The sequence below is a fragment of the Lysobacter dokdonensis DS-58 genome, from assembly GCF_000770795.1.
Taxonomy (GTDB): domain Bacteria; phylum Pseudomonadota; class Gammaproteobacteria; order Xanthomonadales; family Xanthomonadaceae; genus Noviluteimonas; species Noviluteimonas dokdonensis.
Map to the genome: position 1 here is coordinate 1 of NZ_JRKJ01000020.1, position 55,445 is coordinate 55,445.

Here is a 55,445-nt window from a genome sequence, read left to right on the forward strand (position 1 = left end):
GCCGTCGCGGCGGCCGTCGCATCGAAGGCGGCGACGCCCTGCAGGCCACGCCCGCGACGGGCACCAAGCCCGAGGCGGGGGCCGACGCGCGTCCGTCCCTGCTCGCGCGCATCGGCAAGGGCCTGAAGGCGCTCGTGACGCGCGCGCCGCGTTCGCAGCACTGACGTCACGCATCGCACGCCCCGCCTTCGCGGGGATGTCGAATCGGGCCATACTTGGCCCATGTCGGTCCTGCGCTTCGACAACGTCAGCAAGCAATACCCCGGTGGCCACGTCGCACTGACGGATGTCAGTTTCGCCGTCGCGCCGGGGGAAATGCTGTTCGTCACCGGCCATTCGGGCGCGGGCAAGAGCACGCTGCTGAAACTGATCCAGCTCGCCGAGCGCCCGTCGCGCGGCACGGTGCTGTTCGACGAAAAAAACCTGGCGAAGGTGCGCGGCACGAAGGTCGCGCTGCATCGCCGTTCGGTCGGCGTGGTCTACCAGAACCACCAACTGTTGATGGATCGCACCGTCGGCGAAAACGTCGGCCTGCCGCTGATCCTGCGCGGCATGAAGCGCGGCGAGATCGGCAAGCGCGTGCGCTCGATGCTCGACCGTCTCGGGCTGGCCCCGCGCGAGAAGGCCCTGCCCTCGCAACTGTCGGCCGGCGAACAACAACGCGTCGGCATCGCCCGCGCGCTGGTCGCCGAACCCACGCTGCTGGTCGCCGACGAACCGACGGGCAACCTCGACCCCACGCTGTCGGCCGAAATCATGGCCCTGTTCGCCGCACTGCCCGAGCGCGGCACCAGCGTACTGGTCGCCAGCCACGACCTCGGCCTGATCAAGCGCATGCGCAAGCGCGTCCTCGTGCTCGACCAGGGCAAGCTCGCCGACGACATCGCGCCGGAGGAACTCGCCGATGCCTGATCAACCGGCATCGAACGGGCGCGACCGCCGCGTGCATTCCAGCGGCGTCGGTGCGTGGTTCGACCACCATCTGTACAGCTTCATCGCGAGCCTCGGCCGCGTGTTCCGCAAACCCTGGGCGACGCTGCTCACCATCGGCGTGATGGCGGTGGCGCTCGCATTGCCCCTCGGGCTGTGGGTGGTGCTGTCGAACGTGCAGCGCTTCGCGGGCGAAGTGCAGACCTCGCGCCAGATCTCCGTCTTCCTCAAGGAAGGCACGGACGCCGCACGCGCCAACGCCCTCGCCGGCGAACTGCGCAAGCGCGCGGAGGTGGCGTCCGTCGACGTGCGCTCGCCCGACCAGGGCTTGCAGGTGCTGCGCGAGCGCGACGGCCTGGGGGAAGCCATCGACGCGCTCGCCGCCACGGGCGATGCGAATCCGCTGCCGTGGCTGCTCGTCGTCGCGCCGCGGGGGGACGAAATGAACCTCGCTGCATCGCTGCGCGAGATGCCCGAGGCCGACCTCGTGCAGCACGACGCCCAGTGGCGCACGCGCCTGGACAACTGGCTGCGCTTCGGTGGCCGCGTCGCGCTCGTGCTCGCCGGTCTGCTCGGCCTCGGCGCGTTGCTCGTCGTCGGCAATACCGTGCGCCTGGACATCCAGTCGCGCCGCGAGGAAATCGGCGTGCTGCAATTGCTCGGCGCCACCGACGGTTTCATTCGCCGCCCGTTCCTGTATCTCGGGATCTGGTACGGCCTGTCCGCCGGCGCGCTTGCGCTGGCGTTGCTCACCGCGGCGTGGATCGCTTTGCGCGCGCCGCTGGCCGAACTCGCCGGCAGCTACGGCAGCGCCTTCACGCTACAGGGCGTCGATGCGGTGCAGGCCGCGATCGTCCTCGGCGGCGCGACGGTGCTCGGCTGGCTCGGCGCGGGCGTCGTCACCGGCCACTTCCTGCGCCAGACGCGGCCGACGCGATGAACCAGGACCTGCGCCATCTCATTTCCGATGCGCCGCGCGTGATGGTCGTCGACGGCTCGAAGCTCGTGCGCAAGTTGATCGGCGACGTGCTGGTGAAAGACTTGCCGAATGTCGAAGTCGTCGGTTGCGCGGGGCTGGAAGAAGCGAAGGCCGCGCTCGACACCGGCCCGTTCCACCTCGTCACCACGGCGCTCAACCTGCCCGACGGCGACGGCCTCGCGCTCGCGAAAGCGGTGCGCAATGCATCGGGCCAGGCCTACGTGCCGGTGATCGTCGTGTCCGGCGAAGCGCAGGCGCGGCTGGAAGATCGCAGCCTGAGCGAGGACGTCACCGATTATTTCGACAAGGGCCTCGGCCACCAGGCGCTCGCGGCGTTCATCCGCGGCTACGTGCAGCCCGAGCCCGTGACGGGCGCGCGCGTGTTGTACGTCGAAGACAGCCGCGTCGTCGCGCTCGCGACCAAGCGCATGCTCGAACGCCAGGGGCTGTCGGTCGTGCACACCATCAGCGCGGAAGACGCGCTGAAGTATCTCGAAGCCAATCGCGAGGGCGATGACGCGCCCGGCGCCGACCTCGTGCTCAGCGACGTGTACCTCAAGGGCGAACTGAGCGGCCGCGATCTGCTGGCGAGCATCCGCAACGAGTTCGGCTACAGCAAGCGCCGCCTGCCGGTGCTGGTGATGACCGGCGACGAGAACAAGGACAATCAGTCCGGCCTGTTGCGCGAAGGCGCCAACGACCTCGTGCTCAAGCCGATCGAAGAACGCCTGCTGGTGACCAAGACGCTCTTCCAGCTGCGCGTGGCGAAGTTGCCGGAGCAGCGCAGCATCGACGCATGACCGGCGCGGCGGCCGACGGCGATCGCATTCGCCTGGATCCGTCGTGGAAGGCGCGCGTCGGCGAGTACCTCAAGCGCGAGGACATGCAGTCGCTACGCACGTTCCTGCGCGAGCGCATGCACAAGGGTGCGCACGTGTTCCCGCCGGCACCGCAGATCTTCTCCGCGCTCGACGCCACGCCATTCGACCAGGTGAAGGTCGTGATCCTCGGACAGGATCCGTACCACGGCCTCGGCCAGGCGCATGGCCTGTGTTTCTCCGTGCAACACGGCACCGCGGTGCCGCCGTCGCTCGTGAACATCTTCAAGGAACTGCAGCGCGACCTCGGCATTCCTCCGCCGACGCACGGGTGCCTCGACCATTGGGCGCAACAAGGCGTGCTGTTGTTGAACGCGGTGCTGACGGTCGAGGAAGGCCGCGCCGGCGCGCACCAGGGCAAGGGCTGGGAAGGGTTCACCGACCACATCGTCGAGGCATTGAACCGCGAGCGCGAACACCTCGTCTTCCTGCTGTGGGGCAGCTACGCGCAGGCAAAAGGCAAGATGATCGACACGAACAAGCATCGCGTGTTGAAGGCGCCGCACCCCTCCCCGCTCAGCGCCCATCGCGGCTTCATCGGATGCGGGCATTTTTCGAAGACGAACGACTACCTCGCGCGCCACGGCATGACGCCGATCGACTGGCGCTTGCCCTGAGTCTCATGTCCTCGCCCAGGCTTCCTCTGAAAGCGCGCATTCGGAACGCTGGCAGTGCTGCACGCATTCTCGATGCATGCGCTACCAACTGTAGCCGCGGCGCAGCAGGTAGGTGACGTAGAGGGTGCCGCCAGGATCGGCGCGCAGGGTCGTGCTCAGGTCAACGAAGCCCGCTCGGAACCACGGCTCGTCCGCGACCGTGTAGATCAGACGTTGCCAGTCGGCGTTGGCCTGCTCGGTGCTGTGTCCGCCGGTCGCCATCAGAACGCAAACGGATGTGAAGCATTCTGGCTCCGACACCTGCAGCGCGGGCTGGTTGTTGCCTAGCGCGCGGACGCTGAGCGCAAGTTGGCGCTCTGCATCGTCGGCCCATGCCTTGTCGATGCTTTCGCTGTTCACTCGGGTCCAAAGTTCCGCAAGCTTGCGATCATCGACAGCCACTTCTTCCGCGAACCGCGTCAGTCGTTCGGCATTCGTGGGTGATAACGGTGCCGGTCCCGACGTGCGAGGGGTCGTTCGCGTGTCTGCGGATGTCAGCTCACGCCGGTCCGGGACAACAACGCCCGCGACTGCGGTATCGCCGAACACGGCGGGCGCAGGCTCCAGGAGCTTGTCAGGAGGCGCTTCGCCGAACGCTGGCAATGTGATGCTCCCGCTTTTCCGGGCACCGGTTGACACGATGAACAGTCCCACCAGCGTCACGGTGGCGATCATCAGTGTGGCGATCTGCAGTTTCATCTCGGCGCGTCCGGGCCATGTTGCATCGTCCAAACGGCACGTTGTCGATCACGCGCGCGTGCCATGATCGCGTTCCCCACTGTCCACCCGCGTCGACATCGCGCGCGCGTGCAACGTGCAAGCGTGATCGTCCGTTTGGGGCTCGGCAACGACCGTATCGTTCCACTTCGCGCGGCACAACGCCTTACTGAAATGTCGAGAACCGTCCGCGTCCCGGATGGCACTTTCGGTATTCGGAATCTCGATTCGTCTACGCCCTCAACGAGGCCAGCAGCTCGCTCCGCCACGGGTCGCGTTCGAACTGCCCCAGCAAACGCTTGGTGACCATGCCCACGCCGTGCATCGCGATGCCGCGCGAACCGATGCATTCGTGCGTTGCCTTGACAACGACCGCCACGCCACGCGGCTTCAGCACGCGATGGAGCGTGTCGGCGATCTCGCACGTCAGCCGTTCCTGGATCTGCAGGCGGCGTGCATACGCATCGACCAGGCGCGCCAGTTTTGAAATGCCGACGACGCGTTCGCCCGGCAGGTACGCGACGTGCGCGACGCCGCGGATCGCGGCCATGTGGTGTTCGCACATCGAACGCACGGGGATGTCGCGCAGCAGCACGATGTCGTCGTAGCCGGCGCTTTCGAAATCACGTTCCAGCAGCGCGTCGGGATCGATCGCGTAACCGCCGAACCATTCTTCGTACGCGCGCGCGACGCGGGCCGGCGTGTCGAGCAACCCGGCGCGCGAAGGCGTATCGCCGGCCCAACGGATGAGCGTGCGGATGGCGGCTTCGGCCTCGTGTCGCGACGGGCGCGCACCGTCGGCGGCGGGCGTGGCGTGCGGGTCGATGAATTGCAGTCGGGCGTCGAGCATGGCGGGATTCCTCGGGGTTCGAACATCCGATGCACGAGCGCGCGACAGGTTCCCGGGGAACCTCACGCGCGCCGATACGTCGATAGGAGGAAGATCGCGGCTCGTGGAGGTGCCCGATGTCGCATGACGATGCAGTGCCGCCCGGCCCCGATTTCGCCGCCGGCGTTCCGGTGTCGAGCATTCCTTCCGAAGGCGTGCTCGGCGGCCGCGTCGGCGACGAGGCGGTGCTGATCGCACGATTGGAGGACGGCCTCCACGCGATCGGCGCCACGTGCACGCATTACAGCGGCCCGCTCGCCGAAGGCCTGCGCGTCGGCGACGAGATCCGCTGTCCCTGGCACCACGCGTGTTTCAGCCTGCGCGATGGCACCGCGCGCAGGGCGCCGGCGTTCCGGCATGTGCCCACGTGGCGCGTCGAGATCGAAGGCGACATGGTGTTCGTGCGCGAACGATTGCAGTCGAAGCCCGCGGCGCCGCAACCGCGCACGTCGCGCGCGCGCATCGTCATCGTCGGTGGCGGAGCGGCCGGATTCGCGGCGGCGGAGCGCTTGCGCGACCTCGGGCATGCGGGCTCGCTGACGATGCTGAGCGCGGACGCGTCGCCACCCTACGACCGCCCCAACCTGTCGAAGGATTATCTCGCCGGCACCGCACCGGAAGACTGGATTCCGCTGTCGACCGACGCGCATTACAGGAAGCGTGGCATCGATCTGCGCGTCGGCAGCAAGGTCGTGGCGATCGACACCGCCGCGCGCGAAGTCGTGCTGCGCGAAGGCGAACGCTTCGGCTACGACGCACTGCTGCTCGCCACGGGCGCGGCGCCGCGGCCGCTGCGATTGCCGGGCTTCGATCGTCCGAACGTCTTCGCGCTGCGCTCGCTCAACGATGCGCGCGCAATCATCGCGGCGTGCGCGAACGCGCGCTGCGTCGCGTTCGTCGGTGCGGGGTTCATCGGAATGGAAGCGGCGGGTGCATTGCGCGCGCGTGGTCTCGAGGTGCACGTCGTCGCGCCGGATGCGGTGCCGATGGAGCGCGCACTCGGTGCGGAACTGGGTGCGTGGATCCAGGCGCTGCACGCCGACAAGGGCGTGCGGTTCCACCTGCGCGAGAAGCCGGCGTCGTACGACGGCACCGCGCTCGCGATGGAGAGTGGCGGGCGCGTCGAATGCGACGTGCTGGTCGTTGGCGTCGGCGTCGCGCCGCGCACGTCGCTCGCTGAAGCGGCGGGGTTGCAGGTCGAGGACGGCATCGTCGTCGATGCCCTGCTGCGGACGTCGGACCCCGATATCTTTGCCGCGGGCGACGTCGCGCGCTTCCCCCTCCGCAAAGAGCACGCCCGCGTCGAACACTGGGTGCACGCACAACGCATGGGCCAGACCGCGGCGGGCAACCTGCTCGGCGCGGAACGCGCTTTCGACGACGTGCCCTTTTTCTGGACGCACCACCAGGGCGTGGAGATCCGCTATTGCGGATATGCCGGCAAATGGGAGCGCGTCGAGATCGACGGCGATCTGCACGCGCAGGACTGCACGGCCCGGTATTTCCGGGGCGGCGCGCTGGTGGCCGCCGCGTCCGTCGGGCGCGATCGCGAGAACCTTGAGATCGAACAGGCCCTGCGCCAGTAGCCGCCCCCCGCCTTTCGCACTACATTGGTGCAATGGCGGCCACCCCTCCCGACCTCGATCTGCTCGCCACGCCGGTGGCATGGACCGACGCGGACGGGCGGATCGCGGGCGCCAACGCGGCCTGCGCGCGGTGGCTCGGCGTCAGCGCGAAGCGGTTGGGGGGCGTTCCCCTGGCCGCATTGGAGTTCGAAGGCGACGCCTTCATCCGCGCCATTTCGGGGCAGGGCGAGGGTGCCCGGTTGCGGCGGATCCCGCTCGCGTTCCCGGGTGCGGAGGCGCCGCGCTTCGCCGATGTCACGCTGACCGCGCGCGATGGCGGCGGCTGGTGGCTCGAAGCCCATCCGGTCGACGAGTTCCCCGGCGAGGATCCTGCGCAGTTGTTGCCAAGCGCATTGTCCGCGGCGTTGAAAGGCCTGGCGCACGAGCTGCGCAATCCGCTCGCCGGGTTGAAGGGCGCTGCGCAATTGCTGGAGCGCCGCGTCGCCGGCGACGACACGGGCCGCGAACTCGTCGCGCTCATCGAAGCGGAAGTCGATCGCCTCACGGGGCTGCTCGATCGCCTGCTGTCGCCCGCGCCGCCGCGTCCGTTCGAGCCGGTGAACATCCACGCGGTGCTCGAGCGCGTGCTGCGCCTGGCCGAAAGCGATGCCGGTTGGGCCGTGCGACTGGTGCGCGATTACGATCCCTCGCTGCCCGACGTGCTCGGCGATGGCGATCGCCTCACGCAGTCCTTGTGGAACCTGGTGCGCAACGCGATCGACGCGGGTGCCGCGAACATCACGCTGCGCACGCGCGCCGAGCATGGCGTGCGGATCGGCGACGGGGTGCACGCGCTCGCATTGCGGCTGGAGATCGTCGACGACGGCCGCGGCGTGCCGGAGGAACTCGCCGAACGCATCTTCCTGCCGCTGGTGAGCGGCCACGCCGCGGGCACGGGCCTCGGGCTCGCGCTCGCGCAGCAGGTCGCGCGCGAGCATCGCGGCTCGCTCGCGTACCGCTCGCGCCCGGGGCACACGGTGTTCACCTTGTTGTTGCCGCTGTGGCTGGACGAAGGGGAGGGCGGCGATGCCGACTGAGACCGTGAAGTCCGCGCGCGTGTGGATCGTCGACGACGATCGCGCGGTGCGCTTCGTCCTGGCCACCGCTTTGCGCGAAGCGGGCTACGCGGTGGACGGATTCGAGAACGCGCGCGATGCGCTCGATGCGTTGCGCTCGCGCGGCGCGCCCGACCTGCTGTTCACGGACGTGCGCATGCCGGGCGAGGATGGGCTGGCGCTGCTGGAGAAGCTGAAGGTCGCGGCACCGCAGTTGCCGGTGATCGTGATGAGCGCCTACACCGACATCGCGAGCACCGCCGGCGCGTTCCGTGGCGGCGCGTACGAGTTCCTCTCCAAGCCGTTCGACCTGGATGCGGCCGTCGAGATCGCGGGCCGCGCGCTGCCGGCCACCAACGGCATCGCAGCGACGACGCCGATGGTGAGCACGAACCAGGAACTCATCGGCGATACGCCCGCGATGCGCGCGCTGTTCCGCAGCATCGGACGGCTCGCGCAGGCGCCGTTGTCGGTGCTGGTCACCGGCGAGACGGGCACGGGCAAGGAACTCGTCGCGCGCGCGCTGCATCGCGAATCGCCCCGCGCGCACCGCCCGTTCGTCGCGTTGAACACTGCCGCCATTCCCGCCGAGTTGCTGGAAAGCGAACTGTTCGGGCACGACGCTGGTGCGTTCACCGGTGCGCAGAAGCGTCATGTCGGCCGGTTCGAACAGGCTGATGGCGGCACCCTGTTCCTCGACGAGATCGGCGACATGCCGCTGCCGTTGCAGACGCGCTTGCTGCGCGTGCTGGCGGAGGGCGAGTTCTTCCGCGTGGGCGGGCGCGAACTGATTCGCGTCGACGTCCGCGTGATCGCCGCAACGCACCAGCAACTCGAACGTCTGGTCGCCGAGGGCAAGTTCCGCGCGGACCTGCTGCATCGCCTCGACGTCGTGCGCTTGCACTTGCCCCCTCTGCGTGATCGTCGCGACGACGTGCCGGCACTCGCCGAGCGTTTCCTCGCCGCGGCGGCGCGCAAACTCGACGCACCTGCGAAACGCTTCGCGAAATCCGCGCTCGACCGCCTGCGCAAGCATGACTGGCCCGGCAACGTGCGCGAACTCGAGAACGTGTGCTGGCGCCTGGCGGCGCTCGCCCCGGGCGACACCATCGGTACGGCCGAGCTCGACATGGCCTTCTCGCACGCGTCCCTCGAAAGTGCGCGTGACGAAGACTGGGAAGCGGCGCTCGCACGCTGGGCGCGCGAACGCCTCGCCAGCGGCGCTGCGGATCTGCACGGCGATGCGCGCGAGCGTTTCGAACGCATCCTGTTCGACGCCGCGCTGGAACACACCCATGGCCACCGCGGCGAAGCCGCGCAACGGCTTGGACTCGGTCGTAACACCCTGACCCGCAAGCTCGGATCCGGACGCAAGCGCCGCTGACATTTTCGGAGGTTCCCCCATGCGCCACGCACTCGCAGTCATCGCCACGCTCACGCTCGCCGCTTGCGCGACCGCGCCGAAGCCCACACCGCCGCCCGCCGCGCAAAGCACCGCGAAGGAAGGGCGCGCAAACCTCGCCTCCGCCTCCGGGAGCCTCGTCAGCGGCCGCGTCACGCTGCGCCCGATGCGCGACGGGGTGCATCTCACCGGCATCGTCGGCGGCTTCATGCCGAACAGCGTGCATGCGATCCACGTGCACGAGAAAGGCGATTGCACGGCCGCCGACGCCAGTTCCGCGGGCGGCCACTTCAATCCGGGCGGGCAACCGCACGGCCGCGCGAACAGCGCGACGCACCACGCCGGCGACATGGACAACATCACCGCCAACGCGCAGGGCCAAGTGAACCTCGACATCCACCTGGCCGGCGTCACGCTCGGCGGCGGCGCGCCGAACGACATCGCCGACCGCGCGCTCGTCGTGCACGCCGCGGCGGACGACTACACCTCGCAACCGGCGGGCAACGCCGGCGCGCGCGTGGCGTGCGCTCCGATCAAGATCGTGCAATGACGCACGCCTTCCGCATTCGCGCCGCCCATCCCGCGGACGCCGCGCTCATCGCCGAATGGAACGCGGCGATGGCGCTGGAGACCGAAGGCAAGGCGCTCGATCCGGCCACCGTCAACGCGGGCGTCGCCGCCGGCATCGCCGATGCGCGCAAGTCGCGTTACTTCGTGGCGATGGAGGATGCGACGTTCGCCGGCGCGGAGACCATCGGCGTCCCCGTCGGCACGCTGATGCTCACGACCGAATGGAGCGACTGGCGCAACGGCGACTGGTGGTGGATCCAGAGTGTCTACGTGCCGGAAGCGCATCGCCGCAAGGGCGTGTTCTCCGCGCTGTATCGCCACGTGGAAACGCTGGCGAAGCAAACCCCGGGCGTGATCGGCTTGCGTTTGCTCGTCGAGCGCGAGAACGCGAATGCGCAGCGCACGTACGAAGCGCTGGGCATGCAGGACGAGGGTTACCGGATGTATTTTGCGCGCACGGACGGGACGTAGCCGGGATCAGAGTTCCGCGTGCGCGTCGTGTGCCGCGTCGCAATGCACGAACGTCACCGGGATTCCGTGCGCTTCCAGCACCGCGGCGAACTGGCGCTGCCGCGCCTGGAAGAATTCGAACGCGCGTTCCAGCTTGTCGCATTCGCCATCGGTTTCGTGCGCGGCTTCCGGCGCGTAGCGCTCGCGCCAGGCTTGCGGAGTGAACAGCGCGATGCGCGCTTCGCGGCCGATGTAATGCACGACCGGTTCGGGTGCTTGCTCAAGCCACTCTTCGTCATCGGGCGCGAGCAGCGCGGCTTCGAGGATCGGCCAGAGCGGCGCCAGGCCCGCATGTTCGTATTGCATCGCCATCATCGCGGCCAGGTCGTGCAGCGTGAGGTACCGCGCGTGCTCGACCTGCAGGCCGAAGGCCTCCTGCGCGAGCAGCGCCGTCGCTGCGCCCGCCATGCCGCGTTCCATGAGATCCCGTTCGAACGCATCGCCCACGCGCGTGGCGATGTCGGCATCGCCGCCCAGCACGAACGGCACCAGGCGCAACGGCCCGCCGGCGTATTCGTCCTGCGGCGTGAGCGCGCCGGGGAGTTTGGCGTCATGCGTGCCGAAGGCGATCACGCGCCCGGCAGCGTCACCCGGTGCGCGCGCGGCGAGCTGGTCGAGTTCGCGATGCAGCGGCCAGCCCGGGCGCAGCAGCTCGACGACGTCGTAGTGCGCGCCCACGGTCACCAGTTGCAATGCGTTCGCCTCGTCGGCGAACCCCGCCAGGTCCTGCGCGACGCGTTGCGCGAGCGCGCCCGCATCGCCCTGGGCCAGCGCCACGCGACTCGCGCCCGTGCCCGGGGTGAGTTCCAGCGCGAGGGCGCCGAGCAATTGCAGGTCCGGCGAGGGCTTGTTCATCTTGCGTCCGGGAACGTGGATTGGCCCCGCTGGTGGCGGGGTTTACACTTGATCGCATTATGCCCGCGCCACTCGCGCGTCGGGCTGCGAAGACGAGGTATCCGATGCTGCACGGCCGTCCCGTCGCCATCCTCGGCGGCGTCCGCATCCCCTTCTGCAAGCAGAACACCGCGTATGCCGATGTCGGCAACCTCGGCATGTCCGTGCGCACGCTCGGTGCGCTGGTCGAGAAGTTCGGCCTTCACGGGCAGCAATTGGGCGAAGTCGCGCTGGGCGCGGTCATCAAGCATTCGGGCGACTGGAACCTCGGCCGCGAAGCCACGCTCTCCTCGGGCCTCTCGCCGCTGACCCCGGGCATCACGCTGCAACGCGCGTGCGGCACGTCGCTCGACACGATCGTGCACATCGCCAACAAGATTTCGACGGGCCAGATCGAAGTGGGCATCGGCGGCGGATCGGACACCACGTCCGACGTGCCGATCGTCTACGGGCAGAAGCTGCGCCGCCGCCTGCTCGCCGCCGCGATGGCGAAGACGCCGAAGGAAAAACTCGCCGCGTTCAAGGGATTCCACTTCCGCGAACTCAAGCCGGATTTCCCGGGCGTGGCCGAGCCGCGCACGGGCAAGTCGATGGGCGAGCACTGCGAGGACATGGCCAAGCAGTGGAACATCTCGCGCGATTCGCAGGACGAGTTGGCCGTCGCTTCGCACCACAAGCTCGCAGCCGCCTATGAGCGCGGGTTCTTCGACGATCTCGTCGTGAGCTTCCGCGGCGTGTCGCGCGACAACATCCTGCGCGCCGACACCTCGATCGAGAAGCTGGCGACGTTGAAGCCTGCGTTCGACAAGGTCTCCGGCCGCGGCACGCTCACCGCCGGCAACTCCACGCCGCTCACCGACGGCGCATCCGCGTGCCTGATCGCCAGCGACGAATGGGCGGCCGCGCACGACCTCGAAGTCCTGTGCCACCTGCGCGACGCGCATGTGTCCGCGGTCGACTTCGTGCATGGCGAAGGCCTGCTGATGGCGCCGACCATCGCGGTGCCCGAGATGCTGAAGCGCAACGGCCTGACGCTGCAGGACTTCGACTTCTACGAAATCCACGAAGCCTTCGCCGCGCAGGTGCTGTGCACGCTGCGCGCGTGGGAGAGCGAAGAGTATTGCCGCACGCGCCTGGGGCTCGAAGCGCCGTTGGGGCGCATCGATCCGGCGAAGATCAACCCGAACGGCTCCTCGCTCGCGGCAGGCCACCCCTTCGCGGCCACCGGTGCGCGCATCGTCGCCACTGCGGCCAAGGAGTTGAAGGAGCGCGGCGGCGGGCGGTGCCTGGTCTCGATCTGCACCGCCGGCGGCATGGGCGTCGTGGCGATCCTCGAACGCTGAAGCCCTTTACGCGGCTTCGGTATTCGCCTCTTCCGGCGACGCTTGGCGCACCGCATGCGTCCGCGCAAAGCGCCACGCCACTACCCCCGCGCACGCCAGCAACATCCCCGCGAGCAAAAACGGCGCGCCCGGCAATTTCGCCGGCGCATGCGGCGTGATGAACCACGCGAACACGCTGGTGTAGACGATCGGCGCGACCACGCCCGCCAGGCTCGCCAGGCTCGTGAGCGCGCCCTGCACGCGGCCCTGCACTTCCGGGCCGACCTCGCGCGTGACCATCGCTTGCGTCGAGGGCATCGCCAGCGCCCACAGCGACATGATCGGCAGGCCCATCAGGAAGATCGCGCCGGTCGGCGCGAAGCCGTAGATGGTGAACCCCACCACGCCGCACGACAGGCCGACCAGCAGCGCGCGCCGCTCGCCGATCGCACCGACGATCTTCTTCACCAGCACCGCGTTGACGATGACGCTCAGGATGCCGACGGCGCCGAGCACCCAGCCCACGTCGCCGGAGCCCCAGCCGTACGCGTAATCGGCGAACAGCACGAACACGCTCGGATACACGTAGTGCGCGAAGTTGACGAGGAACACCACGCCGGCGAGGCCCCAGATCGCGCGGTACTGGCCGAGCAACTTGAGCGAACCCAGCGGGCTTGCGTGCTGCCAGTCGATGCGTTGCGTGCGGCGCTGCACGGGCAACGATTCGGGCAACACGAACAACCCGTAGACGAAATTCAGCAGCGCCAGCCCCGCAGCGAACCAGAACGGCAATCGCACGTTCACCTCGCCCAGGTGCCCACCGATCGCCGGGCCGATGATGAAGCCCAGGCCGAACGCCGCACCGATCATCCCGTAGGCCTGCGCGCGCTTGTCCGGCGGCGTCACGTCGGCGATGTACGCGTTGGCGGTGGTGAAGCTGGCGGAGAACATCGCCGACACCACGCGGCCGACGAGCAGCCACGGCAACGTCTGCGCGACGGCCATGAAGATGAAATCCACGCCGAGCCCGAGGCACGAGAGCAGGATCACCGGCCGGCGGCCGAAGCGATCGGACATCGCACCCTGGATGGGCGCCGAGACGAACTGGATCGCCGCGAACAGGAAGCCGAACACGCCGACCCAGTACGCCGCGCGCACCGTGTCGCCACCGACGAAATCCTTCAACAGATGCGGCAACACCGGAATGATCAGCCCGAAGGCGAGGATGTCGATCAACACGGTGACGAAGATGAAAGCGAGCGCGGCCTTGCGCGCGCCCGGAGCGGCGGTGTCGGTCACTGGGGGGTTCGCTGCGGAAACGGACGACGCAGTCTAGCCCGTTCGTCGCCGGGCGCGCCCGTGGGTATCGGCAGGAGACCGCCCGTCGGCAGGGTGTCCGGGATTCAACACGCGGGGCGTTCCCACAACGTCCCCGCTGCGCCCGGCTGCAAAGGGCCACACGTCTCGTGCGCTATCGCGCGTTCCTCAGCTACAGCCACAACGACGCCCATTGGGCGCGGTGGCTGTTGCGTCGCCTGGAATCGTGGCGCGTGCCGAAGCGGTTGGTGGGCACGCATGGGCGTGCGGGTGCGATTCCCGCCAGGCTGGGCGCAGTGTTCCGCGATCGGGACGAACTGCCGACCGCAGGCGATCTCAGCAGTACGATTCGCGAGGCACTGTCCGAATCCGATGCGCTCGTGGTGATCTGTTCGCCGGCGGCGGCGCGGTCGCAATGGGTCGACGCGGAAGTCCGCGCATTCATGGCGCAGGAACGCGCCGAACGCATCTTCTGTTTCATCGTCGAAGGCGACCCGTCGGTCGACAATTGCTTCCCGCCGGCGACCATCGAGGACGGCCGCATTCCGCTCGCCGCCGATGCGCGGCCGGAAGGCGACGGCAAGGACCGCGCGTTCCTCAAGCTCGTCGCGGGGCTGCTCGGCGTGGGTTACGACGCGCTGGTGCAGCGCGAGCAGCAGCGCCGCAATCGCCGGCTCGCCGCGGTCACCGCCGCGGCCCTGGCCGGCATGACGATCACCTCGGGCCTGGCGATCACCGCGCACGTGGCACGCAACGATGCGCAACGTCGCCAAAGCCAGGCCGAGGACCTGCTCGGTTTCATGCTCGGCGACCTGCGCAAGAAATTGACGACGGTCGGCCGCCTCGATTTGATGCGCAGCGTCGACGACAAAGCCACCACGTATTTCGCCGAACTCGACCCCCGCGACCTCAGCGACCGCGCGCTGGAGGAACAAGCGCGCTCGCTCACCGGCATCGGCCAGGTGCGCATGGAGGAAACGAAATACCCGGAAGCGATGCGCGCATTCCAGCAGGCCTATGCGCGCACCACCGCGCTGGCCGCGCGCGACCCGTCGAACGGGCAGCGCCTCTTCGATCGCGCGCAGGCCGAGTACTGGATCGGCAACGTGGCCTGGCAACAGGACAAATTCGATGAAGCCGAACGTTGGTTGCAACGGTATCGCGCCAGTGCCGAGCAACTCGCCGCGCGGGATCGCAGCAACTTCGACTGGCAGAAGGAAGTGGCCTACGCGCACCAGAACCTGGCGATCCTTGCCGACGCGCGCGGCGACCATGAAGGCGCCGAGCGCGCGATGAAGCGGGGACTCGCGCTGTTCCATGGCTGGGTCGAACAACGACCGAACGATACGCAGTTGCGCTCCGAGGAGGCCACCGTCGTCTCGTGGCTCGGCACGAACGCCGAAGGCCAGGAACGCTACGCCGATGCCGAAACGTGGTTCACGGCGCTGCTCGCGAGTTACGACACGTTGCGCCGGCAGGAGCCCGACAACGCCACCTGGCGCAAGGATTGGGTCGACGCGCAATTGCTCGTGACGCAAACACGCTTCAAGCGCGGCGATCTCGAGGGCGCGCGCAAGTCGTCGGAAGCCGCCAATCGTCTCGCCGACACGCAGGTGGCGCATGATCCGTCGAACCGCGTGTGGTCGAGCCAGCAGGGCATCGCGCGTTATTGGCGCGCCGAATTGATGGGCATCGGCCAGCCGCGACAGGCGATGACCGTCGCGCAGGACGCCGAGCGCACGCTCGCCGCCGTCGTCGCGGCCGAGCCGACGAACCAGCGCGTCGTGACGTGGCTGGAACGCACGCGCGAATTGCAGAAGGAATTGACCACTCCCACGGTGGCGACTCGATGAACAAGGTGCAGATCGCGCGGCTGGCGGTGCGTCCCGGGCAGGCCCCCGACGGCGATTGGCATCCGACCACCGGCAGCAAGGGCTGTCCGTACGCCTATCGCTTCCTGGGCGGGAGGAAAGGGCGCGGGCACCTCAATGCACAGGTCGACACCGGCGAGCAGGTGTACCTGGTGCGATTGAAGAGCCCGGATTACGTCATCGAGAGCGTGTCGTTCACCAGTCACGCCGACCAGCTGACGCATCTCGAGGCCGACGCGTGCGGGCTCGAGGCGAAGATCCACAACAAGAACACGCGCGTGATGCAGGCCTATTACCACGTCGTCGTGCGCAATGCCGACGGCGAGTCGATCGATTGCGACCCGATGATTTCCAACGACCCGAAGAGCAGGCACTGAAAGCCCCCCACGACGGAGCATCGACATGGCGAAGACCGAAACCGTGCAGCTGAAGCTGCAACCCGGCGCGAAGAATGGCAACGGCTGGAACACCATCACCGCGCCGAACACGCAGCAGGTCTACAGCTTCAAATACACCGGCGGCGACAAGGACAACGGCGGACTGAAGACGACGGTGGGCGACGGCACGGCCACGCTCAATCTCAACCTCGACACCGACAACCGTTACAGCGTGAACAACGTGACGTTCCGCGACGACGACAACCCGCCGCAACTGAGCCGCACGTTCACGTCATCCACCGCGGTGATCACCGACCAGAACACCGCCAACCTCAGCGCGGATTACTGCGTGATGGTCCTCGACAGCACCAACGGATCGATGATTCCGTGCGACCCGATCATCGCGAACGATCCGAAGCACGGCACGGTGTTGATGGCGCACCGGATCACGCACCAGTAACCGCGGTCAGGGCGACGGCAGGTCCGCTGCCGTCGCCGGCTGCGCGTCGGGGTCTTCGCGGAAGTTGCGCGGCAGGCGGTTGTGCACCGCGGTCGCGGCGATCGCGGCGTGGCCGACCGACACGCTGATCTGGTTCAACCCGCTGACGATGTCGCCGATGGCGTACAGGCCGTCGACGTGCGTCTGGCAATGATCGTCGACGTGGATTTCGCCGTTGTCGTCGAGCGATGCGCCGAGCGATGCCGCCAGCGCCGATTGCGGCGTGCAGCCCAGGATCGGATAGACCGTATCGAATCGGTGCACGCTGTCGTCCTCGAGTTTGAAGACGCAGCAGCGGCCGTCGTGTTCCAGCGATTTCGCGACGGGCAGGACCGACACGCGCGCTTCGCGCGCGAGCGCTGCATTCGCTGCCGTGGGGTCCCCCGCTTCGGAGCGCACGGCGATCACGTTGCGCGAGAACGTGCGCAGGAACACCGCGTGCGAGATCGCGACGTCGACCGGCGCATAGACCGCGATGCGGTCGTCGCTCGCCTCGTAGGCATCGCACACGGCGCACATGCGCACGACATTGCGCGCGATGGCGTCCGCCAGGCCCGGCATCGACGGCATGGCATCGACGATGCCCGTGGCGAGCACGACGTACGTCGCGCGCCAGCGCGTGCCGTCGGCGGCGGTGGCGAGGAACGCATCGCCGTCGCGTTCGAGTTTCGCCACGCAGCCCTCGACGATATCGGCGCCGTAGCCGGTGGCTTGCGCGCGCAGCTTGTCGAGCAGTTCGGTGCCCGAGACGCCGAACGGAAATCCCGGGCAGTTGTGGCTCTTCGGGATCCAGCGCGCGCGGCTCTTGCCGGCGTCCACCACGACCGCGCGTCGATGGAAGCGCGCCAGGTACGTCGCCGCCGTGAGGCCGGCGGGACCGGCGCCCACGACCAGGCAGTCGAGCGTGTCAGCGGTGGCCGGCGCCGACGCTGATGAACTGGAGGAATTCGCCGCGGGTGCGTGCGTCTTCACGGAAGGTCCCGAGCATGGTCGAGGTCACCATGCTGACACCGCGCTTGTGCACGCCGCGCGTGGTCATGCATTCATGCGCGGCTTCCACCACGACCCCCACGCCCAGCGGATGCAGCGCGCGCTCGATGCAGCCGGCGATCTGCGCCGTCATCTTTTCCTGCACCTGGAAGCGGCGCGCATAGGCTTCGACCACGCGCGCCAGCTTGCTGATCCCCACGACCTTGCCCGCCGGGAGGTAGCCGACGTGCGCGCGCCCGATGATCGGCGCCATGTGGTGTTCGCAGTGGCTTTCGAACTGGATGTCGCGCAGGACGATCAGCTCGTCGTAGCCCTCGACTTCCTCGAAGGTCCGCTGCAGGTAATCGTCGGGGTCGAGCGCATAACCGCTGAACCAATCCTCGTAGGCCTTGACTACGCGCTTGGGCGTATCGATCAGGCCCTCGCGCGCGGGGTCTTCGCCGGACCAGCGCAGCAAGGTGCGGATGGCGTCTTCGGCCTGGCTGCGGGAAACGTTGTTGCGGGTGTCGCTCATGGGGGGCGGCCCTGCGTGCCTGCGGGGGCCGCCATGGTACCGGCTGTCAGCGTGGCGGCGGCATGTGCTCGGCCTTGCCGAGCGCCTCGTCCATCGAACGCCATGCATGCTCGACGGCCGGCCGGGCTTCGAGCCAGGCCATGCGCGAACCGAAATGCGCGTTGGATTCCCACGCGCCCTGGAGGATCGACTCGGCGTCGGGGAAGGATTGCTCACCGTATTGCTCGTAGGTATCGAGCCCGTAGCGATAGGCCGGTGCGTAGTCGTGCCAGGTGTAGCCGGCGCGGTAGTACGGCATCGACTGGTAGATCTGCTCGAAATGGCCGAGGTTCTCGCGCCGGTCGCGCGCCTCGGCGATGCGGTCGCCGAAGGTGGCGCCGATGGCGACACCCGCGATGCCGCCGACCGCCATGCCCGGCGGCCCCGCGACGACCGCGCCGAGCGCCGCGCCGGCCGCGCCGCCCGCGAGGGCTGCGCCGCCCGTGCCGATGACGTGGTCCTTCTTGAGTGTGCTCATGGGCGCGGCTCTCCCGTTGTCGAGGTTCGAAGCTAGGGTGCCGGCCGTTTAACGGCAGTGAAAAAGCAAAGGCCGCACGAGGCGGCCCTTGCGTCCGGGTCTTCCCCGGCTAGTCTGCGGTGCGTTCGCACCGCGAGTCCGTGCGGTGCTCAGCGGCCGTCGCGGTCCGCGTCGCCCGGGATGGCGCGTTCGACGTAATGCCAACCGTCCTTGACCGCGCCCTTGGCTTCGCCCCAGGCCAGGCGCGAGTTCGCCTTGCCCGATTCCCAGCCGCGTTCCAGGTCCGACTCGACGTCGTCGAACTTCTGGCCGCGATACTGGCCGTAGGTGTCGTAACCGTACTTGTAGGCCGGCTCGTAGTCCGACCAGTCGCGGCTGTTGTTGTAGTACGACGTCGACTGGTAGCTGTTCTTCCAGTGATCGTTGTACTCGGTCGGGTTGATGGCTTCGGCGATGCCGCCGCCGGCCTTGGCACCCAACACGCCGCCCGCCAGCGCACCGACGACGGTGCCGACCGGGCCTGCAGCCGAACCGACCGCGGCACCCGTGACGGCGCCCGTCACTGCGCCCGCGCCTTCACCGATGCTGTGATCCTTCTTGATGTCGCTCATCGTTCTTGCTCCTGTCGTGGGGACGTCGCGTCGACGTGCATCGCCGCGAGGAGCGCACGTTATGAACCCGACGGTGCAGCGTCGGTGAAGGGAGCGCGCGTTTCGTTGAACGCACGGCAACGGACGCGCAAATGCGCGTTCAGAAATTTTCTCGCAACGAAATCGTCACGCCTCGCGCAGGCGGCGCGCCAGTCCCGACACGCGCTGCGCGCGCACCGACAACGCGTCGCGCAGCACCGATTCCGACGCGCAGACGTGCAGCGCGTCGCGGGCGCGCGTGATCGCCGTGTAGATCAGTTCGCGCGAGAGCGTGCGCGCGAACTGCCGCGGCAGTTGCAGCCACACCGTGTCGAACTCGGACCCTTGCGCCTTGTGCACTGTCATGGCGAAGGCGCCGGCATGCGCGGGCAACGCCGCCGGGTGGAACGGGCGCAATCCGGCCGCGGTGCGGAACCACACGACGCTCCCGTCCTCGCCGCGCAGGCAAAGACCGAGATCACCGTTGAACAGGCCGTGGCGATAGCTGTTCTCGGTGATGGCGACCAGGCGCCCGTGGAAATACGGGTCGCGCTGCGCGCCGGCGAGCGCTTCCTCGATGCGCGCATTCAGCGCGGTCGCGCCTTGCGCGCCGTTGCGCAAGGCCGTGAGCAAGCGTGCGCGCTGTGCCCGGGCGAGCGCGTCGTCGATCGCCTGCGGTGCATCCGCGGCGAGCTCGCCGAGCGCTCGCCACGGCGCGAGCAGCGTGTCGCGCAGTGACGCGGCGAGCGGATCGATGGCGTCTTCGTGGAAGTGCACGTTGCGGAGCGACCCATCGCGCAGGAGGCGAAGCGCGGAGTCGGCGTCTCCGTCGCGCACGGCGGCGGCGAGCGGCGCGAGGTCGAAGGCGTCGGCCTGGCGGTAGGTGCGCTGGAGGGCGACGCGGAGGGCCTTGAAGCGGTGGGGCGTTTCGATGGGTTCGGGCGTCGCCGCATCCACCATGGTCGCGGCGTCGGCGATCGCCGCGAGCACGTCGCCGGCTTCGACGGACGGCAATTGGTCGCGGTCTCCGAGCAACACCAGGCGTGCGCCGCGCGGCACCGCTTCGACGAGCTTGCACATCATCGGCAGGTCGACCATCGAGGCTTCGTCGACGACGATCATCTCGTGCGCCAGCGGCAAATCCGCGCCATGCCGGAACTGCGGGCGGTCGTGGATCGTGCCGAGCAGGCGATGCAGGGTGGTCGCGTTCGCGGGCAACGCATCGCACAAGGCATCGTCGAGGCCGTCTTCGCGCAGGCGCTCGACCGCGATGCGCAGGCTTTGCGCCATGCGGTCCGCGGCGCGGCCCGTCGGCGCGGCGAGCGCGATGCGCAGGGTGCGTCCCGATGCCTGCGCTTGCGCGACGGCCAGCAGCAACATGCGCGCGATGGTCGTCGTCTTGCCCGTGCCGGGGCCGCCGGTGATGAGCAGCAACGCGTGGCGCAATGCGAGCGCAGCCGCGCGCGCCTGGTGTTCGTCGCGCGTGGCGGCCGGGAAGAGGCGTTCGAAGACGGCCGCGGGCGTGGCGATGTCGGCGCCCTCGATTTCCGCGGACGCGATGCGGCGCAGGCCCATCGCGAGGCGGCGCTCGTATTCACGATAGCGGCGCAGATAGAGCAGGTCACCTTCGAGCACCAGGGGCATCGCCGGATCGGCGACGGCGTCGGCATCGGGCCGCGCGACCCAACGCGACAGGGCCAAGGCCTCGCGCAGTTGCGCATCGCCGTCGAGGTCGAGCGCCGCGTGCCCTTGCGCGATGGCGAAGGAGGCGCGCGCTGCGGCGTCGATCACGCGCGGGTCGGCGTCGGGTTCGCGGCGTGCCAGCACGTTCGCGAACGCATGGTCGACCACGCGCGGCACGTCGTCGCGTTGCGCGCTCATGCGGCGCCTCCGAGCAGATCGTCGACGGCGTGGATGAGATCGTGCGTGAGCGCCGGAATTGCGACGCCGCGCTGCGGATCGCCCGCATCGAGGCCGCGGCAGAACAGATAGCGCACGCCGCCGAAGGCGCTTGCCGCCGCCTCGCGGTTGCCCAGGCGCATGCGCAGCCAGCGGTGTACGGCCACTGCGTACAGCAGCGCCTGCAGGTCGTACTCGCTCGCGGACATCGCCTGCGCCAGCGCCGCCGCATCCCACGCGGGCAGGCGGTTGGACTTGTAGTCGACCACGTACACGCGCCCATCGACGCGATACGTCAGGTCGATCTTGCCCGTCATCAGGCCGCTGAGCTTCGGCCACGTCCCGAAATCGCGGCGGCCCGTGGCGATGCCATGCCGCTGCAACAACGCGAGCAGCGTGGGGACGTCGGCATCGGCGAGCGTGAAGTGGAACTCGAGTTCGGCCACGCGCGCGGCATCGGCCACGTCGCACAGGCGCACGCCTTCCGGCAGCGGGGCATTGAGCGTGCGCGCGATGAGCGGCGCGAGCTCGCGCACGCCGGCATCGAAATCGCTCTCCGGGTAATCCTGCGAGCGCAACGCGTCGCACAGGAACGCGCGTTGATCCTCGGGTGCGTCGGTCGCGTCGCGCCACGCGGCGAAGTCGACGTGCTCCAGCGCATGGTGCAGCGCGTTGCCGAAGCGCGTGCCGGAGAAGCGCAGCAGCGCAGGATCGATGTCCTCGAACACCGCGAGCGGGCGCTCGTCGTCCGCCGGCGCTTCCTCGGCCAGGGCCTGCGCCCCGTGCGCGTGCTGGCGATGCAATTGCGAGAAGCTGTGGATCCACCAATCGCGGCGCAGGCGGCGGTGCGGCGTGCGCGGCGCGGGGATCGCATCGGGAATGGACGGGGGCAAGCGCGTGTCGTCGGCCGATGCATCGGGCGCGCGCACGACGAGGTTGCCGCCGAGCAGGTCGGCGCGCGGCAGCACGCCGCCGAAGAGGCGATGCAGCGACGATTGCGCATTCGACGCGAGCGCGCCGGTCGCGATCCACATCGCATCGCGCGCGCGCGTCAGGCCGACGTACAGCAACCGCATGTCTTCGGCGGCATCCTCGCGCCGGGCGGCCGCGCACGCGTCATCCCACGCAGGCGCGCCCGGATGGCGTTCGTCGGTTTTCCATTGCCGCACGCGTTGGCCATTCGCGTCGTGGTACTGCACGACGCGCGCCTTGCCCCCGTTGGTGCGGCCGATGCCGGCGAAGGGCAGGAAGACCAGCGGGAACTCGAGGCCCTTGCTCTTGTGCAACGTGAGGATCTGCACGCGGCTGGCGTCGGATTCGAGGTTCGGCCACTGCGTTTCGTCTTCCCGATCGGCATGTGCGATCGCGGCGCGCAGCCAATCCACCTGGCCCTGCGGCCCGAGGCGGCGCGCACGCGCTTCCTGCAATTGTTCGCCCAGTTGCAGCAGGTGCGTGATGCGGCGCTCGCCGTCGGCGAAGGCGAGCATGCGCGCGGCTTGCCGCGCCAGCACGTCGGCGAGCATGGGCTGTGGGCCATGCGATTCCCAGCGCAGGCGCCAGTCGGCGAGCTCCTGTTGCCAACGGCGGCGCTGGTCGCCGTCGTCTTCGAGCGCCTGCAAAAGTGCTGCGTCGTAACCGAACAGGGGCGTTGCGAGCACGGCGCGCAGGCGGCGCTCGTCGCCGGGCGTCGAGAGCGCGAGCAACAGTGCGAGCAGTTGCTGGGCTTCGTCGGTTTCGTACAGGCTGCCGCGCCCGGCGCTCACCGCGGGCACGCCGAGCTTGGTCAGTGCATCGCGGATCGCGAGGCCTTCGCGATGACTGCGCACCAGGACCGCGCAATCGCGGGCTTCGATCGGCCGCTGCACGTCGCCGTCGCGGCGCGTGGCCTGGCCGTCGCGTGCGCGCACGAGCAGATCGCGGATCGCGCGCGCGCACGCGCCCGCGGCCAGGTCGATGGATTCCTGCGCGGTCCACGTGCCCTTCGCCTTCGGCGGCAATGCCTGCAGGACGAGGGCGGGCGCGGGCGCGCCATCGATCATCAGGTCCGGATCGCAGGCGCCACCGCCGGGTTGCGTGGCCGCGAACGCGATGCCGTCGCCGAGCATGTCGTGCGCGGAGGGCGAGGCGTCGAACAGCGCATTGACCGCATCGAGTACGCACGGTCGCGAGCGGAAGTTGCGGTCGAGCGGCGCGGCGAGCCGGGCCGTCGCGCGCGCATCGAGGTAGGTCTGCACGTCGCCGCCGCGGAAGCGGTAGATCGCCTGCTTCGGATCGCCGACGAGCAACAGCCCGCCTTCGCCGAACAAGCGCGAGAAGATCGTCCACTGCCGCGCGTCGGTGTCCTGGAACTCGTCGACGAGGACGAGCGGGAATTGCGCGCGCAACGCCTCGATCAGCGCGGGGGCGACAAGGGGATCTTCGAGCGCGGCGAACACCGCATCGACAAGGTCGTCGAAGTCGCGCACGTTCGCGTCGCGCTTGATCGCCTGGTCTTCGCGGCGCGCGTCGTCGCGCAGGGCGTGCAGCACGTGCAGGTCGACGCTTTCGCTCGCGGACACGAAGGCCTGCACGGCATCGCTGATGGCCAGCGCCGGCGCCATCGCCTGCTTCGTCGGCGGGCAGCAGTCCACCAGGCCGGCACGCGTGAGGCAGGGCAGGTCGTCGTGCGGGAACGGCGCGGCGTCGGATTGCGCGGCGAACCACTGCCACAGCGCCTCGTACTGCAAGGCCTGCTTGCCCGATTTCAGGATGCGCCTGGCGGACGCGCTGCGCAGTGTTTCGAGGTCGTCGTCGCCATGCGCCAAGAATTGCGCGCGCAACGTACGCCAGGTTGCATCGCGAAGCGCGTTCGCGCCGTCCGCCGGCGGTGGCGGCAGCAAAGGCTCGAGCGGCAGCAGATCGCGCAGCGCATCGGCCAGCCCGTCGACGTCGCGGAACGTACGTCGCAGGAAGTCCGCACCCTGCCCGGTGCGCGCGTGCGCGCGCCACAACGCAACGGCGAGGCGGCTGCGCTGCGCGGCGTTGCCCGGCTCGATGTCGGTGCGCAGCAAGGGCTGGCCGGCCAGCAGCGCGTGTTCGGTGAGCAGGCGCTGGCAGAAGCCATGGATCGTGGTGATCGCGGCGAGGTCCAGGTCGCGCACGGCGCGCTGCAATCGCAGGCGCAGCGCGGGCAACGCCTCGCCGCGCAGGGCATCGCGGAGCAAGCGTCGCAGCAGCGTCGTCTCCGCGTCGTCGCCTGCCTGGTCCTCGTCGCGCCAGTCCAGCGTCAGTTGCGACGCGCGCTGCAGGCGCAGGCGCACGCGTTCGTGCAATTCCTGCGTGGCCGCGACCGTGTAGGTGACCGCGAGGATCTGCGGCACCTGCAGGCGTTGCGCGATCACCGCGCGTGCGAACAGACCGGCGAGCGCGTAGGTCTTGCCGGTGCCCGCGCTGGCTTCGACCAGGCTGCGCGCGTCGAGCGGCGTGTCGAAGACGGTGGCGCTCATGCGAGCACCGCCGGATCCAGGGGCGTCGCCTCTTCCAGCGAGCGGAACAACGCGACAGACAACGCCGCGAAGCGCTTCAACGACGCCTCGTCCTTGTCGTAGAACGGATCACGCCCGCGCAAGGCGACGCGCGTGGCCGGCGTCGCTTCCGCGCGACCGCCGCCGTCGAACTGCGTGCCCATCCACGTCTCGCGCGCCGCGCGGATCGCCGCATCGGCGTCCTTCTCCTGCAGCACGCGGAAGAAGCAAAGGCCGCTTTTCGGCAGGAACACCTGCGGCGTGCGCAGTGCTGCGTCGTGCCAGGCGAAGAACGCATCGAGCGTGGCGGTCACTTTCTTCGCCGCGAATGGTTTGCGCTCGGTCCAAGCCGGCGCTTCGTCCTTCGCCGGCCGCGCGAGTTGGAAGAACTTGATGCCCAGGAGCGAGGCGCACAGCGTTTCGAGGCCGTGGCGCACCGCGTGGCCGCCATGCACGCCGTCGGGCCGCAACACGACGCGCAGCACGCCCGGGCGATGCACGCCGTCGAGCGTGCCGCGCAGGGCGCCGGCCACGGATTCGTGCGCGAAGGGCGTGCGCGTTGCCGCGTCGCCGAAGCCCTTGTCGAGCGCCATCTGCGCAAAGGGCGCGATCTCTTCCAGCAGTTGCGCGACCTGCGCGCGGCCATCGGCGCCCGGTGCCACCAACGCGCGCGCGAGCAAGCGCGCGTGCAGCGCGTGCGCGTCGGGACGGCCGTTCGCGCGCATCCATGCGTCGAAGACGGCGTGGCGCAAGGTGTACTGATCGAGCGCATCCGGCGCGCCGAGCGGTTCGTGCTCGGCCAGTGGCGCTTCGTCTTCGGGCAGGCGCAGGCCGAGACCGTCCTGCAGGTAGACCGCATGCGGGCGCATCAGCGAGCGGCGCAAGCGGTCGAGCGACAACGGGCCACGTCCGGCGTCGTTCTGCGGCAACCACAACGTGGCCGGTGCGAAGACCGGTGTTTCGTCGACGCCCGCGGTTTCTTCGGAGGCCGCCTGCCAGCGTGCGTCGTAGCTGAAACGGCGTGGCTCGACCGCGCCGCCCGCGTGCGCGGCGCCGAACGCCGCCGGCGCGAAGGGTTGCAGCGCATGGCGGACGACGAGCGCTTCGCGCACTTGCGCCGCATCGCCTGCGTGGTACGCGGCGGCGGCGTCGAGCAATTCGGCGACCAGCGTCGACGGTTCCCGCCGGCTGTTGTCGCGCGGATCCATGCCGCACCAACTGACCGACAGCACGCGCCCGGCGGAGGCGAACAATTGCAGGAACAGATAGCGGTCCGCGTCGCGCCTCGAGGGATCGCCCTTGCGCCGGTCCGGCGTGCCGAGGGCATTGGCGATCCGATTGATCGGGTCGCGGCCTTCGCGTGCGGGGAACGCATCGGCCTCCATGCCAAGCAGGCACGTCACGCGGAACGGGATCAGCCGCATCGGCACCATGCGGCCGAAGCAGATGCCGCCGGAGAGGAACGGGGCGCGCGCGTCGGATTGTCCGAGTTCGTTGCGCAGTTGTTCGAGGACGATCGCGTGTTCGACCGGCGTGTCGTAGCCGGCGCGCGCCGCGCCTTCGGCGAAGCGGCCGATGGCGTCGCGCAAGCGGCGCGCGATGGCGGCATCGCTGCTGTCGCGCGCCGGCGCGAAGGCCTCGTCGAGCAGGCGGTGCAACACCGTCGCCCACGCCGCGGGCGGATGCGGGCCCGCCAGGCGCGTGCGCATTTCGCGCAGCATCGACACGCAGCGCAGCAAGGCGTCGAGCGCTTCCGCGGCGTGGCCTTCGAGGTCGGGCCACGGCGCGACGCCGGCGATGTCTTCGTCGGCGCCGCTCGCGTAGCCGAGCAGCAGCCGCTCGATTGCGAACTCGATCGTGTACGCATCGCCGTCCGCGCCGTGGCGCGCGCGATCGGCGGCATCCAGGCCCCAGCGCGCACCGGCGTTTTCCAGCCAATCCTGCACGCGCATGCGATCGGCGTCTTCCAGGCCGAAGCGCGCGGCGATGGCGGGCACGGCGAGCAGGTCGAGCAGGTCGGCGAGCGAGGGCGCGTGCAGCGGCAGCTCGAGCAGGCGCAGGAATGCTTCGGCGACCGGCGCGCTCGCGAGCGGGCTCGTGTCGGCGATCGTGTACGGCAGCTCGCGCGGCGTGCCGATCGCGCCGCCGAACACCGCCTCGATGTGCGGCGCGTACGCGTCGATGTCGGGCGCGAGCACCGCGATGTCGCGCGGCTGCAGATCCGGTTGGGATTCCAGCAGTGCGCGCAATTGGTCGTGCAGCACCTGTACTTCGCGCAGGCGCGTATGGCAGGCGTGGAATTGCAGGCTCGCATCGCGCATGTCGACGCCCGCGCGCGGCCACGCGGCATCCGCGTTTTCGTGCAGCGGCGCGTGGTTGTCGAGCAGGTCGGCCTGCATGCGGCCGAGCAGCGTGTCGCGCGCCGGTTCCACGAACGGCGCGACATCGAACGACGGTGTGGCGATCTCGCCGCCGACCAGCATCGCGACGAAATCGCGGCCCGCCTGGCCCCACGCGGCGAGCAACGGGTTGGGCGGTACGCCATTGGCGGAGAAGTACGCCTCGTCGGTGGTCGGCGTATAGGCGGACCAGCGATCGAGGTCGCCCCAGAAACCGCGCGCGGGCGAATGCAGGAAGAAGTGCTGCGTGCCGGCGCGCGCCTGGCTGGCGATGACCTGCAATACATCGGGCGAGACGTTCTGGCACGCGAACACGAACAGGCGCGGCGGCAGGCCATGCGGCGCTTCACTGCCCTCGGGGCCGAAGCGTGCGAGGAACGCGCCGATGCGCCGCGCGCGATGCGCCTTGTCGCGGGCGATCGTGCGCCACAGGCCGGCTTCCCAATCGTCCTTCGGCGCGCGGTGTTCCCAGGCGAGCAGCCAGTCGCGGCGCCAGGCCTGGTACTTCTCGTAGGTGTCGGCGAGCGCATTGGCCAGCGACCAGGCCTTGCGCGAATCGCCTTGACCGAGGAAGCGCGCGAGCGCCGCGGGCGGGCGGCGTTGCAGTTCGCGCAGGGCGTGCCAGCGCAGGGTGTCGGGTTCGAGGCGGTCGGCGGCGGGCGCGGGGCCGAGGTTGGCGTCGAGGACGAGATCGACGTATTCGCCCGGGGTGAGGAAGCGCAGGTTGGCGCAGATGCCGGCCTGTTCGGCCAGCGCCTGCTGGAGCCAGCGGCGCATCGAGAACTGCGGGACGAGGACGATGTCGGGCCGCAGCCAGTCGCCATCGGCGGGCAGGCGTGCGACTTCGGACGCCAGGACGCCGGCGAGCACGTCGAGCGCGTTGCCGTGGTAAAGACGGAAGTCGGGGCGTCCCTGCATGAGACGCCATGATGCCGGAGGCGGTCGCAATCTCCGAGACTGCCGACGGCGGCGCTGCGCCCCGGCACGGGCAATGCGACAATGCCGACCTTCCCCATTACGGATTCGCAACCTCGCTCCGGCGCCATTCAGCGCCCGATGGCGAAGCTGCGCCGCCTTCGTGCTTCCATTGCCCGCGTGAATACGACCTCCGACCAACCCGCCGTGCGCATGTCCGGCCTCCGCCTCGAACGCGGCGGGCGGGTGGTGCTGCGCGACATCGAGCTCGCGGTGCCGCGCGGCAGCGTGACGGCCGTGCTGGGTCCGTCGGGCAGCGGCAAGTCGACCTTGCTCGCCGCGCTCACGGGCGAGTTGGTGCCCGCCGCGGGCCAGGTGGAGGTTTTCGGTGAACAAGTGCCCCGCGCGCAGAAGCCGCTGCTCGCGATGCGCAAGCGCGTGGGCGTCCTGTTGCAGGGCAATGGCCTGCTGACCGATCTCACGGCGGCCGAGAACGTTGCGCTGCCGCTGCGCACGCACACCGATCTGCCGGATGCGGTGATCCGCCGCCTGGTCGACATGAAGTTGCACGCCGTCGGCCTGCGCGCCGCGGCCGATCTGTTCCCGCGCGAGCTCTCCGGCGGCATGGCGCGCCGCGTCGCGCTGGCCCGCGCGCTCGCGCTCGACCCGCCGCTGATGATCTACGACGAACCGCTGACGGGCCTGGATCCCATCGCGAGCGGCGTGGTCATGAGCCTGGTGCGCCGCCTGAACGAAACGCTGGGGCTGACGAGCATCGTCGTCACGCACCACGTGCACGAAACCATGCCGGTCGCCGACCACGCCATCGTGATCGCCAACGGCCGCATCGTGTTCTCGGGCACGCCCGCGGAGCTCGACGCCACGCGCGATCCGCTCGTGCGCCAGTTCCTCGAAGGCCAGCCCGACGGCCCGATCCCGTTCGACACCACGGCGCGCGCGCCGGAGGCCGCCTGATGCCCTTCGTCGCCGCCACGCGCGCATTGGGCGCCGCGGGCTTGTTCGCATTGTCGGTGTTCCGCGCCTCGAAGCCGACGCGCGATTTCTTCGCCGAACTCACGCGCGAGATTTACAAGATCGGTGCGCGCTCGTTGCCCATCGTGGCGGCCGGCGGCGCATTCGTGGGGCTGTCGGTGACGCTGCTCGGCTATCGCGCGCTGGAGACCTACGGCGCGACGGGACAGGTCAGCGCGTTGCTGGGGCTGGGGCTGTATCGCGAACTCGGCCCGGTGCTGACGGCGCTGTTGTTCGTCGGGCGCGCGGGGTCCTCCATCGCCGCGGAACTGGGTTTGATGCGCGCGACCGACCAGATCACCGCGCTCGGCCTGATGGCGATCGATCCGGTCGCCAAGACCGTCGCGCCGCGGTTCTGGGCCGCGGTGCTGTGCGTGCCGCTGCTCACCGGCTTCTTCATCAGCCTGGCCATCGCGGCGGGTTACTTCGAAGCGGTGCACGTGATCGGCATCGATGGCGGCACGTTCTGGCAGACGATGAAGGACAGCGTGGATTTCCACGACGACTTCCTCGTCGCCTTCATCAAGGCCGCGATCTTCGGCGGCGTGTCGGCGCTGGTCGCCTCGTATGTCGGCTTCCATGCCGAACCGACGATCGAAGGCACGTCGGTGGCCACCACCCGTGCGGTGGTGAACGCCTCGTTGCTCGTGCTGATGTTCAATTTCGTCCTTTCCGCCCTGCTGTTCAGGAGTTGAAGACCATGCGTGGTCCCCGTCTCGAATTCGCGGTCGGCGCGTTCCTGCTGCTTGCCCTCGCGAGCCTGCTGGTCCTCGCGATCGCCTCCACCAACAACAAGTGGGGCTTCGGCGGCGATTCGTATCCGCTCAAGGCGCGCTTCTCGACCATCGGGCAGCTGCGCGTCGCAGCGCCGGTGAAGATCGGCGGCGTGGTCGTCGGCTCCGTGAAGGAGATCGGCCTGGACCCGCAGCGGTTCGACTCGGTCGTCACGCTGGCCATCGACGGCCGCTACAAGGACCTGCCGGCCGATACGTCCGCGGGCATCTTCACCAGCGGCCTGCTGGGCGAGAGCTACGTCGGTCTCACGCCGGGCGGAGATGTCGAAACCCTGAAGGCCGGGGACGAGATCGCCTTGACGCAGTCCGCCGTCGACCTCATGCAACTGGTCGGCAAGTACATGTTCGCCGGCGGCGACAAGCCCGCCGGTGCGGCGCCCGCCGCCTCCTCCACTTCCGCAACCCCCACGGAAACCACGCCATGAAGCGACACCAGACCGCCGCCCGCGTTTCACAGCGCGGCCTGATCCGCCAGGCGCTTGCCGCCTCGGCCATCGCCGTCGCGCTCGCCGCGGCCGCGCCTTCCATCGTGCACGCGCAGGCCGCCGCCAAGCCGGCCGCGGCGCCCGCCGCGCAGGGCCAGCCGAGCCAGCTCGTGCTCGCCAACGCCACGCGCATCGTCGCCACGCTGGAAAAGCGCCGCGACGAGTTCACCAAGAACCGCGCCGCGCTCGACAAGTTCGTCTCGACCGAATTCAACCAGATGTTCGACCGCAACTACGCCGGTCGCCTGGTGCTCGGCCGCCACGGCCGCGGTGCGTCGGACGCCGACGTCAAGTTGTTCTCCGACGCGCTGTCGGACAGCCTGATGTCGCGTTACGGCTCGGCGCTGTTGTCGTTCGACAAGGGCCTGAAGGTGCGCGTGAAGTCCGAAACGCCGCTGCGCAACGGGCAGATCGTGCGCGTGTCCAGCGAGTTCGTGCGCGCCAACGGCCAGGCCACGCCGGTCGACTACCTGATGCGCAAGACCGGTGCGAACTGGCAGGTGTTCGACGTGATGGTCGAAGGCGTGTCGTTCGTGCAGACCTTCCGCACGCAGTTCGACGCGCCGCTGCAGGCCAAGGGCATCAAGCAGGTCGCCGCCGACCTGCGCGCCGGCAAGATGCAGGCGCAAGCGCAGTAAGCCGATGAACGACGCGCGCCGCGATCCCGCCCCGTCTCCGCTCGCCGTCGTCCGCGACGGCGATGCGCTCGTGCTGACCGGCGCGCTCGTGCGCCCGGCGGTCGCCGGTGCGTGGACGCAGGTGGCCAAGGACATCGCCGGCGTGCGTCGGATCGACCTGCGGGGCGTCACGCTCGTCGACAGCGCGGGCATCGCGCTGCTGGCCGAGCTGGCGGGCCGCGCCGGGTCCGGCGTCGCCGTCGAGGGCCGCCCGCCGGGCTTCGACGAGCTCCGTGCGGCCTACCGGCTGGACGAAACGCTGGCGTTCGCGAACGCCTGAGCCCCATTCAGGACGCACTGTCCCGAACGGCCCCCACCTTCGCCCCTTACACTTTCCGGCATGGATCGCCCCCTCGTTTCGATTTCCGCGCTGCTCGCCGGCGCTTTCCTCGCGCTGAGCGCGCCTTTGGCGTATGCGCAGGAAGCGCCCGTTTCCATGCCTGCCGCGGAATCGTCGGTGGCCATGCCCGCCGAAATCGCCACGCCCGCGACGACAGCGGCGCCGGTGGCGGTCGAGGTGCCATCCGCATCGACCTCGGTCGAACCGGTCGCGGTCGATGTGCCGCCTGCTTCGACTGTCGCCGAGCCGGTCGCCGTCGACGCACCCCAAACCACGGAAGCCCCGACCGCGGCCGAAGAAGACTTCGTGTCGATCTACGGCGACGGCGCGCTGCCGACGCCGGCGGAACTCCCGCAGGCGTACGACCCGTGGGAACCGTTCAACCGCAAGATGCACACCTTCAACAACGCGATCGACCGCATCATCGCGAAGCCGTTGGCGAAGGCGTACGTGAAGGTCGTCCCGCGCCCCGTGCGCCTGGGTGTCAGCAACTTCTTCTCCAATCTCTACCAGCCGCTCAGCGCGCTCAACAGCCTGCTGCAGGGCAAGCCGAAGCAGGCCGGCCAGGCGATGGGCCGCTTCGCACTGAACATCACGCTGGGCCTGGGCGGCATCTTCGACCCCGCGTCGGATGCCAAGCTGCCGCGCATCAGCGAAGACTTCGGCCAGACGCTCGGCGTGTGGGGCTGGAAGCAATCGCGTTACGTCGAGCTGCCGCTGTTCGGCCCGCGCACCGTGCGCGATCTGTTCGGCATGGCGGGCGATTCGCCGTTCGGCCTGCTGCGCGGCGTGGAGGAAGACCGGATCCGCATCTTCCTGCAGGGCCTGCAACTGGTCGACGTGCGCACGCAGCTGCTGGCGGTGGATGCGATGCGCGAAGGCGCGGCCGACGACTACGCGCTCGTGCGCGATGCATGGCTGCAGCGCCGCGATTACCAGATCTTCGGTGACCGCAAGACCGACGAAGACGCGACGCTGCCCGACTACCTGCGCGAAGAGAACAACCCGACCGTGCCGTTCGACGCGATCCCGGTCACGCCGATGGATGGCGGCTGAGGAGCTCGTCTTCGAGCGCTTCGGGCTCCAGGTCCGGCGGTAGCTTCTTCTTTCCCCTGACGCCCATTTCCGCGAGCCGGCGCGCGCGCGGGATCACGGCCTGCGGCGATTCCTCCAGGCGGTTGCGCGCGGCGCGATAGGCCTTCTGCGCGTTCTCCAGCTCCGCGCCCACGGACGTGAAGTCCGCGAGGAAGGCGATCACCGAATCGAGCAAGTGCCCGCCGGTCTCGCTGATCTTCATCGCCTGCTTCTGCAGCTTGTCGCGCGTCCACAGGCGGTCGGCGACGCGCAGCATCGCCATCAGGGTGTTGGGTGAGGCGAACACCACACCCTTTTCGAACGCATCGGTCTGCAGCTTGTCGTCGAAGCCGAGCGCGGCCGACAGCGCGCCTTCGAGCGGCACGAACGCGATGGTGACGCCGAGCGCGGTGTCGCCCACGGCGGCGGGATAGTTGCGGTCGGCGAGGTCGCGCACGTGCTGCCGCAACGCGGTGGCATGGCGGCGCATCGCGTCCTGCTGCACTTCGGGCAGGTCCGCGTTGACCGCTTCGGTCCACGCGACGAGGTTGACCTTGCTGTCGACCACGATGCGGCGCTCGTCGGGCAGGCGCACGATCACGTCGGGACGCAGGCGGCGGCCGTCGTCGTCGGTGCTCGACTGCTGGCGGTCGAAGTGGACGCCCTCCTCCAGGCCGGAGCTGCGCAGCACGCTTTCCAGCATCAGCTCGCCCCAGTCGCCGCGGATCTTTGCGTTGCCCTTGAGCGCACGCGTCAGCGAGTCGGCCTTGGCGGCCATGTCCTGGTTGAGCGTCTTGAGTTCCTGCACGGCGCCGAGCAGCGAGGCGCGTTCCTTCGCTTCGTCGCCGTAGACGGTGTCCACGCGCTTGCGGAATTCGCCGAGCTGGTCGGCGAAGGGCTTCAGAAGCAGCTCGATGTCGGACTTCGACTGGCCGGTGGCCTGGCGCACGTTGTGTTCGAACTGCTGGCCGCGTTCCTGGAAGGCCTTGCCGGCCAGCTCGGTGAAACGGGCGGAGAGTTGTTCCTGCGCGGCGCGGACGAAGGATTCGGTTTCGGCGCGGGCGCGGCGGGCTTCATCGGCTTCGGCGCGGGCGCGCTCGACGGCGATGGCGTCCTCGCGGCTGCGCTCGCGCAACTGCTCGATTTCCCGGCGGCGCAACCAGAACCCCGCGGCGAGTCCCGCCGCGAGCGCGAGGACGCAGCTCAGGATCAGGGTGGCGGTCATGGCGTCGTTCTCCGGCGGGGCACGTGCAGTGTATGCGCTGGGGAAATCTCAGCGACTGCGACGCCTCAATCCAGCACGCGGCAGAACACGGCCTTGAGGTACCGCGACTCGTGCACGTTCGCCAGGAACGGGTGGTCTGGGCCGGCGCCGGAGATCTTCAGCACCTGCACCGTGCGCCCCGCGTAGAACGCGGCGCGGCGCAGCATGTCGAGGAACTGCTCCTCGCTCACCAGGCCCGTGCACGAGAACGTCGCGAACAGGCCGCCGGGCTTCACCACGCCCAGCGCCAGCTTGTTCATGTCCAGGTATTTCTTGAGCGCCGGGATCACCTGCTCGCGGTCGCGCGTCATCTTGGCCGGATCGAGGATCACGACGTCGAATCGCTCCCCGTTGTTGGACGCATCGCGCAGCCACGGGAAGATGTCGGCCTGCACGAATCGCGGGCGCACGTTGTTCAACTTCGCGTTGCCCTTGGCGATCTCGATGACGTCGTTGTCGATGTCGATGCCGACCACCTCACTCGCGCCACGCGCGGCGGCGTACACCGCGAAACCACCGGTGTTGCAGCACAGGTCGAGCACGCGGCGGCCTTCGCACAGGTGCGAGAGCCATTCGCGGTTGTCGCGCTGGTCGGCGAAGAAGCCGGTCTTGTGCGCACCCGCCGGATCGGCGCGGAACTTGATGCCGTGTTCGGTAATGACCGCCGGCTTCGCAGGTTCCGTGCCGCGGAAGTCGAAGGACTCCTGCTTCTGCACGTGCTCGTCGGCGAAGGCGTGGAAGCGGCAGCCGGGAAAGTGTTCGCGCAGCGCCTCGTAGATCCATTCGCGATGGCGGTACATGCCGGCGCTGAAGAATTCGACGACGAGCAGGTCGGCGTAGCGATCGACGACCAGGCCGCTGAGGCCATCGCCTTCCGAATGCACGACGCGCCAGGCATCGCTCACCTGGTCGAGCTGCAGGAACTCGCGGCGCAGGCGTACCGCTTCGCCGATCTTGCGCGCGAACCACGCCTGGTCGACCGCGATCTGAGGATCGGTTTCGAGGATGCGCACGGCGATGCGCGAGTGGCCGTTGTAGAAGCCGCGCCCGATCCAGTCGCCTTCCACGCCCACGACGTCGACGATCGACCCGGGCTTGGGCCGCACGGCGGGCTTTTCGACGAGTTTCTGGAAGATCCAGGGATGCGAGGACCGCCAGGCATTGCGCAGGCGGACGGTGGTGGGGGCGAGGGCGTCCATCGCGGCATTTTACGCGCCGGGGCCTTGTTCCGCCGGGTTTTGTCGCCATCCATCGTTCATGCACCTGCCCTCCGACGCGCTGCCCGACGACCTCCCGGCACAACGGCTGCGCGACAAGCGCCGCGTGCAGCGCGCGGTGACGTGGACGCTCGCGTCGGCCTTCACGTTGTGCGTCGTGTACGCGCTGCAGGGCTTCCTGCCCGTCGACGCGCTCGCGGTGACGCCGTGGACGGCCACCGGTTGGCTCGGCGTGCTCACCGCACCGCTGTTGCATGGGTCGCCCGATCACCTGTTGTCGAACGTCGCTGCATTGCTGCTGCTCGGCTCGCTCGCGGGCAGCGTGTATCCGCGCGCGACGGTGCGCACGGTGCCGATCGCGTGGGTCGCCTCGGGCGTCGCGGCGTGGTTGCTCGGCGATGCGGGCTCGCATCACCTCGGCGCGAGCGGCGTGCTGCAGGGGCTGGCGTACCTGGTCGCGACCTTGGGCCTCCTGCGACGCGATCGCGCGTCCGTGGCCGCGGCGATGATCGCCTTCGTATTCTCCGGCGGCATGCTCGCCGCGGTGTTGCCGCACGATCCGACGATCTCGTGGCAGTCGCACCTGGGCGGCGCGATCGGCGGCGTGGTGTCCGCGCTCGCGTTCCGCCACGCCGATCCGCCGGCGCCGCGGCAACGCTACAGCTGGGAATTCGAGGACGAGGACGCCGATCCGTCGAGTTCGATGTAGCCCGTCGGCACGAGCGCGGTGGCGAGCATCACCGCGTTGATGTCTTCGTGCGCGCGCCATTGCGCATCATCGCTGCGTGCCACCTCGCACCACGTATCGGTCAGCGTGCGTGCGAGCGGGACCTGTTCGAGCAAACGGTCCAGCGCACCGCGCAACGCCGGTTGCGCATCCAGCGACGCCGATTCGCGTTCCAGCACGCACCACAGGCGCGTCACGGCCTGCAGGCCGATGGCGAGGCCGAGTTCGCGGAATGCCAGGCGATGCGACAACGGCCGCGCGAACGGCTGCGTCGCCAGGTAGCGCGCCAGCCCGTTCGCCGCTGCGCCGGCCACGAGCCCGAGCAACGGGTTGTCGCCGGGACGCACGCGCAGCAACTGCGCCAGTCGGTACGCATCGACGAGCAGGCCGCCGATGCCGAGCGGATCGTCGGTGAGCAGATTGGTGCCCGCGACGATCGCCGCCATCTCGCGCAGTTCGACATCCAGGTCGGGCCCGAATCCCGTGCGGCCCGGCGGTTTGTGCGCGCGCAATTGCAGATCGGTGATCAGGCCATCGAGCGGATCGTGCTGGCCCATCGTGTCGACGAGCGGCGCGGACAGATCGATCCGCATCTTCCAGTACATCCGCATCGGCGCACCGGGCGCGGGGGCGTAGGTGAAGGCGCGATGCGCGGTCTGCGCGAGTTCGCGCGCCCAGCGGCCGGCATCGGCCTGTCCGGTGCGTCGCGCGAATTGATCGAGCGCATGCATCCATCGCGTCAGGTAATGGAAGTACTGCCCGTCGCGTTCCCATTCCAGTTCCGCGTCGGGCAACGCATCCACCGCGCGCTCGGGCAACGGCTTGCCGATGCGCAATCCGCCGCGCGTGGGATGTTCGATCGCGGTTTGCGCATCCATGCCGCCGATCCAGCCGCTGCGCGCATCGTCCGCGCGATGGCGGCCAAGCGTGGCGTGCACCTGTTCGATCAGGCGTTCGGCGTTGTCGACTTCGTCGAGCGCCAGGAAGTTGCAGACGGCGAACGCATCGGTCCACAAATAGCGCTGCGCAGGCGCGGCGCCGACCACGCCGGTGCGCACGGCGAAGTCATGCATGAGCGCGGCGGCGGTGCGATGCGCGTCGTCGTGTTCGGCGGTCGCGGCTTTACGGGCAGGATGCGGGGCCATGGCGGGATGATCGCGTCGCATTCGCTGCCGTTTCGTGAAAAGCGGCGTTCAGATAACTGAAACCACGGACTGCGTTAAAGTCGCTCGCGCGGCTGGGGAGCCGTGCATCGATCAGGGGATCTGTCTTGGAAACGAATCTGTATGCGCCGCCGGTCGCGGCGGTCGCCGACGTGCCAGACGAAGCGGCGGGCAAGCCGTTCTATGTCGTGGGCCGCGGGAAATTCCTGCTGTTGTTCTTCCTCACCGCGGGCCTGTTCCAGTTCGTGATGTATTACATCCACTGGTCGCGCTTCAAGCGTGCGACGAGGACGCCGATGTGGCCCCTCGCGCGCATGATCTTCGCGGTCTTTTTCATCCACTCGCTCGCCGAAGAAGTGGACCACCGCTTGCAGCGCGGCGGCATCCGCCACGCGTGGTCACCCAACACGTGCGCCACCGTGATCGTGGTGCTGCTCATCGCCGACCGCCTGCTCGGCGGGTTCGGGGAGGCGGTGATGTCCAGCGGCGCGATGCTGGCCGTCTCCTACGGCTTCCTGGTCCCGGTGGGCCTGTGCCTGTGGCAGATCCAGCGCGCGGCGAACCTCGCCAGCGGCGCGCCGGACGGCGCCCCCAACCGGCGCCTGACGCTGGTCAACTGGCTGTGGATCGTGCCGCTCGGGTTGTTCTGGGCGCTCGTCGCATTCGCCCTGACCCTGACCCCGCCCCTGGACGCCTGACGGGGCCTGCCCCGGGGGTTTTCACGGGATTTTCGCGCCGGGATCATCGTCCCGGCCCGAGGATCGGCCCAACATCGCAACCGCCTTGCGTCGAGCGGGGCTAGCATGGGGCCCATGAATACGACCGCCACCCCGAACCGCGTCGAACACCAGCTCACCGACAAGGGCTACGTGCCGGTCTACACGACGGCGGTGGTCGAACAACCCTGGTCGAGCTATTCGACGAGCGACCACGAGGTGTGGGCGACGTTGTTCGCGCGCCAGCAGCAGGTGCTCGTCGGCCGCGCGAGCGACGAGTTCCTGCGCCAGCAGCGCGCGATGGGCATGACGCCCGACCGCATCCCGAAGTTCGACGACCTCAACGCGGTGCTGCGCAAGGCGACCGGCTGGGAACTGATCGGCGTCGAAGGCTTGCTGCCGGAACTGACGTTCTTCGACCACCTCGCCAATCGCCGTTTCCCGGTGACCTGGTGGATCCGCAAGCCCGAGCAGCTGGATTACCTGAGCGAGCCCGATCTGTTCCATGACCTCTTCGGCCACGTGCCGCTGCTCATGAACCCGGTGTTCGCCGACTACATGGAAGCCTATGGCCGCGGCGGGGTGAAGGCGCACGGCATCGGCCCCGAGGCGCTGGTGAATCTCACGCGCCTGTACTGGTACACGGTGGAGTTCGGGCTGATCAAACAGGACGACGGGCTGCGCATCTACGGCAGCGGCATCGTCAGCTCGAAGGGCGAGTCGATCCATTGCCTCGAAAGCGCGGCGCCCAACCGCATCGGGTTCGACCTCGAACGCATCATGCGCACGCGCTACCGAATCGACACTTACCAGAAGACGTACTTCGTCATCGACAGCTACGAGCAGTTGATGGAGGCCACGCGCCCGGACTTCACGCCGATCTATGCGCGCCTGGGGCAGGAAGACTCGTTCGCGGCGGGCGACGTGCAGGCGAAGGATGTCGTCTTCAACAAGGGCACCGGCGAAGGCTGGCTCAACGACGGCGACGTCTAGGCGCCGCCGGCCTTGCGCAGGTAGGCCTCGAGCCCGCGCGCCGGATCGTCATCGAAGACTTCACCGGTTTCCGCGACCGCCGCGATGCGGTCGGGCCGGAAACTGCGGAAGTCCGCGCGCAGGCGACACCACGCCCCGATCGTCCAGCTGCCGCCCCAGAAGGCCAGGCACAGCGGTTCGATCTCACGCGCGCTCGTCTGCCCATCCTGGTCGCGATAGTCGACGCGCAGCACGTTGCGCGCTTCGATCGCCGCATGCAGGCGGTCGATCAGGCCGCTCGATTCCAGGCGCGCGACTTCCGGCGCGAAGATGCGGCTGCGTTCGCTGCGCGCGCGCAATTCCGGCGGCAACACCGCTTCGATCTTCAGCAGCGCCGCCTTCGCCGATGCCCCGAGCCGCGCGCCGCCGAACGCGCGCACGAACCGCGTGCCGACCACCAGTGCTTCGAGCTCGTCGGCGTTGAACATCAGCGGCGGAATGTCCGCGCCCTTGCGCAACACGTAACCGACGCCGGCTTCGCCTTCGATCGGCACGCCGGACAATTGAAGATCGGCGACATCGCGATACACCGTGCGCAGCGACACGCCGAGGGAGTCGGCGAGCGCGTGCGCGGCCACCGCGGCCCGGCGGCCTCGGAGGGCGTTGACCAGCAGGAAGAGGCGATCGGCGCGGCGCATGCGCGCATGATCGCCTCAGCGGAGGCGGGAACGCGAGGTCGGCGCCAGGCGCAGCACCTGCGGCGGGCCCTGCAACCGCCGCGCCAGCGCCACCGCGATGGCGCGCCAGCCCGGCCCGCCGATCAGGGTTTCGCGATAGCGCGCGTAAGCCGTCGCGTCGTCGAAGCGCGCGAACCACGCGAAGACATGCTCGCCATGGCGCACGGGCAGGCGCGGAAATGTGTTCGCCGCGTATTCGGTGGCGAAGCTCGCGATGACGCGCGCGCCGGCGGCAGCCACCGCCGGGTGGAGGTCGGCGGCGAAGAATTCGAGGAAGTCCATGTCGACGGGCGCATCGAAGGCATAGAGCGTGGCGACGATGAGCCCGCCGTGGTCGGGCGCGTGCGCGACATGCGGCGACGACAGATCGAGCGCGAAGCCGGATGCCGGCGCGACGGGCTTGAGCAGCAGCACGTCGTCCGAATCGATCATTGTCGCGTTGGCCGCATCGCGATGCGCCTGCCATGCCGGGCCGGTATAGAACGACTCGAGCGACGCGCGGCGCTGCGCCATGTCGGGAAAGCCGCGCAGCCACACGAAGCGATCCGGCGCATCGAGATCGCGGAACTGCCCGAGCACGCGGATGCCGGTGGTCTCCTGCGTGTCGAGGAACTCGCGTTCGAACAAGGCGATCAATACGTCGCGCTGGCCGGGATGCAGCGTGTACTGCCGCAACTCGACGACGGGACATGCCGTCGTTTCGATACGCGGGGATGCGGGACGAACGGGCAGATCGACGATCACGGCGGCGCTCCATGCGAGGAAGGCCGACAGCGTGCGCGGAGGCTGCTGACAGCGCTCTGTCAGCAGTCATCCGGCCGCGGTATAAGGGCCGCGGACCGGGGGTCGGGGAAGGGGGACACCATGCAGGGAATGCTTCGATGCGCGTTGGTGGCGGCGGTGTTGCTCGCCTGCGTGGGCACGGCGTCGGCAGATGAGCTGCGCGTTCTCGGGGCGACGTTGCAGTTGCCCTTCGCTTACCAGCGCGTGCACGCCACGCAACGCTCGAGCCACTACGCCGCGATGCGCACGTCCGAGTCGCTCGAGATCGCCATCCTCGACGGCCCGGCGCAAGGCCAGCACCTGTACGTCGTCGCCGATTACTGGTCCGACGAAGACGTCGACATGGGCAAGCTGCGCACCGCGCTGCGCACGCAGGCCGACGAAGATCGCAAACGGCCCGGCGTACGCGAGATCGCGCAGGTGCGCATCGGCGGCTACGACTTCTGGTACATGGACGGCCGCGTCAAGAACACCAACGCACAGTGGCCGGAGAACATGGGCGCCACCGGCGAAGTGGGCGGCGGGCTCCTGTCGGTGGACTTCTTCGCGAAAGACGCCGCGCCGCTGACGCCCGCGCTGGCGGAGGCGCTCAAGTCGCTCGCGATCGACTTCGACCCACTCATGCGCGCGAAGAGCCGCTTCGGCCAGGAGGCCGAGCAGATGGTGCAGGGCACGGTGATCGACACGCCCCTGGGCCGCATCGAGCTCGGCAAGGGGGCGATCGCGCGCATGGTCTCCAGCGGCGTGCAGTACGACGGCAATGGCGCGGCGATCGGCCGCGAACGCGGCTTCGTCGCCCGTCGCGAAGGGTTTTGGCGCCCGAGTTTCCCGACCGGTTTGAATTTCGGGTGCATGTCCGACGACGACGCGCGCTACAAGCGTCTGATGTCGCTGTACGACGACGACGACAGCGTCTCCATCAAGGAGCGCACCATTGCGACCGGCGCGCCCGCGCCCGTCCCGTTCCTGGGCGGCACCGGTGTCCTGGTGCGCGGCAAGGGACCGGAGAATTATTCGCGCGCGACGATCCTGCGCACTGCGCTGCGCAAGGACGGCACCGTGTACTACGCGACGATCACGCGCGATGGCGGCACCAACATCGAGTCGGACGTCAACGAATGGCTCGAGACCGCCGCGCCGCAATGCCGCATGGACCCGGTGGTCGCGCCGGCGCCCGGCGCGCCGCCCGCGCCGAAACCCGCGGCGGGCGACGATGCCGCGCCGCGCGTTTCCACGCGCTGAAGATCACTCCGCCGGCGGCGGTTGCGGCCAGTCGCCGGCTTCGTCGAGGGAGCGCATGTCGGCCGGATCGATGTCGCGCGTCGTCTCGCCGGCGCGCACGGTCACGACGTTCAATTCGTGCGAACACGGTGTGTCGTCGTCGGCATCGGCATCGCAGTCGGTGAAGCCCACGCGCGTATCGCGATGTTCGACCGGGATCGCGAGCACCAGGTAATCGCCGCGCGCGACGTCGAGCCGGAAGTCGCGCACGCCGCGCGCGGTTTGGGTGCACGTCGCATTGCCTTCGGCGAGTTCGAACGCGCACACGCGCATGCCGCCCGGATCCTCGGCGACGCCCTTCACCGTGCCGGCGATGGCGCCCTTGTCGAGCGCGTGGTCGCGCATCGCGCATTGCACCGTCGTGTCGCCCAGGTCCGTGCCCGGTGACAACGCACCGCTGCCGGCCGGAATCGCGTTGCGCAACGCTTCCGGCGGCGCGGGCAGCACGATCGGGGTGAGGTCTTCGCTCGGCCGCCCGATGACGAACCAGCCGATGTCGGCGATGCCCACGCGGAACGCGGGCGCGATGGTGCAGCGCTGGGGCGCGTTCGAAGCGGCCGCGTCGCACGCCACGCCGTCGATGGACACGAGCGCGGCGCGCTGTTCCGCGCCGGTGAGGGCGAGGAAGGTGCGGTCGCGGCAGGTGAGGATGTTGGCGAGCGCCTCGCGGCGCGGATCGCTGGAGGCGACCGGCGCACCTTGGGTGGCGGCTTCGGGCGCCGCGGCCACGGGCGTGGACGTGGCACCGTTGCCGCACCCGGCCAGCGCCAGCGCGAGTCCGACGATCGCAGAAGTCTTGCGCATGCACCTGCCTGTTCCTGAACCGCCCAACCTTACCGGCAGCTCCGTGAACGATGCCACCGCTCAGCGCGGGCGACGGCGCACCGGGATGGCCGAGACCGGCACGGCGGTGACTTCGAAGCCGCCCTCACGGATCGGCGCGCCCGGCGGCGGCGCCCAGGCCATCGAGGTGATGACCTCCCATGTGGCGGGAAGCGCGCCGTCGCCCATGCGGAAGGCCTCGTACGCCTTCGCCGCGGCGGCGAAGCGTGCGCGGCCGGTCAGCGTGTGGCGGCGCGTCTGCAACGCGTTCGTCGCGCCGATCGCCCGCTGCTCGCGCATCAGCGCCGCCAGGTCGGGGTAGCGCGTGGTGTAGAGATCGCGGTCGAGCACCGGGTTGCTGAAACCCGCGTGCACGAGCGCATCGCCGAACTGCGCGATCGTCGCGAAGGGCGAGACGTGCGGCGTTGCATCGGCCTGCGAGAAGGCATCGCGCAACTCGTGCAGTGTGTCCGGGCCGAACGTGGAAACCAACAGCAGCCCGCCGGGCTTCAGCACGCGGCGGAACCCGGCGAATGCAGCGGGCAGGTCCTCGACCCATTGCAGGCACAGGTTGGAGAACAGCACGTCGACACTGCCTTCGACGAAGGGCAGGGCGCGCACGTCGGCGTTGACGCGATCGAACGGCCGCCACCACCCGCTGCGCTTGCCCGCTTCGCGCAACATCGGCAACGCCATGTCGACCGCGACCACGCGCGCCTTCGGCCAGCGCTTGCGCATCGCGGCGCTCGCACGGCCCGGGCCGGCGCCCAGGTCGAGCACCACGTTAGGCTTCGGCAATTCGAGCTTCGGGTCGTCGAGGTAATCGAGGGATTCGAGCAGGCGCGCTTCGACCTCGTGTTGCAGGGCCGCGGCCGCGTCGTAACTGGCGGCGGACCGCGAGAAGGCGCGGCGGACGTGTCGCTTGTCGAACAGGGGGTTCATGCGCGCAGGAAATCCGCCAGGTGCGCGGCCACGTCGTCCGCATGGGTGAGGAACGGCGCGTGGCCGGCGTGTTCGACGACGTGCACGGACGCCGGAGCGCCCGACAGCGCGGCGCTCTCGCGCATCGCGCGTGCGTCCACGAGCCGGTCGCGGCGGCCCGCGAGCCACAGGCTCGGTGAGCGCAGGCGCGGCATCGCGGTGCGCAGGTCGGCGGTCTTCAACAGATCGAGGCCATCGGCGAGGACGTGCGCCGAGGGTTCGCCGCGCGCGAACAGATCTTCGCGCAGCGCGCGCACTTCGTCTTTCGCGTGGTCCGAACCGAAGGCTTCGAGCGCGACGAAGCGGTCGAGCGTGCCGCGGTAGTCGGTGCGCAGGCCGGTTGCGAAGTCGCGGAAGATTTCAGGCGAGACGCCGTAGCGCCAATCGGCGCTGCGCACGAAACGCGCGCTCGCGCAGATCAATGCGGCGTGCGTGGCGTGCTCGGGCCGTTCGATGGCCGCATGCAATGCGAACAGGCCGCCGAGCGACCAGCCGAACCACGGCGCCGCCGGGACATGCGCGGCGATCGCTGCGACGCCGGCATCGAGGGTGAGCGGCACGCCGCAATCGCGGGACAAGCCGTGGCCCGGCAAGTCGACGATGTGCAGCGTGAAGCGATCGCGCAAGCGCGCCACCAGCGGCGCGAACACGCCGCCATGCATCGCCCATCCATGCAGCAACACGAGCGGCGGGCCGTCGCCGACGACATCGACGTGCAAGCTCATGCGTGCGGTTCCTGCGGGAGCACGATGGGCGTCGGCCGCGACACGAGCCACGCGAACAGGCCGATGCCCGCCACGACCAGGCACGCGCCCCCCAGGGCGACGCCGTGCGGCCAGGTCTCGCCGAGGAACAGCGCGCCCAGCACCATCGCGAACAACAACTCCGCCGCCTGCATCGCTTCGGCGGCGCCGAGCGCGGCGGGCTGGTCGCGCACCATGCCGGTGGCCTGGAAGAACAGGATCGTCGCGACGATGCCCGCGCCCATCGCCACGCCCGCCGCGAGCCACGTCTGCGGCAACGACGGCGGCCCGGCCTGCTGATAGGCGAACGCCGCGACGAGAAGCCACAACGGCTGGCTCGCGAGCGTCATGCCGAAGACGCGTTGCGTCGCGCTCAACGTCTCGCCCGTCCGCTCCAGGTGCAACAGCAGCAGGCGATTGCCGATCGGATACAGGGTCGCCGACACGAGCACGCACGCCAGCGCGATCCACGCCGCGCGGTCGAGCCGGCCCTGCGCGTAGCCGAACTGCAACAGCACGACGCCGACGAGGATCACGCCGCCGACGCCGAGCGCGGCCATCGGCACCTTGCGCCGCGCATCGCGATACAACAGCGGCGCGCACAGCATTCCCGCCACGACCGTGAATTGGAAACTGCCCGCGATCAGCCACGACGGACCGCTCGACGCGGCGAACGCCAGCAACAGATAGAACCCGACGAAGCCGATCGACGCGGATTTGAACCACGCCAGCGGGTGCGCGCGCATCGCGCGCCACACCGGCGCGATGCCGCCGACCAGGGGCATCAGCGGCAACAACAGCGGCAGGGTGATGAGGTAACGCAACGCCGCGGTCCACGCCCAATGACCGCCGCCGGTCGCGGCCGCGCGATTGAGCACGTACGTCAGGGTGAAGAACAACGCCGACAACAGCGCGACGCCGATGGCCGCCAGGGCGCGGCGGCCGTCGTGTGCCCCGGCGGTCATGCGTGCGCGGCGATGGGCTCGGCGTCGGCTCCGAAACCGTGGCCGATGGCATCGCGCGCCCAGGCGAGCGCGTCGAGCAGCGCGTCGATTTCCTGCGGCGAGTGCAACGCCGACAACGTGATGCGCAGGCGCGACTTGCCCTCGGGCACCGTCGGCGGGCGGATCGCGGAGACCCAGAAGCCTTGCGCTTCGAGCGCCTGCGCGAAGGCGAGCGCATGCGCTTCGTCCCCGCACAGCAGCGGCTGGATCGGCGAATGCGACGGCAGCACTTCGAAACCACGCTTGGCCGCGCCGGAGCGGAAGCGAGAGATCGACGTGATCAGTTTCTCTCGGCGCCATTGCTCGCGCCGCGCGATCTTCACCGCAGCGAGCGACGCGGCGGCCTGCGCCGGCGGCAACGCGGTGGTGTAGATGTACGGACGCGCGACTTCTTCCAGGTGCGCGATCAGGTCCGCATCGCCGACCACGGCCGCGCCGTAGCTGCCGAGCGCCTTGCCGAGCGTGACCAGTTGCAGCGGCGCGGCATCGACGCCCAGGCGCGCGGCCGCGACGGTGCCGCGGCCTTCGGGGCCGAGCACGCCGACGCCGTGCGCGTCGTCGACGTAGAACAGCGCGTGCTGCACGCGCGCGATGACCGCGAGTTCGCGAATGGGCGCGACGTCGCCGTCCATGCTGAAGACGCCATCGGTGGCGAGCATCGCCGCGCCGTCCGGCACGCTGCGCAACTGGCGCAACGCACCTTCGGGATCCAGGTGCGGATAGCGGCGCAGCTTGCAGCCGGAAACGCGCGCGGCGTCGATCAGGCTCGCGTGGTTGAGGCGGTCCTGCACGCAGACGTCGTCATCGCCGAGGAAGGCCTGGACGACGGCGAGGTTGGCCATGTAGCCGTTGCCGAACAGCAGCGCGCGCGGCATGCCGAGCCACTCCGCCAGTTCGCGCTCGAGCGCGTCGTGGGTGGCGTGGTGGCCGCAGACCAGGTGCGAGGCGACCCCGCCGGCGCCATCGCGCGCGGCGGCATCCTGCATCGCGTTGACCACGGCGAACTGCTGCGCCAGGCCCAGGTAATCGTTGCTGCAGAAGCCGGTGAGCCAGTGGCCGTCGACTTCGAAGCGGACGCCGTCGCGGCGGGTGACGCTGCGACGGACGCGCGTGCGCGCGAGGGCCTCGCGCTGGGCGCGGGCGGCGGCGACGCGGTCGTGCAGGCGCGGGCGCATGGGTCAGGCGGCCTCACCGGTGATCGCGGCGTGGACGGTGGTGCTGCAGTCTGACGCGACGTCCGCCGATGCAACGTGCATGGGTCGCAGTCCGAGGCGTTCGAACAGCCGCTGGTCGTGTTCGGTGTCCGGGTTGCCGGTGGTCAACAGCTTCTCGCCGTGGAAGATCGAGTTGGCGCCCGCGGCGAAGCACAGCGCCTGCAACTCGTCGCTCATCGTTTCGCGGCCGGCCGACAGGCGGACCATCGAGCGCGGCATGAGGAGGCGGGCCACCGCGATCGTGCGGACGAATTCGAAGGGATCCAGCAGGGCGGTGCCCGACAGCGGCGTGCCCGCGACCTGGACGAGGCGGTTGATCGGCACCGAATCCGGATGCGCGGGCAGCGTCGCCAGCGCGTGCAGCAGGCCGGCGCGTTGTTCGCGCGATTCGCCCATGCCCACGATGCCGCCGCAGCAGGTCTTCATGCCCGCGTCGCGCACGTGCGCCAGCGTGTCCAGCCGATCCTGGAATTCGCGCGTGTGAATGACCTCGCCGTAGAAATCCGGCGCGGTGTCGATGTTGTGGTTGTAGTAGTCCAGGCCCGCGTCGCGCAGCGCGTGCGCTTGCGTGTCGGTCAGCATGCCGAGCGTGGCGCAGGTTTCCAGGCCGAGCGCCTTCACCTCGCGGATCATCGCGGCGACCTTCGGGATGTCGCGGTCCTTCGGCGAGCGCCAGGCGGCGCCCATGCAGAAGCGCGAGGCGCCGGCGTCGCGCGCCTGCTTCGCCTTCGCGACGACATCTTCGGTGCTCATCAGCTTCGTAGCTTCCACGCCCGTGTGGTAGCGCGCGGCCTGCGGGCAATAGCCGCAGTCCTCGGGACAGCCGCCGGTCTTCACGGACAGCAGCGTCGAGACCTGGACTTCCGTCGGATCGAAGTGCTCGCGATGGACCGTGGCGGCGCGGTGCAGCAGCTCGGTGAACGGCAGCGCGAACAGCGCGAGGACTTCGTCGCGCGACCAATCGTTGCGCACTTGGCTGACAGCAGGCATGGGAGTTTCCCGACAGCGATGGGGATACAGACCGGGCAGTCTGGAAACCATGACACTGGCTGTCAACCAATGGTCACTTCCCCGGGTTGACGGGCGCCTTCGGTGGCCCGGCCGTTGTCTGGCCTGCCATTCGGCCGGTCCGCCGGGGCGGGACCTGTGCGAGGCGTGCGGCCGTGCCCTGCCACGCATGCCGGCCGCTTGCCAGCGATGCGCGCTGCCGCTGGCCGTCCCGGGCACGTGCGGCGCTTGCCTGCGGCGGCCGCCGCCGTTGCGTGAGGTCCATGCGGCGTTCCTCTATTCGGCGCCGCTCGATCGGCTGCTGCCGCGCTTCAAGTTCCACGACGACCTGGCGGCGGGTCGATTGCTGTCGCAACTGATGGTCGAGGCGTTCGCCGATCTGCCGCGTCCCGAGACGCTGGTCGCGGTGCCGCTGCATGTCGCGCGCCTGCGTTCGCGCGGTTACGACCAGGCGCTCGAATTGGCGCGGCCGCTATCGCGTGCGTTGCGGGTGCCGTTGCTGAGCGGCCGGCTGTGCCGCATGCGCTCGACGGCGCCGCAGTCGGAACGCGACGCGGCGGCGCGGCGGCGCAACCTGTATCGCGCATTCGACGTCCGCGGCGGCGCGGCGATGCCGGCGCACGTGGTGCTGATCGACGATGTCATGACGACCGGCGCCACGTTGCACGCGGCCGCGGATGCGTTGCTGCATGCCGGCGTGCGCCGCGTCGATGCCTGGGTGTGCGCGCGCGTGCCGTGAGGCGCGCGCACGTCGTCAGGGCATGACCGGCGGCACGTAGGCCAGCGTGTTGCCGAGCAGCCACAACAACCCGAGCACCAGCGGCACGTGCACGAGGAACTGCACGAACGTGAAGCCGACGATGTCGCGCGCCTTCAGCCCCAGCACGCCGAGCAGCGGCAACATCCAGAACGGGTTGACCAGGTTCGGGAGCGCTTCGGCCGCGTTGTAGATCTGCACCGACCATCCGAGGTGATAACGCAGGTCGTTGGCGGCCTGCATCACGTACGGTGCTTCGATCAGCCACTTGCCGCCACCGGAGGGCACGAAGAATCCGAGCACCGCCGAATACGCGCCCATCACCAGCGCGAACGTGTCGTGGTGCGCCACCTGCACGAACACGTGCGACAAGCGATGCGCGAGCGTGTCGCCATCGCTGCCGGGCGCGGCGGTGAGCAGCATCGCGATGCCGCCGTACAGCGGGAACTGGATCAGCACGCCCGCGGTGGAAGGCACGGCCCTGGCCACGGCGTCGAGGAAACTGCGCGGCCGCCAGTGCAGCAACAAGCCGAGTGAAAGGAACAGCAGGTTGTAGGTGTTGAGGTCGGCGATGGCGACGCTCGCCGGACGCGACACGAACTCGCTCGCGAGCCAACCGAAGGCGAGCAGCGACAAGGCGATGGTGACGAGCGGGCTGAATTCCAGCCATTCGCCCGGACGCGTGCGGCGCGCGGGGGCATCCGGCGTTGGCGCATGCCCTGGCTCCTCCGGCGCTTCGCGCACGGCGTCCCCACTGGGCGCGGTCCACCATGCGATGCCGATCGACACGGCGATCAGCACCGCGGTCAGCGCGACCGACTGCCACAGCAGGATCGTCTGCGAAAACGGCAGCACGCCGGTGATCGCGAGCAACGCCGGCGGCATGCTCGCAGGATTGGCCTGCAATTGCGCTGCCGACGAACTCAGGCCCATCGCCCACACGGCGCCGAGCCCGAGATACGCGGCGGCGCCCGCGGCGCGATAGTCCATGCGCAATTCGCCGCGCTTGGCGAGCGCGCGCACGAGCAACCCGCCGAAGACCAGCGAGAATCCCCAACTGAGCAACGACGTCAGCATCGACACCGCAGCGACGAAGGCCACCGCGCCGCGCCCCGTGCGCGGCACGCGCGCCATGCGCTCGATCGCGTGCGACACGACCGGCGCACTGGCAAGCACGTAGCCGCCGATCACGACGAACACCATCTGCATCGTGAAGGGAATCAGGCTCCAGTAGCCCTTTCCGAAGGCCTGCGCGGTGGCGCTTGGCGTCGCACCGAATGCGAGTGCGGCGACGGCGACGATCGCCACGCCGAGTGCGGCGAACACGTAGGCGTCCGGGAACCAGCGTTCGGCCCAGTCGGCGCAGCGCAGCGCGAGCCGCGCGGTCCAGGCCGCGGCATGCACGCGCGCGCTCATGCGTGCGCCGCCTGCCAGTACGCCACCGCGATGCCGGCGAAGACGCTCATGCCGACCCACTGGTTGTGCAGGAACGCGCGGAAGCACGCGTCGCGTTCGCGATGGCGCGCGATGAGGAATTCGTACGCGACCAGCAACGCGGCGACACCGATCGCGATCCAGTACGCCATGCCCAACGCCGCCTGTCGCCCGACCAGATACAACGCGAAGAAGGTCGCCGCGTACAGCACGCCCTGCGCGACCAGGTCCGTGTCGCCGAACAGGATCGCGGTGGACTTCGCGCCGGCGCGCAGGTCGTCGTCGCGGTCGACCATCGCGTACCAGGTGTCGTAGGCCGTCGCCCACAGGATGTTCGCGCCGTAGAGCACCCACGCGATCGGCGGCACCTCCCCGCGGATCGCGGCGAACGCCATCGGGATCCCCCAGCCGAACGCCAGGCCGAGGTACACCTGCGGCAGGTAGGTGTAACGCTTGAGGTAGGGATAACTCGCCGCGAGCACCACGCCGATCGCGCTCATCCAGATCGTGAGGCGGTTCATCGTCAGCACGAGTGCGAAGGCCGCGAGCATCAACGCGGCGAACACCAGCAGCGCTTCGCGGCCACCGACCTTCCCGGACGCGAGCGGACGGTCGCGCGTGCGCTCCACCTGCGGGTCCAGCCAGCGGTCGGCGTAGTCGTTGATCACGCAGCCGCCCGAGCGCGTGAGCCAGACGCCCAGCGTGAACACGATCAGCGTCCACAACGGGGGAATCCCTTCGGCCGCGACCCACAGGCCCCACCACGTCGGCCACAGCAGCAGCAGCCAGCCGATCGGCCGGTCGCCGCGCACGAGTTGCCAGTACAGGCTCAGGCGTTCGCGCCACCGCGGGACGGGCGGCGGAATCGGCGCGTAGTCGCGTTCGTAGCTCATGGTCCTCCCCCTGCTGTGCGAGAATGCGCGCCCCCGCGGCCTCGTGGGGTGTGCCATCGCGATGCGCCCGTAGCTCAGCCGGATAGAGTAGTGGCTTCCGAAGCCATTGGTCGGGGGTTCGAATCCCTCCGGGCGCGCCATCGCCCCGCGTTCGCGGGGCGGCCGGCACCCTTGGCTCGCACCCGCCGCGGCCTTCTGGAATAATCCCCGGCTCTTTGTTGGCTCTGCGCGGCAACGCGCCCCTGGACGGATCGTGCGCAACTACGACCTCGACTTCCTCAAGAAATTCTCGATGGTGATCGGCTTCCTGGCCGCGCTCACCCTCGCCCTGATCCTCTTCGCGCACTACCTGCAGGGCACGCTGGTGCCGGAACAGGACCCGGCCGTGGCCAAGCGCACGCTCTCGCGCATCGCGCCGGCCGGCGCGGTCTACGCCGGCCAGACCGGCGCCGCGCAGCAGGCTGCCGCGGTGGCCGCCGCCGCCGCGAAGGCCGCTTCGCAGGTCGCCTACGGCGGCACGATGGATGGCAGCCAGATCTTCGGCAACCTCTGCACCGGCTGCCACACCTCGGGCGCGGGCGGCGCACCGATGATGACCGCCGCCGGCATGGGCGCGCGCGCGGGCAAGGGCAAGGACACGCTGTACAAGCACGCGATCGAAGGCTTCACCGGCACCGCCGGCCACATGCCCGCCAAGGGCGGCAACCCGGCGCTGACCGACGACCAGGTCAAGGCCACGGTCGACTGGATGCTCGCGAACGTGAAGTGACACAACGGCCCGCGAAAGCGGGATCCGGAACCCGACGAACGCCGCTCCACGAGCGGCGTTTTTCTTTGCAACACCCTCCCCACCCCTGCGGCATCATCCACGGATGAACACCACTCCGCCCCCCGGCGTCGCACCCGCCGACCACGCCTTCACCATCGACGGCCCCGCCGGCCCGATCGAAGCGGCCTGCGACGACCCCGAGCCCGGCGTCACCGCCCTGCCGATCGTCGCGGTCGTCTGCCATCCGTTGCCCACCGAGGGCGGCACGATGCACAACAAGGTCGTCACGATGACCGCGCGCGCGTTGCGCGAATGCGGCGCGACGACGATCCGCTTCAACTTCCGCGGCACCGGACAATCGGACGGCACCTTCGACGAAGGGCGCGGCGAAGCCGACGACCTGCGCACCGTCGTCGCGTGGGCACGCGCCAAATACCCCTCGCACACGCTGTGGCTCGCCGGTTTCAGCTTCGGCGCGTACGTGTCGTACAAATGCGCGCATGCGTTGCAGCCGGGCCTGCTGTTGTCGATCGCACCGCCCGTGGGGCGCAGCTGGGACTTCGCGCAGATCCCGCACCCCAACTGCCCGTGGATCGTGATCCAGGGGGAAGACGACGAGATCGTCGATGCGCAGGCAGTGCAGGCGTGGGTCGCGACACTGAAGCCCGCGCCCGAGTTCGTGTCGATGCCGGAAACCAGCCATTTCTTCCATCGCAAGCTGATGGACCTGCGCGGCGCGATCAAGTCCGCCGTGCGCCCGTGGCTCCCGGATCCGGCGACCGGATGAACGACCATCCGACACCGTCGGCGGCCTATGCCGCCGGCGTCGCGCGCGGGGAATGGCAGGACGATGCGGCGCAGCATCCGGCGTTGCGCGAACTCGATCGCCTGCACGATGCACTGCGCACTCCCGCCAACGGCGGCGGCCTGTTCTCGCGCCTGTTCGGCAACGATGCGCCGCAGGCGCCGCGCGGCCTGTATCTGTGGGGCGGCGTCGGCCGCGGCAAGACGTTCCTGATCGACCTGTTCTACGACGGCCTGCCGATCGCGGAAAAACGCCGCACCCATTTCCATCGCTTCATGCGCGAAGTGCACGAACGCCTGCGCGCGCACGCCGGCGAACGCGATCCGCTCGCCGCCATCGCGAAACAATGGCGCGAAACCTTGCGCGTCCTGGTGCTCGACGAATTCTTCGTCAGCGACATCGGCGATGCGATGCTGCTCGCGCGCTTGCTCGACCGGATGTTCGCCGAAGGCGTGGTGCTGGTGACGAGCTCCAACGCCGCGCCCCGCGACCTGTACAAGGACGGCTTGCAGCGGTCGCGCTTCCTGCCCGCGATCGCATTGATCGAACAACGGTGCGCCGTCGTGTTCCTCGACAGTCCCCAGGATTACCGCCTGCGCGCGCTGACACGTTCTCCGGTGTATCGCGCGCCGCTCGATGCCGGCTCGGACGCCTGGATGCGGGAGCGCTGGGAAACGCTGAGCCACGGCTGCCCGCGCGAGGACGAGCCCTTCGTCGTCGATGGCCGCACGATCGATTCGCGCGCGCGCGCCGAAGGCATGGCCTGGTTCGATTTTTCCGCGCTGTGCGAAGGCCCGCGCGGTACGTCGGATTACATCGAACTGGCGCGCGAATGCCACACGGTGCTGCTCGGCGGCATTCCGAAGTTCGACGCGCTCAACGACGATTCGGCACGGCGCTTCGTCAACCTGATCGACGAGCTCTACGACCGTCACGTCAACCTGGTGTGCACCGCCGGCGCGATGCCGATGCAGCTCTACGCCGGCGAGCGCCTCGTCGCCGCGTTCGAACGCACGGCCTCGCGGCTGATCGAAATGCAGTCGGCCGAATACCTCGCGCTGGAGCACCGCTCCTAGGCGGTGCGCTTCCGGTTGAGGTGCAGGCCGCCGTACACGGCGACCAGCACCGCGAGCGCGACGCCGATGGCGATGAGCTCGCTCGAAGTGAGCGTGAACACCACGAGCACCATCGAGACGGTCGCGATCAACGGAATCACCGGGCCGCCCGGCAACACGAACGGCGTGTCGCCGCGTTCGCGCAGGTCCCTGCGCTGTGCCCACCACGCGGCGAGGCTCACCAGCCCGTAGACCAGGCAGATCGCGCCGCCGGAAATGAGCGCGAGCTTGTCGAAGCTGCCGGCGATCGCAAGGATCCATGCGGGCGTCGCGTGCGCGACGAGCGCATGCATCGGCACGCGATGCGACTCCGTCACGCGCCCGAAAATGCGCGGCAGGTAACCGTCGCGGCCGAGCGCATACACCAGGCGCGAAGTGCCGAGCAGGTTGCCCATCATGAAGCCGGTCATCGAGATGCACGCCGTGACGAGCAGCAGGATGCGCGCCGGCGTCCACAACGCGCCGGCGGTATCGGCCACCGGCACCTTGCTCTGGCCCAGCGCAGGGCCAAGCAGGCCTTGGCCCACGATCTGCAGGCCGAGATACAGCAGCACGACGAGCAGGATCGCGGCGACCGTCGCGCGCGGGACGTTGCGCGAGGGATCGCGCAATTCGCCCGACGGCACGAGCGCGGTTTCCATGCCCGAATAGGCGAACATCACCAGCGCCATCGACGCGCCCAGCGCGGACCAGGACGGCACGTCGCCGACGGCGAAGCTCACCTGGCTCCAGTCGACGAACCAGATGCCGATGGCAGCGAGCAGGAACAACGGCGTGAGCTTCAGCGTCGCCAGCGCGACGATCGCGCGCGCGCCGAGCTTCACGCCGAAGGCGTTCAGCGCGAACAACCCCGCGTAGACCACGGTGATGAACAACGCGCGCGGTACCGGGCCCGCGAGCGCGGGCACGAGATTCGCGACCTGCTCGGACAACGCCGCCGCGACGCCCGCGCTGGAGGTGATGTTGCTGATCCACATCAGCGCGCCGGCGATGAACCCGGCGAACTGCCCGAAGGCCGCCGTGAGGTACGTGTAGGGCCCGCCGGTCGCGGACACGCGGCTGCCGACCGCCGCGAAACACAACGCGATGGGGATGATCGCCAATGCGCCGGCGATGAGCGCGATGGGCGCGGCGACGCCGACCTGCGTCGACAGCGCGGCCGGCATGCGGAAGATGCCGCCGCCGATGATGACGTTGATGACCGCGGCGGTGAGCGCGAAGGTCCCGACGGCGCGGATGAGCGCGGCCTCGCCGTGGACGGCGCCGAGCGCGGGTTGCGAACGCTGGTCCATGTGGTGTTCCCCGGGTGACGGCCGAGCGTCGCACAGGTGCGCGGCCCAGCGCGAGCCCCTTCCGTAGAATGGCGGCATGACTTCCAGCGAATTGCCGCTCGGCCGGGCGGTCGACTACCCGCGCCACTACGACCCCGGCCTGTTGTTCCCCATCCCGCGCGCGGTGGGCCGCAGCGCGTTGTCCATCGCCGGCGACACGCTGCCCTTCGTGGGCCACGACCGCTGGCACGCGTACGAGCTGTCCTGGCTCGACGGACGGGGCAAGCCGATGGTCGCCACGGCGACCTTCACCGTGCCGGCCGATTCGCCGCACCTGGTCGAATCGAAATCGCTGAAGCTGTACCTGAACTCGTTCAACTCCTCGCGTTTCGACAGCGCCGACGACGTGCGTGCGCGCATCGCATCGGATCTCGCGCGTAGCGCGGGTGCGCCGGTCGACGTGCACTTCGGCTTGCCGCCGATGATCGGGGACGAAGACGACGTGGTCGACCTCGATGCGCTCGCCATCGACATCGACGATTACGGCCCTCCGAATGCCGGCCACCTGGCGTGCGATGCGGGCGACATCGTCGAAGCGCGCGTGCGCTCCGCGCTGCTGAAGTCCAATTGCCCGGTGACGGGCCAGCCCGACTGGGCGGAAGTGCGCATCGAATATCGCGGGCCGCGCATCGATGCGGCCGGGTTGCTGCGCTATCTCGTCAGCTTCCGCGACCATGCCGAGTTCCACGAACAGTGCGTCGAACGCATCCATACCGACCTCGTCGCGCGCTGCGCGCCGGAACAGTTGTCGGTCGAGGCGCTGTATACGCGGCGCGGCGGACTGGACATCAACCCGTGGCGCGCGACGCCCGGTTCGGCGCCTCCGCTGGCGGTGCGCGCGCTGCGCCAATGAATCCGTGAGGCCGCTTTAACGGCGGCCGTGGTTAGCTCCGCCGGTCCCCGGCCGCCCCCGACGCCGGGGGGAGCACCGTCCATGAGCAACGAAAAGAAGCCCGACTTCGGCGGCGTGCAGGGCACCGTGCGCGGCAACGAAGGCGTCGTGCCCGAAAAGCCGGACTTCTCCGGCGTGCAGGGCACCGTGCGCGGCGAAGGCCTGCCCGCCGAAGGCACCCAGTACACGGTGGAGAAAGGCGACACGCTGTCGCACATCGCCAAGCACTTCTATGGGCGTGCGAGCAAATGGCACGCGATCTTCGACGCCAACCGCGACCAGCTCGACGACCCCGACCGCATCCAGCCCGGCCAGGTGCTGACGATCCCCGCGATCGATCTCGACGGCGACGGCGTTTCCGATTCCCCGAAGTGACGCCGCCGAAACGATCCCCCTTTCCAGGAGTCCGAACCCCATGAACCGCAATCGCGTCGCGTTGTCCCTCGCCACCGCCCTGATCGCCACGCTCGCCGTCGCCGGCTGCAAGAAGAAGGAAGCGGAGATGCCGGCGACCACCACCACGCCGCCGGCCGCCACCACGCTGCCGCCGATCTCAGC

At 69.4% G+C, this 55,445-nt stretch carries 55 protein-coding genes and 1 tRNA gene (1 of these 56 running past the window's edge); 31 read left to right on the top strand and 25 right to left on the bottom strand.

Annotated elements, in window-relative coordinates; translation table 11 throughout:
• Positions 1-222: 222 nt before the first annotated feature.
• From ftsE to ung, 4 genes are read left to right on the top strand one after another with little or no spacing between them, the layout of a single operon-like run.
• Complete coding sequence (gene ftsE, locus LF41_RS12370) at positions 223-912, top strand: cell division ATP-binding protein FtsE (RefSeq protein ID WP_036170206.1); 690 nt, start codon at positions 223-225, stop codon at positions 910-912.
• Complete coding sequence (ftsX, locus tag LF41_RS12375; RefSeq protein ID WP_052116397.1) at positions 905-1,870, top strand: permease-like cell division protein FtsX; 966 nt, start codon at positions 905-907, stop codon at positions 1,868-1,870. Before ftsE ends, ftsX begins: the two co-directional genes overlap by 8 nt.
• The gene (locus tag LF41_RS12380; protein ID WP_036170208.1) at positions 1,867-2,709 is read left to right on the top strand and encodes a response regulator; all 843 of its coding nucleotides are present in this window, start codon (positions 1,867-1,869) and stop codon (positions 2,707-2,709) included. Before ftsX ends, LF41_RS12380 begins: the two co-directional genes overlap by 4 nt.
• On the top strand, positions 2,706-3,404 hold the full coding sequence (gene ung, locus LF41_RS12385) for a uracil-DNA glycosylase (RefSeq protein ID WP_036170210.1): 699 nt from the start codon (positions 2,706-2,708) through the stop codon (positions 3,402-3,404). Before LF41_RS12380 ends, ung begins: the two co-directional genes overlap by 4 nt.
• An 81-nt stretch (positions 3,405-3,485) precedes the next feature.
• Here the strand turns inward: ung and LF41_RS12390 are convergent, their stop codons facing one another.
• Together LF41_RS12390 and folE (LF41_RS12395) are read right to left on the bottom strand one after the other, a co-directional pair.
• A complete protein-coding gene (locus LF41_RS12390) occupies positions 3,486-4,142 on the bottom strand; it encodes a hypothetical protein (protein ID WP_036170212.1) in 657 nt (218 codons plus the stop codon).
• A gap of 250 nt (positions 4,143-4,392) precedes the next feature.
• On the bottom strand, positions 4,393-5,010 hold the full coding sequence (folE, locus tag LF41_RS12395; protein ID WP_052116398.1) for a GTP cyclohydrolase I: 618 nt from the start codon (positions 5,008-5,010) through the stop codon (positions 4,393-4,395).
• 116 nt (positions 5,011-5,126) lie between these two features.
• Here folE (LF41_RS12395) and LF41_RS12400 point away from each other — a divergent pair, with 116 nt between their 5' ends.
• Genes LF41_RS12400 through LF41_RS12420 form a run of 5 tightly spaced genes read left to right on the top strand, consistent with a single transcriptional unit; the run spans position 5,127 to position 10,172 of the window.
• Positions 5,127-6,635: an FAD-dependent oxidoreductase gene (locus tag LF41_RS12400; RefSeq protein ID WP_036170213.1), complete on the top strand. Its 1,509-nt coding sequence runs from the start codon at positions 5,127-5,129 to the stop codon at positions 6,633-6,635.
• A 32-nt stretch (positions 6,636-6,667) separates the two neighbouring features.
• A complete protein-coding gene (locus LF41_RS12405; protein ID WP_036170216.1) occupies positions 6,668-7,711 on the top strand; it encodes a two-component system sensor histidine kinase NtrB in 1,044 nt (347 codons plus the stop codon).
• Positions 7,701-9,113 carry a nitrogen regulation protein NR(I) gene (gene ntrC / locus LF41_RS12410; RefSeq protein WP_036170219.1) on the top strand — a complete coding sequence of 471 codons (1,413 nt, stop codon included), beginning with the start codon at positions 7,701-7,703 and terminating at the stop codon, positions 9,111-9,113. The genes LF41_RS12405 and ntrC overlap by 11 nt, the downstream gene beginning before the upstream one ends.
• Before the next feature lie 19 nt (positions 9,114-9,132).
• Positions 9,133-9,681: a superoxide dismutase family protein gene (locus LF41_RS12415; RefSeq protein WP_036170221.1), complete on the top strand. Its 549-nt coding sequence runs from the start codon at positions 9,133-9,135 to the stop codon at positions 9,679-9,681.
• Positions 9,678-10,172, top strand: a complete 495-nt coding sequence (locus tag LF41_RS12420; RefSeq protein ID WP_036170223.1) for a GNAT family N-acetyltransferase — start codon at positions 9,678-9,680, stop codon at positions 10,170-10,172. The genes LF41_RS12415 and LF41_RS12420 overlap by 4 nt, the downstream gene beginning before the upstream one ends.
• A gap of 6 nt (positions 10,173-10,178) precedes the next feature.
• Here the strand turns inward: LF41_RS12420 and LF41_RS12425 are convergent, their stop codons facing one another.
• A complete protein-coding gene (locus LF41_RS12425) occupies positions 10,179-11,066 on the bottom strand; it encodes a hypothetical protein (protein ID WP_036170225.1) in 888 nt (295 codons plus the stop codon).
• Between the two features lie 104 nt (positions 11,067-11,170).
• Between LF41_RS12425 and LF41_RS12430 the strand changes: the two genes are divergently transcribed.
• Complete coding sequence (locus LF41_RS12430; protein ID WP_036170228.1) at positions 11,171-12,448, top strand: acetyl-CoA C-acetyltransferase; 1,278 nt, start codon at positions 11,171-11,173, stop codon at positions 12,446-12,448.
• A gap of 6 nt (positions 12,449-12,454) precedes the next feature.
• Here LF41_RS12430 and LF41_RS12435 read toward each other — a convergent pair whose 3' ends face one another.
• Positions 12,455-13,726, bottom strand: coding sequence for a TCR/Tet family MFS transporter (locus LF41_RS12435; RefSeq protein ID WP_036170230.1), 1,272 nt, complete (start codon positions 13,724-13,726; stop codon positions 12,455-12,457).
• Positions 13,727-13,893: 167 nt separating this feature from the next.
• Between LF41_RS12435 and LF41_RS12440 the strand changes: the two genes are divergently transcribed.
• Genes LF41_RS12440 through LF41_RS12450 form a run of 3 tightly spaced genes read left to right on the top strand, consistent with a single transcriptional unit; the run spans position 13,894 to position 16,452 of the window.
• Complete coding sequence (locus LF41_RS12440) at positions 13,894-15,597, top strand: TIR domain-containing protein (protein ID WP_052116399.1); 1,704 nt, start codon at positions 13,894-13,896, stop codon at positions 15,595-15,597.
• Positions 15,594-15,992: a hypothetical protein gene (locus tag LF41_RS12445; RefSeq protein ID WP_036170232.1), complete on the top strand. Its 399-nt coding sequence runs from the start codon at positions 15,594-15,596 to the stop codon at positions 15,990-15,992. Before LF41_RS12440 ends, LF41_RS12445 begins: the two co-directional genes overlap by 4 nt.
• Positions 15,993-16,017: 25 nt before the next feature.
• A complete protein-coding gene (locus LF41_RS12450; RefSeq protein ID WP_036170234.1) occupies positions 16,018-16,452 on the top strand; it encodes a hypothetical protein in 435 nt (144 codons plus the stop codon).
• A gap of 6 nt (positions 16,453-16,458) precedes the next feature.
• Here LF41_RS12450 and LF41_RS12455 read toward each other — a convergent pair whose 3' ends face one another.
• The 7 genes from LF41_RS12455 to recC all read right to left on the bottom strand — a co-directional run bounded on the left by LF41_RS12455 (position 16,459) and on the right by recC (position 27,860).
• Positions 16,459-17,463, bottom strand: a complete 1,005-nt coding sequence (locus tag LF41_RS12455; RefSeq protein ID WP_084073613.1) for an NAD(P)/FAD-dependent oxidoreductase — start codon at positions 17,461-17,463, stop codon at positions 16,459-16,461.
• Positions 17,399-17,995 (bottom strand): GTP cyclohydrolase I FolE, encoded by a 597-nt coding sequence (folE, locus tag LF41_RS12460; RefSeq protein ID WP_036170237.1) that lies wholly within the window; start codon positions 17,993-17,995, stop codon positions 17,399-17,401. The genes LF41_RS12455 and folE (LF41_RS12460) overlap by 65 nt, the downstream gene beginning before the upstream one ends.
• A gap of 46 nt (positions 17,996-18,041) precedes the next feature.
• Positions 18,042-18,512 carry a hypothetical protein gene (locus LF41_RS12465; RefSeq protein WP_052116400.1) on the bottom strand — a complete coding sequence of 157 codons (471 nt, stop codon included), beginning with the start codon at positions 18,510-18,512 and terminating at the stop codon, positions 18,042-18,044.
• Between the two features lie 149 nt (positions 18,513-18,661).
• The gene (locus LF41_RS12470; protein WP_052116401.1) at positions 18,662-19,123 is read right to left on the bottom strand and encodes a tape measure protein; all 462 of its coding nucleotides are present in this window, start codon (positions 19,121-19,123) and stop codon (positions 18,662-18,664) included.
• A gap of 165 nt (positions 19,124-19,288) precedes the next feature.
• The gene (recD, locus tag LF41_RS12475) at positions 19,289-21,022 is read right to left on the bottom strand and encodes an exodeoxyribonuclease V subunit alpha (protein ID WP_052116402.1); all 1,734 of its coding nucleotides are present in this window, start codon (positions 21,020-21,022) and stop codon (positions 19,289-19,291) included.
• Positions 21,019-24,525 (bottom strand): UvrD-helicase domain-containing protein, encoded by a 3,507-nt coding sequence (locus tag LF41_RS12480; RefSeq protein ID WP_052116403.1) that lies wholly within the window; start codon positions 24,523-24,525, stop codon positions 21,019-21,021. Before LF41_RS12480 ends, recD begins: the two co-directional genes overlap by 4 nt.
• Positions 24,522-27,860: an exodeoxyribonuclease V subunit gamma gene (gene recC / locus LF41_RS12485; RefSeq protein ID WP_052116404.1), complete on the bottom strand. Its 3,339-nt coding sequence runs from the start codon at positions 27,858-27,860 to the stop codon at positions 24,522-24,524. The genes LF41_RS12480 and recC overlap by 4 nt, the downstream gene beginning before the upstream one ends.
• A 210-nt stretch (positions 27,861-28,070) precedes the next feature.
• Here recC and LF41_RS12490 point away from each other — a divergent pair, with 210 nt between their 5' ends.
• The 6 genes from LF41_RS12490 to LF41_RS12515 are packed head-to-tail and all read left to right on the top strand — an operon-like array spanning position 28,071 to position 32,241.
• Complete coding sequence (locus tag LF41_RS12490) at positions 28,071-28,832, top strand: ABC transporter ATP-binding protein (RefSeq protein ID WP_036170325.1); 762 nt, start codon at positions 28,071-28,073, stop codon at positions 28,830-28,832.
• On the top strand, positions 28,832-29,584 hold the full coding sequence (locus LF41_RS12495) for an MlaE family lipid ABC transporter permease subunit (RefSeq protein WP_036170238.1): 753 nt from the start codon (positions 28,832-28,834) through the stop codon (positions 29,582-29,584). Before LF41_RS12490 ends, LF41_RS12495 begins: the two co-directional genes overlap by 1 nt.
• Before the next feature lie 5 nt (positions 29,585-29,589).
• Positions 29,590-30,108 carry an outer membrane lipid asymmetry maintenance protein MlaD gene (gene mlaD, locus LF41_RS12500; RefSeq protein ID WP_036170328.1) on the top strand — a complete coding sequence of 173 codons (519 nt, stop codon included), beginning with the start codon at positions 29,590-29,592 and terminating at the stop codon, positions 30,106-30,108.
• 41 nt (positions 30,109-30,149) lie between these two features.
• The gene (locus LF41_RS12505; RefSeq protein ID WP_036170330.1) at positions 30,150-30,806 is read left to right on the top strand and encodes an MlaC/ttg2D family ABC transporter substrate-binding protein; all 657 of its coding nucleotides are present in this window, start codon (positions 30,150-30,152) and stop codon (positions 30,804-30,806) included.
• 4 nt (positions 30,807-30,810) lie between these two features.
• A complete protein-coding gene (locus LF41_RS12510) occupies positions 30,811-31,125 on the top strand; it encodes an STAS domain-containing protein (protein WP_052116405.1) in 315 nt (104 codons plus the stop codon).
• 60 nt (positions 31,126-31,185) lie between these two features.
• Positions 31,186-32,241 carry an MlaA family lipoprotein gene (locus LF41_RS12515; RefSeq protein WP_036170240.1) on the top strand — a complete coding sequence of 352 codons (1,056 nt, stop codon included), beginning with the start codon at positions 31,186-31,188 and terminating at the stop codon, positions 32,239-32,241.
• Here LF41_RS12515 and LF41_RS12520 read toward each other — a convergent pair.
• Together LF41_RS12520 and LF41_RS12525 are read right to left on the bottom strand one after the other, a co-directional pair.
• The gene (locus tag LF41_RS12520; RefSeq protein WP_052116406.1) at positions 32,219-33,484 is read right to left on the bottom strand and encodes a DNA recombination protein RmuC; all 1,266 of its coding nucleotides are present in this window, start codon (positions 33,482-33,484) and stop codon (positions 32,219-32,221) included. The two genes, LF41_RS12515 and LF41_RS12520, sit on opposite strands and share 23 nt — an antisense overlap.
• A 65-nt stretch (positions 33,485-33,549) precedes the next feature.
• Entirely contained in the window at positions 33,550-34,722 is a 1,173-nt protein-coding gene (locus LF41_RS12525) for a class I SAM-dependent rRNA methyltransferase (protein ID WP_036170242.1), read from the bottom strand.
• A 58-nt stretch (positions 34,723-34,780) separates the two neighbouring features.
• Between LF41_RS12525 and LF41_RS12530 the strand changes: the two genes are divergently transcribed.
• Complete coding sequence (locus LF41_RS12530) at positions 34,781-35,449, top strand: rhomboid family intramembrane serine protease (RefSeq protein WP_052116407.1); 669 nt, start codon at positions 34,781-34,783, stop codon at positions 35,447-35,449.
• Here the strand turns inward: LF41_RS12530 and LF41_RS12535 are convergent.
• A complete protein-coding gene (locus LF41_RS12535) occupies positions 35,398-36,612 on the bottom strand; it encodes a hypothetical protein (RefSeq protein ID WP_036170243.1) in 1,215 nt (404 codons plus the stop codon). The genes LF41_RS12530 and LF41_RS12535 overlap by 52 nt on opposite strands.
• A 125-nt stretch (positions 36,613-36,737) precedes the next feature.
• Between LF41_RS12535 and LF41_RS12540 the strand changes: the two genes are divergently transcribed.
• The gene (locus tag LF41_RS12540) at positions 36,738-37,328 is read left to right on the top strand and encodes a hypothetical protein (protein ID WP_036170244.1); all 591 of its coding nucleotides are present in this window, start codon (positions 36,738-36,740) and stop codon (positions 37,326-37,328) included.
• Between the two features lie 114 nt (positions 37,329-37,442).
• Positions 37,443-38,339: a phenylalanine 4-monooxygenase gene (gene phhA, locus LF41_RS12545; RefSeq protein ID WP_036170246.1), complete on the top strand. Its 897-nt coding sequence runs from the start codon at positions 37,443-37,445 to the stop codon at positions 38,337-38,339.
• Here the strand turns inward: phhA and LF41_RS12550 are convergent.
• Entirely contained in the window at positions 38,336-39,016 is a 681-nt protein-coding gene (locus tag LF41_RS12550; protein ID WP_036170247.1) for a helix-turn-helix transcriptional regulator, read from the bottom strand. The two genes, phhA and LF41_RS12550, sit on opposite strands and share 4 nt — an antisense overlap.
• Positions 39,017-39,031: 15 nt before the next feature.
• Positions 39,032-39,799, bottom strand: coding sequence for an NIPSNAP family protein (locus LF41_RS12555; RefSeq protein WP_202594050.1), 768 nt, complete (start codon positions 39,797-39,799; stop codon positions 39,032-39,034).
• Positions 39,800-39,919: 120 nt separating this feature from the next.
• On the opposite strand from LF41_RS12555, the gene LF41_RS12560 reads away from it, so the two are divergent.
• Positions 39,920-41,080 carry a hypothetical protein gene (locus LF41_RS12560; RefSeq protein ID WP_152600010.1) on the top strand — a complete coding sequence of 387 codons (1,161 nt, stop codon included), beginning with the start codon at positions 39,920-39,922 and terminating at the stop codon, positions 41,078-41,080.
• A 3-nt stretch (positions 41,081-41,083) separates the two neighbouring features.
• On the opposite strand, the gene LF41_RS12565 is transcribed toward LF41_RS12560, so the two are convergent.
• Genes LF41_RS12565 through bioB form a run of 6 tightly spaced genes read right to left on the bottom strand, consistent with a single transcriptional unit; the run spans position 41,084 to position 46,873 of the window.
• Positions 41,084-41,923, bottom strand: a complete 840-nt coding sequence (locus LF41_RS12565; RefSeq protein ID WP_036170249.1) for a hypothetical protein — start codon at positions 41,921-41,923, stop codon at positions 41,084-41,086.
• Positions 41,924-41,983: 60 nt separating this feature from the next.
• On the bottom strand, positions 41,984-42,883 hold the full coding sequence (gene bioC, locus LF41_RS12570) for a malonyl-ACP O-methyltransferase BioC (protein ID WP_036170251.1): 900 nt from the start codon (positions 42,881-42,883) through the stop codon (positions 41,984-41,986).
• On the bottom strand, positions 42,880-43,641 hold the full coding sequence (gene bioH / locus LF41_RS12575; protein WP_036170337.1) for a pimeloyl-ACP methyl ester esterase BioH: 762 nt from the start codon (positions 43,639-43,641) through the stop codon (positions 42,880-42,882). The genes bioC and bioH overlap by 4 nt, the downstream gene beginning before the upstream one ends.
• A 2-nt stretch (positions 43,642-43,643) precedes the next feature.
• Entirely contained in the window at positions 43,644-44,630 is a 987-nt protein-coding gene (locus tag LF41_RS12580) for a multidrug resistance efflux transporter family protein (protein ID WP_052116408.1), read from the bottom strand.
• Positions 44,627-45,844, bottom strand: a complete 1,218-nt coding sequence (gene bioF, locus LF41_RS12585; protein WP_052116409.1) for an 8-amino-7-oxononanoate synthase — start codon at positions 45,842-45,844, stop codon at positions 44,627-44,629. The genes LF41_RS12580 and bioF overlap by 4 nt, the downstream gene beginning before the upstream one ends.
• Before the next feature lie 3 nt (positions 45,845-45,847).
• Positions 45,848-46,873, bottom strand: coding sequence for a biotin synthase BioB (gene bioB, locus LF41_RS12590; RefSeq protein ID WP_036170253.1), 1,026 nt, complete (start codon positions 46,871-46,873; stop codon positions 45,848-45,850).
• Positions 46,874-46,922: 49 nt separating this feature from the next.
• On the opposite strand from bioB, the gene LF41_RS12595 reads away from it, so the two are divergent.
• Positions 46,923-47,630 (top strand): ComF family protein, encoded by a 708-nt coding sequence (locus LF41_RS12595; protein WP_036170255.1) that lies wholly within the window; start codon positions 46,923-46,925, stop codon positions 47,628-47,630.
• Positions 47,631-47,645: 15 nt separating this feature from the next.
• On the opposite strand, the gene LF41_RS12600 is transcribed toward LF41_RS12595, so the two are convergent.
• Complete coding sequence (locus tag LF41_RS12600) at positions 47,646-49,064, bottom strand: short-chain fatty acid transporter (protein ID WP_036170257.1); 1,419 nt, start codon at positions 49,062-49,064, stop codon at positions 47,646-47,648.
• Entirely contained in the window at positions 49,061-49,975 is a 915-nt protein-coding gene (gene ubiA, locus LF41_RS12605) for a 4-hydroxybenzoate octaprenyltransferase (RefSeq protein WP_036170259.1), read from the bottom strand. The genes LF41_RS12600 and ubiA overlap by 4 nt, the downstream gene beginning before the upstream one ends.
• 63 nt (positions 49,976-50,038) lie before the next feature.
• Here ubiA and LF41_RS12610 point away from each other — a divergent pair.
• From LF41_RS12610 to zapE, 4 genes are all read left to right on the top strand, one after another.
• Positions 50,039-50,115, top strand: a tRNA-Arg gene (locus LF41_RS12610).
• A gap of 113 nt (positions 50,116-50,228) precedes the next feature.
• On the top strand, positions 50,229-50,744 hold the full coding sequence (locus LF41_RS12615; RefSeq protein ID WP_036170261.1) for a c-type cytochrome: 516 nt from the start codon (positions 50,229-50,231) through the stop codon (positions 50,742-50,744).
• Between the two features lie 103 nt (positions 50,745-50,847).
• Positions 50,848-51,531, top strand: a complete 684-nt coding sequence (locus LF41_RS12620) for an alpha/beta hydrolase (RefSeq protein WP_052116410.1) — start codon at positions 50,848-50,850, stop codon at positions 51,529-51,531.
• Entirely contained in the window at positions 51,528-52,625 is a 1,098-nt protein-coding gene (gene zapE / locus LF41_RS12625; protein ID WP_036170263.1) for a cell division protein ZapE, read from the top strand. The genes LF41_RS12620 and zapE overlap by 4 nt, the downstream gene beginning before the upstream one ends.
• On the opposite strand, the gene LF41_RS12630 is transcribed toward zapE, so the two are convergent.
• Positions 52,622-53,956: an APC family permease gene (locus tag LF41_RS12630; RefSeq protein ID WP_036170265.1), complete on the bottom strand. Its 1,335-nt coding sequence runs from the start codon at positions 53,954-53,956 to the stop codon at positions 52,622-52,624. The genes zapE and LF41_RS12630 overlap by 4 nt on opposite strands.
• 76 nt (positions 53,957-54,032) lie before the next feature.
• Here LF41_RS12630 and queF point away from each other — a divergent pair, with 76 nt between their 5' ends.
• The 3 genes from queF to LF41_RS12645 all read left to right on the top strand — a co-directional run.
• Positions 54,033-54,848: an NADPH-dependent 7-cyano-7-deazaguanine reductase QueF gene (queF, locus tag LF41_RS12635; protein WP_036170268.1), complete on the top strand. Its 816-nt coding sequence runs from the start codon at positions 54,033-54,035 to the stop codon at positions 54,846-54,848.
• Between the two features lie 81 nt (positions 54,849-54,929).
• A complete protein-coding gene (locus LF41_RS12640) occupies positions 54,930-55,262 on the top strand; it encodes a LysM peptidoglycan-binding domain-containing protein (protein WP_052116411.1) in 333 nt (110 codons plus the stop codon).
• 40 nt (positions 55,263-55,302) lie between these two features.
• Positions 55,303-55,445: the 5' end (the start) of a hypothetical protein gene (locus LF41_RS12645; protein ID WP_052116412.1), read on the top strand. It continues 358 nt past the right edge of the window; 143 of the gene's 501 nt are visible here — the first part of the coding sequence; it begins with the start codon at positions 55,303-55,305; its stop codon lies beyond the right edge, outside the window.

Excerpts from the sequence above, each read along its gene's own strand:
- ftsE (WP_036170206.1), top strand. The coding sequence starts at position 223 with ATGTCGGTCCTGCGCTTCGACAACGTCAGCAAGCAATACCCCGGTGGC.
- ftsX (WP_052116397.1), top strand. The coding sequence starts at position 905 with ATGCCTGATCAACCGGCATCGAACGGGCGCGACCGCCGCGTGCATTCC.
- LF41_RS12380 (WP_036170208.1), top strand. The coding sequence starts at position 1,867 with ATGAACCAGGACCTGCGCCATCTCATTTCCGATGCGCCGCGCGTGATG.
- ung (WP_036170210.1), top strand. The coding sequence starts at position 2,706 with ATGACCGGCGCGGCGGCCGACGGCGATCGCATTCGCCTGGATCCGTCG.
- LF41_RS12390 (WP_036170212.1), bottom strand. The coding sequence starts at position 4,142 with ATGAAACTGCAGATCGCCACACTGATGATCGCCACCGTGACGCTGGTG.
- folE (WP_052116398.1), bottom strand. The coding sequence starts at position 5,010 with ATGCTCGACGCCCGACTGCAATTCATCGACCCGCACGCCACGCCCGCC.
- LF41_RS12400 (WP_036170213.1), top strand. The coding sequence starts at position 5,127 with ATGTCGCATGACGATGCAGTGCCGCCCGGCCCCGATTTCGCCGCCGGC.
- LF41_RS12405 (WP_036170216.1), top strand. The coding sequence starts at position 6,668 with ATGGCGGCCACCCCTCCCGACCTCGATCTGCTCGCCACGCCGGTGGCA.
- ntrC (WP_036170219.1), top strand. The coding sequence starts at position 7,701 with ATGCCGACTGAGACCGTGAAGTCCGCGCGCGTGTGGATCGTCGACGAC.
- LF41_RS12415 (WP_036170221.1), top strand. The coding sequence starts at position 9,133 with ATGCGCCACGCACTCGCAGTCATCGCCACGCTCACGCTCGCCGCTTGC.
- LF41_RS12420 (WP_036170223.1), top strand. The coding sequence starts at position 9,678 with ATGACGCACGCCTTCCGCATTCGCGCCGCCCATCCCGCGGACGCCGCG.
- LF41_RS12425 (WP_036170225.1), bottom strand. The coding sequence starts at position 11,066 with ATGAACAAGCCCTCGCCGGACCTGCAATTGCTCGGCGCCCTCGCGCTG.
- LF41_RS12430 (WP_036170228.1), top strand. The coding sequence starts at position 11,171 with ATGCTGCACGGCCGTCCCGTCGCCATCCTCGGCGGCGTCCGCATCCCC.
- LF41_RS12445 (WP_036170232.1), top strand. The coding sequence starts at position 15,594 with ATGAACAAGGTGCAGATCGCGCGGCTGGCGGTGCGTCCCGGGCAGGCC.
- LF41_RS12450 (WP_036170234.1), top strand. The coding sequence starts at position 16,018 with ATGGCGAAGACCGAAACCGTGCAGCTGAAGCTGCAACCCGGCGCGAAG.
- folE (WP_036170237.1), bottom strand. The coding sequence starts at position 17,995 with ATGAGCGACACCCGCAACAACGTTTCCCGCAGCCAGGCCGAAGACGCC.
- LF41_RS12465 (WP_052116400.1), bottom strand. The coding sequence starts at position 18,512 with ATGAGCACACTCAAGAAGGACCACGTCATCGGCACGGGCGGCGCAGCC.
- LF41_RS12470 (WP_052116401.1), bottom strand. The coding sequence starts at position 19,123 with ATGAGCGACATCAAGAAGGATCACAGCATCGGTGAAGGCGCGGGCGCA.
- recD (WP_052116402.1), bottom strand. The coding sequence starts at position 21,022 with ATGAGCGCGCAACGCGACGACGTGCCGCGCGTGGTCGACCATGCGTTC.
- LF41_RS12480 (WP_052116403.1), bottom strand. The coding sequence starts at position 24,525 with ATGAGCGCCACCGTCTTCGACACGCCGCTCGACGCGCGCAGCCTGGTC.
- recC (WP_052116404.1), bottom strand. The coding sequence starts at position 27,860 with ATGCAGGGACGCCCCGACTTCCGTCTTTACCACGGCAACGCGCTCGAC.
- LF41_RS12490 (WP_036170325.1), top strand. The coding sequence starts at position 28,071 with ATGTCCGGCCTCCGCCTCGAACGCGGCGGGCGGGTGGTGCTGCGCGAC.
- LF41_RS12495 (WP_036170238.1), top strand. The coding sequence starts at position 28,832 with ATGCCCTTCGTCGCCGCCACGCGCGCATTGGGCGCCGCGGGCTTGTTC.
- mlaD (WP_036170328.1), top strand. The coding sequence starts at position 29,590 with ATGCGTGGTCCCCGTCTCGAATTCGCGGTCGGCGCGTTCCTGCTGCTT.
- LF41_RS12510 (WP_052116405.1), top strand. The coding sequence starts at position 30,811 with ATGAACGACGCGCGCCGCGATCCCGCCCCGTCTCCGCTCGCCGTCGTC.
- LF41_RS12515 (WP_036170240.1), top strand. The coding sequence starts at position 31,186 with ATGGATCGCCCCCTCGTTTCGATTTCCGCGCTGCTCGCCGGCGCTTTC.
- LF41_RS12520 (WP_052116406.1), bottom strand. The coding sequence starts at position 33,484 with ATGACCGCCACCCTGATCCTGAGCTGCGTCCTCGCGCTCGCGGCGGGA.
- LF41_RS12525 (WP_036170242.1), bottom strand. The coding sequence starts at position 34,722 with ATGGACGCCCTCGCCCCCACCACCGTCCGCCTGCGCAATGCCTGGCGG.
- LF41_RS12530 (WP_052116407.1), top strand. The coding sequence starts at position 34,781 with ATGCACCTGCCCTCCGACGCGCTGCCCGACGACCTCCCGGCACAACGG.
- LF41_RS12535 (WP_036170243.1), bottom strand. The coding sequence starts at position 36,612 with ATGGCCCCGCATCCTGCCCGTAAAGCCGCGACCGCCGAACACGACGAC.
- phhA (WP_036170246.1), top strand. The coding sequence starts at position 37,443 with ATGAATACGACCGCCACCCCGAACCGCGTCGAACACCAGCTCACCGAC.
- LF41_RS12550 (WP_036170247.1), bottom strand. The coding sequence starts at position 39,016 with ATGCGCCGCGCCGATCGCCTCTTCCTGCTGGTCAACGCCCTCCGAGGC.
- LF41_RS12560 (WP_152600010.1), top strand. The coding sequence starts at position 39,920 with ATGCAGGGAATGCTTCGATGCGCGTTGGTGGCGGCGGTGTTGCTCGCC.
- LF41_RS12565 (WP_036170249.1), bottom strand. The coding sequence starts at position 41,923 with ATGCGCAAGACTTCTGCGATCGTCGGACTCGCGCTGGCGCTGGCCGGG.
- bioC (WP_036170251.1), bottom strand. The coding sequence starts at position 42,883 with ATGAACCCCCTGTTCGACAAGCGACACGTCCGCCGCGCCTTCTCGCGG.
- LF41_RS12580 (WP_052116408.1), bottom strand. The coding sequence starts at position 44,630 with ATGACCGCCGGGGCACACGACGGCCGCCGCGCCCTGGCGGCCATCGGC.
- bioF (WP_052116409.1), bottom strand. The coding sequence starts at position 45,844 with ATGCGCCCGCGCCTGCACGACCGCGTCGCCGCCGCCCGCGCCCAGCGC.
- bioB (WP_036170253.1), bottom strand. The coding sequence starts at position 46,873 with ATGCCTGCTGTCAGCCAAGTGCGCAACGATTGGTCGCGCGACGAAGTC.
- LF41_RS12595 (WP_036170255.1), top strand. The coding sequence starts at position 46,923 with ATGACACTGGCTGTCAACCAATGGTCACTTCCCCGGGTTGACGGGCGC.
- LF41_RS12600 (WP_036170257.1), bottom strand. The coding sequence starts at position 49,064 with ATGAGCGCGCGCGTGCATGCCGCGGCCTGGACCGCGCGGCTCGCGCTG.
- ubiA (WP_036170259.1), bottom strand. The coding sequence starts at position 49,975 with ATGAGCTACGAACGCGACTACGCGCCGATTCCGCCGCCCGTCCCGCGG.
- LF41_RS12620 (WP_052116410.1), top strand. The coding sequence starts at position 50,848 with ATGAACACCACTCCGCCCCCCGGCGTCGCACCCGCCGACCACGCCTTC.
- zapE (WP_036170263.1), top strand. The coding sequence starts at position 51,528 with ATGAACGACCATCCGACACCGTCGGCGGCCTATGCCGCCGGCGTCGCG.
- LF41_RS12630 (WP_036170265.1), bottom strand. The coding sequence starts at position 53,956 with ATGGACCAGCGTTCGCAACCCGCGCTCGGCGCCGTCCACGGCGAGGCC.
- queF (WP_036170268.1), top strand. The coding sequence starts at position 54,033 with ATGACTTCCAGCGAATTGCCGCTCGGCCGGGCGGTCGACTACCCGCGC.
- LF41_RS12640 (WP_052116411.1), top strand. The coding sequence starts at position 54,930 with ATGAGCAACGAAAAGAAGCCCGACTTCGGCGGCGTGCAGGGCACCGTG.